Below are 55,969 nucleotides of genomic sequence, written 5' to 3' on the forward strand. Positions count from 1 at the left end.
CGAGCGCAGCTCGCGATGCGCCGCGCGGGCGGCGCTCGATCTCACAAGCGCTGCATCCGCCACGGCGAACACCTCGCAGGCCCAACCTGATTACTTGCCCACCGAAACCTTGCTGAAGTCCAGCCGCCCGAACGGGCTCACCTGGTACCCCTCCACGTCCTTGCGCAACAACGCAGCCGCGGTAGGGTGCGCCAGGGGTACCCACAGCGCCTGCTGCTGAATCAGCGTTTGTGCCTGCTGGTACAGCCTGCTGCGCACGCTCTGGTCATTGGTAGTGCGGCCAGCGCTGATCAGCTGGTCCAGGCGGTTGTCGCAGAAACGCGCGAAGTTGGTACCCGACTGCACCGCTGCACAGGAAAACTGCGGGGTCAGGAAGTTATCCGGGTCGCCGTTGTCACCTGCCCAGCCCATGAACAGCAGGTCATGTTCGCCAGCCTTGGCGCGGCGGATCAGCTCACCCCACTCGATCACACGGATCTCAGCCTTGATGCCGATCTTGGCCAGGTCCGCCTGCAGCATTTGTGCACCCAGGCTGGGGTTAGGGTTCAGCAAGCTGCCCGACGGGCGGGTCCAGATCGTGGTGCTGAAGCCATCGGCCATACCCGCTTTGGCCAGCAGGGCCTTGGCCTTGTTCAAATCCAGCGGGTAACCCGGCAGGTCCTTGGCGTAGCTCCAGGTGTTGGGTGGGTAGGGCCCGTTGGCGGCCACCGCCGAATCCTCGAACACTGCCTTGAGGTAGGCCTGCTTGTCGAACGCCAGGTTGATGGCCTGCCGCACCTCTGACTTGTCCAGCGGCGGGTGCTGGCTGTTGATGGCGACGAAGGCCGTCATGAATGCCGGGGTGCTGGCCACCTTCAGGTCAGCGTTGCTGCCCGCCTCGGCAATGTCCAGCGGCTTGGGCGAAAGGGCAACCTGGCATTCGCCACGCTTGAGCTTCTGCAACCGCACATTGGCGTCTGTGGTGATGGCGAAGATCAACGGGTCCACCGCTGGCTTGCCGGCGAAGTAGTCCGGGTTGGCGCGGTAGCGCACCACCGCATCCTTCTGGAAGCGCTGGAACACGAATGGCCCGGTACCGATCGGCTGGCTGTTGAGCTTGTCTGGCGTACCGGCCTTCATCAGCTTGTCGGCGTACTCGGCGGAGTAGACCGAGGCGAAGCCCATGCTCAAGGTGGCCAGGAACGTGGCGTCCGGGTGGCTGAGGGTGAAGCGCACGGTGTTCGGCGCAGGGGCATCGATCGCCTTGATCAGGCTGCCCAGCTGCAGTGATTGGGCGTGCGGATAGCCGCCAGGTGCCGTTTTGTTCCACGCGTGGGCCGGGTAGAGCATGCGCTGGAAGCTGAACAACACGTCATCGGCATTCAGCTCGCGGGTAGGCTTGAAGTAGGGCGTGCTGTGAAACTTCACGCCATCGCGCAAGGTAAAGTCGTACACCAGGCCATCGGCAGATACTTTCCAGCTGGCCGCAAGGCTCGGCACCACCTTGCCTTGGGCGGCATCGAAATCTACCAGGCGGTTCATCAGCACGTCGGCGGTAGCATTGGTGGTGGTGAGCGAGTTGTACTGCACCACGTCGAAGCCTTCGGGGCTGGCCTCGGTGCAAACGCTGAGCGGCGCGGCCTGGGCGAGGCCTGCGGCGCACAGGCAGGTAAACAATAACGAATAGGCGGTGGCACGCATGGTGGCTCCTTGGCTGTCAGTGGCCCATCTGCCAGTGCAGTCTGGAAAAGGCCTACCCTAGTGCCCCTGCCTGGAAATGACCACACCCTTTTTTGTGCAACTGGCGACGAGCGGTCAACCGCCAGCCAGGCCTGCCGGTATGCTGGCCCGCGGCATTCAGCCTGTTGCCGGCGTGCATCAGATGTTGTTGCAAGCGAGTCTTTCTGGTATAAAGCAGCGCTCTTTTCTAGGGGCTCGGCCTGTCGCATCAGCGAATCCGGTCGATAAGACCTCCAGAATCACGGCGCCCTGGCGCCAAAGACTGAGAGATTAAGCGGCCAACCCATGCCGGGTTGGGCATGTGGTTTTAGAGGGCTGAGTCATGTCGAGAGTCTGTCAAGTTACTGGTAAGGGTCCAGTAACCGGGAACAACATTTCCCACGCAAACAACAAAACCCGTCGTCGTTTCCTGCCGAACCTGCAACACCACCGTTTCTGGGTTGAGTCCGAGAAGCGTTTCGTGCGTCTGCGCGTATCTGCCAAGGGCATGCGTGTCATCGACAAGCGTGGTATCGAAGTAGTGCTGTCCGAGCTGCGTGCTCGCGGCGAAAAGTTCTAAGGAGAACGTCATGCGTGAATTGATCCGTCTGGTTTCGAGTGCTGGCACTGGCCACTTCTACACCACCGACAAGAACAAGCGCACCACCCCGGACAAAATCGAGATCAAGAAATACGATCCCGTTGTTCGCAAGCACGTGGTGTACAAGGAAGCCAAGATCAAGTAATTGATCGGCGACCTGAAAAAAACCCGCATCCGAAAGGACGCGGGTTTTTTTATGCCTGTCAGGCATTGAAGCCACAGGTTACTTCTGCTCGAACAGTGCGTAAATCTTACGGCACGGCTCAAGTACTTCCCATGTGCCCTTGAACCCGGCCGGAATGACGAAACGGTCACCGGCGCGCAGGGTCTTGGCCCCGCCTTCCTGATCGCGCAGCACCGAAACACCCTGCACGATCTCGCAATACTCATGCTCGGTGTAATTCACCACCCATTGCCCCACCTCGCCTTCCCAGACGCCGGCAGCAAACTGCCCGCAAGGGCTGGAGTAATGGTTGTATACCGCCTGGTCAGGCGCGCCTTTGATGATCTTTTCTGCGGCAGGTCGGTAGCGCTCTGCCTCGGTTATGGCCTGGGCGAAGTCGATGATACGGTCGATGCTCATGAGTCGGCTCCTGGGGTTGTTCAATAAAATTAACATGAGTAGGCTTTTGGGCCCTGGGTGTCAAATATATTGATAGTTTGAAGGGGCTGGTTTAGGGTATCGCATGCCAGTGTGCGCGTGTCGCCCGGCCCTATTCCGACAATGCCCGTGAGCCCTCAGAGCGGCATTGCATTTAAACAAGAGGAGGAGTTTCGTATGTCCACCCTGACTCGTGCAGATTGGGAACAGCGTGCCCAGCAACTGAAGATCGAAGGCCGCGCCTTCATCAACGGCGAATACACCGATGCCGCATCCGGTGACACCTTCGAATGCCTGAGCCCGGTTGACGGACGCTTCCTGGCCAAGGTTGCCAGTTGCGACCTGGCCGATGCCAACCGCGCCGTTGAAAATGCCCGCGCCACCTTCAATGCCGGTGTCTGGTCGCAGCTGGCCCCGGCCAAGCGCAAAGCCAAGCTGATCCGCTTTGCCGACCTGCTGCGCAAGAACGTCGAAGAACTGGCACTGCTTGAAACCCTGGACATGGGCAAGCCGATCGGCGACTCCTCCACCATCGATATCCCCGGTGCAGCCAATGCCATCCACTGGACAGCCGAAGCCATCGACAAGGTGTACGACGAGGTTGCCCCCACACCCCACGATCAGCTTGGCCTGGTTACCCGCGAGCCGGTAGGGGTGGTAGGCGCCATCGTCCCCTGGAACTTCCCGCTGATGATGGCCTGCTGGAAGCTGGGCCCAGCCCTGGCCACCGGTAACTCGGTGGTGCTCAAGCCGTCCGAGAAATCACCGCTCACGGCCATTCGTATTGCGCAGCTGGCCATCGAGGCCGGCATTCCGGCCGGTGTACTGAACGTGCTGCCGGGTTACGGCCACACCGTCGGCAAGGCCCTGGCCCTGCATATGGACGTCGATACCCTGGTATTCACAGGCTCCACCAAGATTGCCAAGCAGTTGATGGTGTACGCGGGCGAGTCAAACATGAAGCGCGTCTGGCTGGAAGCCGGTGGCAAAAGCCCGAACATCGTGTTCGCCGACGCGCCAGACCTGCAGGCTGCCGCGCAGGCCGCTGCCAGTGCCATCGCCTTCAACCAGGGTGAGGTGTGCACCGCAGGCTCGCGCCTGCTGGTCGAACGGTCCATCAAGGACAGGTTCCTGCCCATGGTGGTGGAGGCCCTGAAGGGCTGGAAGCCAGGCAACCCGCTGGACCCACAGACCACTGTGGGTGCCCTGGTCGATACCCAGCAGATGAACACCGTGCTGTCGTATATCGAGGCAGGCCACAAGGACGGCGCCAAGCTGCTGACAGGCGGCAAGCGCACCCTGGAAGAAACCGGCGGCACCTATGTAGAGCCGACCATCTTCGATGGCGTTACCAACGCCATGAAGATCGCCCAGGAAGAAATCTTCGGCCCGGTGCTTTCGGTGATCAGCTTCGATACCGCCGAGGAAGCGGTGGCCATCGCCAACGACACCCCGTACGGCCTGGCCGCCGGCATCTGGACTTCGGACATTTCCAAGGCGCACAAAACTGCCCGCGCCGTGCGTGCCGGCAGTGTCTGGGTCAACCAGTACGACGGCGGCGACATGACCGCCCCGTTTGGTGGCTTCAAGCAGTCGGGCAATGGCCGTGACAAATCCCTGCATGCGCTGGAGAAATACACCGAGCTGAAAGCCACCTGGATCAAGCTGTAAGCCCGGGGGCTGCGATGCGCTGGGGTACCTACTTCGCCGTACTGGCGTCGGTGCTGAGCGTCGGGCTTGCGCTCGGCGTCAGCATGCCGTTGGTGTCCTTGCGCCTGGAAGCCTGGGGCTACGGCAGCTTCGCTATCGGGGTGATGGCGGCCATGCCCGCGCTGGGTGTGCTGGCAGGCGCCAGCCTTGCCAGCCGCCTGGCGGGCTGGGTGGGTGTGCCTTCTGCCATGCGCCTGTGCCTGTGGGGTGGTGCGCTGTCCATCGGCCTGCTGGCACTGCTGCCCAGCTACCCGTTGTGGTTGCTGTTGCGCCTGCTGATCGGCATGGCCCTGACCGTGGTCTTCATCCTTGGCGAAAGCTGGATCAACCAGCTGGTGGTCGAGCAATGGCGGGGCAGGCTGGTAGCGCTGTATGGCAGCAGCTATGCGCTGAGCCAGTTGGCCGGCCCGCTGGTGCTGGGCGTGCTCGGCTCGGATGATGACTTCGGGTTCTGGGCGGCGACCGGGCTGTTGCTGCTGGCGCCGCTGCTTCTGCTGGGGCGCGGTGGAGCACCCTCCACCGAAGCCTGCAGTGTCACGTTCGGCGACCTGTACGCGTTCTGTAAGCGCTTGCCGGTAATCGCCTGGGCCATTGCCCTGTTCGCTTCGTTCGAAGCGATGATTCTCACGCTGCTGCCGGTCTATTGCCTGCAGCAGGGTTTCAGCAAGGAAATCGCCCTGTTCATGGTCAGTACCGTGGTGGTAGGCGATGCAGTGCTGCAGTTGCCCATTGGCGTGCTGGCTGACCATATGTCACGGCAAACCCTCTTCACCGGGTGCGCCACGACCTTGCTGGTGTCCAGCCTGGCGATACCGCTGTTGCTGCACACGCCTGCCATCTGGCCGTTGTGGGTGCTGTTCGGGGCCAGTGCCGGGGGTCTGTTTACCTTGTCACTGGTGCTGATCGGTGAGCGCTACCGGGACGACGCCCTGGTACGCGCCAATGCCCACGTGGCGCAGTTGTGGGGTATCGGTTGCCTGCTCGGGCCGTTGCTGGCGGGGGCGGGGAGCCAATGGATCAGCGGCCACGCGCTGCCATTGCTGATGGCGGCAGGCGCCGCCGGGTTGGTGGTGCTCACCCGACGCCGTGGGGCTTTCGAGCCGGTGCCGGGCTAAACGGGCTTTTCCCTACAGCATCTTCTCCAGGCCAACCGCCTTGCTGATCCAGGCATTGAAGCGCCGCCACAGGCCGCCCGGTTCTGATGTCAGCACCCGGCGCTGGCCGTTTTCCTCCGTCACCCATATCAGCTTGCCGCCCACCAGCTCTGGCTGATAACTCAGGGCCGGGGCCATACCCTGTACGGCCAGCGCCCGGGTGTATTCCGCCAGTTCCGGGCTGTCGACCAGCACGCCGACTTCGGTATTCCACAGTACCGAGCGTGGGTCGAAGTTGAACGAGCCGATGAACGTCTTGTGCCGGTCGAAAACGATGGCCTTGCTGTGCAGGCTGGAATCGGAGCCGCCATGGAAGTTCAGCTTGCCGGCGCTTGGGTCGCCCGGCTGGCGGCGCAGCTCGTACAGCTTCACCCCGTGCTCCAGCAAGGCTTTGCGGTAGGGCGCGTAGCCTCCGTGCACGGCCGGTACGTCGGTGGCCTCAAGTGAGTTGGTCAGCAGTTTCACCGAAATGCCTGCGTCGGCACTGTGGGTGAGGTACAGCAGCCCGGGTTCGCCAGGGACGAAGTAGGCCGACACCAGAATCAGCTCGTGGCGCACGTTACGCAGGTCTGGCCCCAGCTGGCGGGTGAGCAAGAGTTGCGGGTCGGGCTCATCGTCGGCCAGTACCTTGCTCGGTGCGTCCCACAGCGCCTGGGCATGGGCCCAGATCAGCTCATTACGCCAGGTGTCCAGGCGTGGCTGGGACTGGTAGGCCATCAGGCGATCGTACAGTTCCTTGCGCTGGGTTCGTGCTTCGGCCAGGGACACTTCCAGGCGGTGCCGGCTGCTGCGCAGATCGTTTTCGTTGGGCTGGTGCCACAGAAAGTCGGTAATCGGCCGGCTCAGTGCGCTGTTCCAGTACTGGTCGAAGCTGTGCCCCAGCTGCTCGGCAATGGGCCCGACGCTCAGCAGATCGATGTCGGTGAAGTTCAGGTTGGGCTCGGCGTCGAAGTACTCGTCACCCAGGTTGCGGCCGCCAACAATGGCCATGCTGTTATCCACCAGGAACAGCTTGTTGTGCATGCGCCGGTGCTGGCGCGACAGGTTGAACAGCCGCCCCATTGCCCGCGTTATCCCTGTACTGCGGCCCAGGTGCAAAGGGTTGAACACGCGGATCTGGATATTGGGGTGGGCGGCGAGGGTGCCCATGATGGCGTCGAGGCCATCGCTGGTGGTGTCGTCCAGCAGGATGCGCACGCGCACACCCCTGTCGGCTGCGCGCAACAGTTCGTGGACCAGGGCGCGGGTACTGAGGCCGTCATGGACGATGTAGTACTGCAGGTCGATGCTGGCCTGAGCATTGCGGATCAGCTCGGCCCGCGCGCGGAATGCCTCGTTGCTGTTGGGCAGCAGGCGAAAGCCCGAGCGCCCTTCATAGGGTGCAGCCTGGCGCAGCACCGAGCGCCCGAAGGCTGAGTCGTTGGCCGGTAGCGCCTGGCTGGTCTCGCGGGGCGTGCTGATGCTGGTGCAGCCGGCAAGGCCAAGCAGCAGCACCAGCACCAGCATCAGGGCTCGCTGGGTTTTCAAGGGAGGGTCGTCCTGTACGAGGAAAGGCTTGCGGGTTTGACCGTGCCGGGCTGTGCAAAGTTACGTGGCTGCGTATTCTTCATCCAACAGGCGCAGGACGGTTTCCCCCACCTTGCGCACGGCGGCTTCGATCTGCGGCGTGGGGCGGGCGGCGAAGTTCATGCGCAAACAGTGCCGGTACTTGCCCGAGGCCGAAAAGATGCTGCCCACGGCCACCTGTACGTCCTGCTCGAGCAGCGCCCGGTTCAGCCGCAGCGTGTCAAAGTGTTCAGGCAGCTCCACCCACAGCATGAAGCCGCCTTGGGGGCGGCTTACCCGGGTGCCCGGCGGAAAGTACCGGGTTACCCAGTCGCTCATCAGTTCGCGGCTGCGCTGGTACTGGCTGCGCATGCGCCGAACATGGGGCTGGTAGTGCCCCGCAGCGATGAAGTCGGCGATGGCCAGCTGCGGCTGGCTGGCGGTGCTGCCCGTACTGATGTACTTCATGTGCAGCACCCGCTCCAGGTAACGCCCCGGGGCAACCCAGCCCACCCGCAGGCCTGGGGCCAGGGTCTTGGAGAACGAGCTGCACAGCAACACGCGGCCATCGTTGTCGAACGACTTGACCGTACGCGGGCGCGGGTAGGTGTAGGCCAAGTCGCCGTAAACGTCATCTTCCAGAATGGCCACGTCGTAGCGCTGGGCGAGGCTCAGCAAAGCTTTCTTGCGGGCCTCGGGCATGATGTAGCCGAGGGGGTTGTTGCAACTTGGGGTGATCTGGATAAGTTTGATCGGCCACTGCTCAAGGGCCAGTTCCAGCGCTTGCAGGCTGATACCGGTGACCGGGTCGGTGGGGATCTCCAGCGCCTTCATGCCCAGGCCCTTCAGGGTTTGCATGGCGCCATGGAAGCTGGGCGAGTCCACCGCAACGATGTCGCCCGGCTCACACACCGCCCGGATGCTGCAGGACAGCGCCTCGTGGCAACCCGTGGTGATCACCAGGTCGGAGGGTGCCAGCCTGCAGCCCGAGTCCAGCACCAGGCGTGCCACCTGTTCGCGCAGGGTCAGGTTGCCGTGGATGTTGTCGTAATACAGGCCTGGCATGTCCTGGCGCCGGCTCAACTGGGCCAGGCTGCGCAGCAGTGGTTTGAGCGTTGGGGCTTCGATATCGGGCATGCCGCGGCCCAGCTGTATGACGTTCTGGCGCGGAGTGCTGCGCACCAGCTCAAGCACTTGTTCCCACTGGGAGATTTCCACCGGGCGCTGCGCCGGGCGGCTGACGGCCGGTAATGCCGGCAGTTGGCGATGGTCGTTGACGAAATAGCCGGACTTGGGCCTCGGCGAGACCATGCCACCGTCTTCCAGCATGCGGTACGCCTGCTGCACGGTACTCAGGCTGACCCCATGTTCGGCACTCAACGCACGTACCGAGGGCAGCCGCTGGCCAGGCTGGTAAAGGCCTTGTTCGATGCGGGCACCGAGCAGCTCGGCGAGGTTCAGGTAAAGGGTCACGGCATACTCCTGCGCTGACTTGGCGTAGCAACCGGTACAGATGAGCGGAAAATACAGCATTCAGTCGGCTTGCGGCCAATTCTGTATGGGAATAATAAGGCTGCATTGGCTCTGTATTGCCATCGCCCCCAACCCCCATGCTTTGCCCATGGATTCGGCACACGTGGAGGGCGCAGTGATGGCTGGGATGACTGATGTACGCTTGCAGCTTTTGGCAAAGGAATTGGAAGCGGGCCAGCAAGCCAGGGTATTCAATGCCCCACAAGGGCTGGGCCGCTGGGGGCTGATGCTGCACCGCTGGCAGACCCGCAGAACGCTGTTGCAGCTGACCGACGACGAGCTACGCGACGTAGGGCTTAGCTGGGAGCAAGCCCGAACCGAAGGCCGCAAGCCCTTCTGGAAGGCGTGACGCTCCCCGCCCAACCTTCAAACCAGTTCCTTGAGGCGATGCCACAACATCCCCAACGCCAGCAATGGCGAGCGCAGGTGCTTGCCGCCAGGGAAGGTCATGTGCGGCACCTTGGCGAACAGGTCGAAGCGCCCGCTTTCCTGGCCGCTGATGGCCTCGCCCAACAGCCGCGCCGCAAGGTGGGTGGCATTGAGCCCATGGCCCGAATACGCCTGGGCGTAATACACGTTTGGCTGGCCCGCCAGGCGGCCCACTTGGGGCAGCCGATTGGCGCCGATGCCGATCATGCCACCCCACTGGTAGTCGATGCGCACATCGGCCAGTTGAGGGAACACCTTGAGCATCTTGGGGCGCATGTACGCAGCGATGTCCCCAGGGTCGCGGCCGGAATAATGGCAGGCGCCGCCAAACAGCAGCCGCTGGTCGGCGCTCAGGCGGTAATAATCCAGTGCCACGCGCTGGTCGCACACCGCCATGTTCTGCGGCAACAAGGCGCGAGCACGTTCTTCACCCAACGGCTCGGTGGCGATGATGTAGCTACCGGCCGGCAGCACCTTGCCAGCCAGTTCGCGGTCCAGCCCATTCAGGTAGGCGTTACAGCACAGCACGAGGGTTTTGGCACGCACCCGGCCTTGTGCGGTGTGCACCTGCACCTGGGGGCCGTAGTCGATCCGCGTGACCTCGGATTGTTCATATAGGCGTACGCCCAGGCGGCTGGCCACGGCCGCTTCGCCCAAGGCCAGGTTGAGTGGGTGCAAGTGCCCCGAGCCCATGTCCACCAGCCCCCCGGCGTAGCAGTCGGCGCCTACCACGCTGTGGATATCGTCCTTGCCCACCAAGCGTAGCGCGTGGGCATAGCCCAGGCTGCGCAGATGCTCGGCTTCCTCGGCAAAACCCTGCAGTTGCGAAGGTTTGTTCGCCAGGTCGCAGTAGCCCCACCTCAGGTCACAGGCAATGCCGTGCTGCTCCACGCGATCGCGCACGATCTGCACCGCCTCCAGCCCCATCAGTTGCAGGCTGCGCACACCCTGCTCGCCGAGCACCGGCAGAAACTGCTCCAGCCCGTGGCCAACCCCGCGTATCAGCTGCCCGCCGTTGCGCCCACTGGCGCCCCAGCCCAGCTTGCGGGCCTCCAGCAGGATGACCGAAAAGCCGCGCTCGGCCAGTTCGATGGCGGTGTTAAGGCCCGAGTAGCCTCCGCCCACAACGCATACATCGGCGCTGTGTTCGCCCTGCAGGAACGCGTGATCCGGGTGTGGCAAGCGGCTGGCGGCGTAGTAGGAGGCGGCGTGCTGCGCGCTGTGGATCATCGGGCTGGCCCTGAAGCTGGAGAGAGCGGCGAGGATAAGCTGTGCCGCGCAGGCGCGGCAACCAGCCAGGCCATGCCCGGTTTCGCGGTTAAAACTGCGAGGGCGGGGTATTCGGTGGGGCGGGTTTACCCGCGAATGGGCCTATAATCCACCCACTTCGTCAGCCTGTACTTCGCCATGCCCTGCAACCGCCACAAAATCCACTTCCTGCGCGAACTCATCCCCTCGTTCGAATGCGAACCTGGCTGCCACGATTGCTGCGGCCCGGTCACCACCTCCGCCCAGGAGATGGCCCGCCTGCCGCGCAAAACCCAGGCCGAACAGGACGCCGCACTGGAGCGGCTGGACTGCGTGCACCTGGGGCCTCAAGGTTGCACGGTGTACCAGGAGCGCCCGATGATCTGCCGCCTGTTCGGCACCACCCCGCGCCTGGCCTGCCCGCGTGGCCGGGGCCCGGAACCGATGATCGACCCCGCCGCCGAACAGCTGGTTCACCAGTTCATTGCCACCACCCGGCAGGTGCTGGTGTAGGGTCAGTCCGGGATCGGCAGGCAGAGGCTTTCCTTCACTTCTTCCATCACGATGTAGCTCTTGGACTCCCGCACGTGCGGCAGCTTCAGCAGGATATCGCCCAGCAGTTTGCGGTACGACGCCATCTCCGAGATGCGCGCCTTGACCAGGTAGTCGAAGTCGCCGGACACCAGGTGGCACTCCAGTACATGGGGCAGTTTGAGCACGGCGCGGCGGAACTCTTCGAACGTGTCCCCCGACTTGTAGTCCAGGCTGATTTCCACGAACACCAGCAGGCTGCCTTTGAGGTGCTGAGGGTTCAGGCGCGCGTTGTAGCCCATGATGATGCCTTCGCGCTCCAGGCGGCGAACCCGCTCCGTACACGGGGTGGTCGAGAGCCCGACCTTTTCACCCAGCTCGGTAAAGGAAATCCGCCCGTCGTTTTGCAGGATGCGCAGAATGTTGCGGTCAATCTTGTCCAGTTCACGCTTGCTCTGGTGCTGGGTTCTCATAGGGGATGCCCCTCCGTCAAAGGCGATTCTGCCGAGAATTCTCGCCAATATTAGGCTTTTATATAGTGAAATGCACTGGTTGCGAATTCCTATACTGCGCTCATCAATGGCCACCCAATAACAACCTGCGGCGTGCCGCGTGTGAGGAATAAGACGATGCGAGTTCTGGTACTTGGTAGCGGCGTGATCGGAACCGCCAGTGCCTATTACCTGGCCCGGCAAGGGTTCGACGTAACGGTGGTCGACCGCCAGCCTGCGGTGGCCATGGAAACCAGTTTCGCCAACGCTGGCCAGATCTCACCCGGCTATGCCTCGCCCTGGGCTGCCCCGGGGGTGCCACTGAAGGCCATCAAGTGGTTGCTGGAACGCCACGCCCCGCTGGCCATCAAGCTCACTGGCGATGTTGATCAGTACCTGTGGATGGCGCAGATGCTGCGCAACTGCACCGCCAACCGCTATGCGGTGAACAAAGAGCGCATGGTGCGCCTGTCCGAGTACAGCCGCGACTGCCTGGACGAACTGCGCGCTGAGACCGGCATTGCCTACGAGAACCGCAGCCTCGGTACCACCCAGTTGTTCCGCACCCAGGCCCAGGTGGATGCTGCGGCCAAGGACATCGCGGTGCTTGAGCAGTCTGGCGTGCCCTACGAACTGCTCGACCGCGACGGCATCGCCCGTGTGGAACCCGCGCTGGCTGGCGTAAAGGATATTCTGGCAGGTGCCTTGCGCCTGCCCAACGACCAGACCGGCGACTGCCAGCTGTTCACCAACAAGCTGGCAGAGATGGCCGTGAAGCTGGGCGTGGAGTTCCGCTTCGGCCAGGACATCCAGCGCCTGGATGCCGCCGGCGATCGCATCAACGGTGTGGTGATCGATGGCAAGCTGGAAACGGCCGATCGCTACGTGCTGGCGCTAGGCAGTTATTCGCCGCAGTTGCTCAAGCCGCTGGGTATCAAGGCGCCGGTTTACCCGCTCAAGGGCTACTCGCTGACTGTGCCGATCACCAACGCTGAAATGGCGCCCACATCGACCATTCTGGATGAAACCTACAAAGTGGCGATCACCCGGTTCGATAACCGTATCCGCGTGGGCGGCATGGCCGAAATCGCCGGTTTTGACCTGTCGCTGAACCCGCGTCGGCGCGAAACGCTGGAGATGATCGTCAACGACCTTTATCCTCGCGGCGGTGATCTTGGCCAGGCCAGTTTCTGGACCGGCCTGCGCCCGGCTACGCCGGACGGCACCCCGATTGTGGGGGCGACGGCGTTCCGCAACCTGTTCCTGAACACCGGGCACGGTACGCTGGGCTGGACCATGGCGTGTGGCTCGGGGCGCCTGTTGGCGGACCTGATTGCACGCAAGCAGCCGCAGATCAGCGCCGAAGGACTGGACATTTCGCGCTACGGCAGTGGCCGGGAAGTGGCCAGGCAGGGGCATGCTGCACCGGTTCACCAGCAGTAAGTTTGCCTGTGCCGGCCTCATCGCCGGCATGCCGGCTCCCACAGCAACCTTGCATTGCCTGAGGCCGGTGCAACCCGCTGTGGGAGCTGGCTTGCCAGCGTGAAACCCATACCGTTTTCAACCTGAATCACCATAAGGCAGCCGCCATGCGCCCCGCCCGCGCCCTGATCGACCTCCAGGCCCTGCGCCACAATTACCGTCTGGCCCGTGAACTCACCGGTGCCAGAGCCCTTGCCGTGATCAAGGCTGATGCCTATGGCCATGGCGCCGTGCGCTGCGCCCTGGCACTGGAAGCCGAAGCCGATGGCTTCGCCGTGGCCTGTATCGAAGAGGCCCTGGAACTGCGCGCCGCGGGCATCAAGGCGCCTGTGCTGTTGCTGGAAGGTTTTTTCGAAGCCAGCGAGCTGGCCCTTATCGCCGAGCACGACCTGTGGTGTGCTGTGCATTCGCTGTGGCAGCTGGAGGCCATCGAGAACACCCCGGTGCACAAGCCCATCACCGTCTGGCTCAAGCTGGACAGCGGCATGCACCGCGTTGGCCTGCACGCCAAGGACTACCACGACGCCTACCAGCGGCTGCTGGCCACCGGCAAGGTCGCACGCATCGTGCTGATGACTCACTTCGCCCGGGCCGATGAGCTTGAAGCCGACGCCACTGCCCGCCAGATCGCCGTATTCGAGGCGGCCCGGGAGGGCCTGGCAGCCGAGTGCAGCCTGCGCAACTCGCCAGGTGTGCTGGGTTGGCCGCAGGCTCAGGGCGACTGGGTACGGCCCGGCCTGATGCTATATGGCGCCACGCCGTTCGACGCCGCCCAGCCTCAGGCGCAGCGCCTGCAGCCGGTTATGACCCTGCAATCGCGGATCATCAGCGTGCGTGAACTGCCTGCAGGCGAGCCGGTGGGCTATGGCGCCAAGTTCGTCAGCACCCGGCCCACACGGGTTGGCGTGGTCGCCATGGGCTACGCCGACGGTTACCCGCGGCAGGCACCCAACGGCACACCTGTGCTGGTGGCCGGCACGCGCGCGCAACTGATTGGCCGGGTGTCGATGGACATGCTCAGCGTAGACCTTACCGACGTGCCCCATGCCACCCTGGGCAGCCCGGTGGAGCTGTGGGGCAAGCAGGTGCTGGCCAGCGAAGTAGCTGGCCATGCGGGCCTGATCCCGTATCAGGTGTTCTGCAACGTCAAACGCGTCCCGCTGGAATACTGCGGCGAGTAGGGGTGCCGTAATGAATGGCGTTGGGGCGGTGTGTTGTAAATACTGAACGGCGTTGCCATGATATCGTTCACATACACCCCCCCCACACCGTTTCAGGAGGCTCCAGCTTTGGACGTCGGCGAACGACTGCAAGCCATCCGCAAGCTCAAGGGCCTGTCCCAGCGTGAACTCGCCAAGCGTGCCGGGGTGACCAACAGCACGATCTCGATGATCGAGAAGAACAGCGTCAGCCCTTCGATCAGCTCCCTGCGCAAGGTGCTCAGTGGCATACCCATGTCCATGGTCGAGTTCTTTTCCGTGGAACTCGAGCCTGAAAGCCCGGCACAGATCGTGTACAAGGCCCATGAGCTGATCGACATCTCCGATGGTGCCGTCACCATGAAGCTGGTTGGCAAGTCGCACCCCAACCGTGCTATCGCCTTTCTCACCGAGGTCTACCCGCCAGGTGCCGATACCGGCGCAGAAATGCTGACCCATGACGGCGAAGAAACCGGCATTCTGCTGGAAGGCCGCCTGGAACTGGTCGTTGGCACCGAGCTGTTCATCCTCGAAGCAGGCGACAGCTACTACTTCGAAAGCACCCGCCCGCACCGTTTTCGCAACCCCTACGACCAGCCAGCACGGCTGATCAGCGCGGCAACGCCTTCAAACTTTTGATCCAGCGCAGTGCATTGTTTCGCCAATACCCCTTTCCGGTGTAGGGTCGTTTCCCGCCCTTATGGTTACCGCTATACTTTTCAGCGCTCGAGGATCCGTGGCCGCGAGCATGATTAGCCACCATGAGGGTGTTCGCGTGAACCAAATCAAGAAGATGCTGGCCCTACCAGCCGCCTTACTCGCCCTCTGGGCAATGAGCGCAACCGCTGCAACCAACGACGATATTGCCAAGCGCCTGGCGCCGGTAGGCCAGGTGTGTGTTCAGGGCCAGGAATGCAAAGGCATGGAAGTGGCCGCCACAGCAGGCGGTGGGGCCGCCAAGACGCCGGATGACATCATCGCCAAGCACTGCAATGCCTGCCATGGCACTGGCCTGCTGGGCGCGCCGAAGGTGGGCGATACCGCAGCCTGGAAAGAGCGCGCCGACCACCAGGGTGGGCTGGATGGCATCCTGGCCAAGGCCATCACCGGCATCAACGCCATGCCGCCCAAAGGCACCTGCGCCGATTGCTCGGATGACGACCTGAAAGCCGCCATCAAGAAGATGTCCGGCCTGTAGGTCACCGCGTTATTGCGCAAAGCCCGCCGCCGATGGCGGGTTTTGTTTTTGCGGGGTGCTGCAACGCCACGGCAACCAATGCTGCCCGCCTTCTGTCCAACCCCGTGAATCCATGGGTGACTCAGGAGGCCCCCGATGCACCTCTGCTCTGTCGAACATGCCGTCGACCAGGTGCTGTCGCGCCTGCCGGCCCATATCCACATGGGCCTGCCGCTGGGCCTGGGCAAGCCCAACGCGTTCGTCAACGCCCTCTATGCCCGGGTGCGCGAGCTGCCCGAGCGGCAGCTTACCCTCTACACCGCGTTGTCCCTCGGCCGGCCACCGCTGGGCGATGGCCTGCAACGGCGCTTTCTCGAACCCTTCGTCGAGCGTGTCTTCGCCGACTATGAAGAGCTCGATTACCTGGCCGACCTGCGTAACGACAGCCTGCCGCCGAACATTCGTGTGGAGCAGTTCTTCATGCAGCCGGGCAGCCTGCTGCACAGCGAGCCGGCCCAGCAGGACTACGTCAGCAGCAATTACAGCCACGCCGCCCGGGACATCAATGCCAAGGGCCTTAACCTGATCGCGCAACTGGTAGCCGCCACGCCAGAACGGCCTGTGCACCTGAGCCTGGCCTGCAACCCCGATATCACCCTGGACTTGCTGCCCATGGTCGAGCGCCGGCGTGCAGCAGGCGAAACCATCCTCATGCTCGGCCAGGTGCATGCCCAGCTGCCCTACATGCCAGGCGACGCAGAGCTGCCGATGGATGCCTTCGACCTGCTGCTGGATGAGGCCGAGCAGCGGCGCCTGTTTTCCACGCCCAACATGCCGGTCAATACCCAGGACCACTGCATTGGCCTGCACGCCAGCAGCCTGGTGCGCGATGGTGGCACGTTGCAGATTGGTATCGGCGCCATGGGCGACGCGGTAGCGGCGGCGCTGCTGGCGCGCCAGGGCGATAATGCCGCCTATCGTGAGGCGATGGATGCGTTGGGGGCCGGGGCCTGGCAGCCGTTGATCGAGCGAGAAGGCGGTCTGGCCCCGCTCGATGAGGGCCTTTACGGCTGCAGCGAGATGTTCGTCAACGGCCTGCTGGAACTGGCCGATGCGGGCCTGCTGCGACGTACTGCAGACGAGCAGGAAGTGGTGCTGCACGGTGGTTTTTTCCTTGGGCCCCAGTCGTTTTACCAGCGCCTGCGTGACATGCCGCTGGAGCAGCGTGCACGGTTTGCCATGACGGCCATCAGCTTCGTCAACGAACTGTATGGCGATGAAGCCCTGAAGCGTCGCCAGCGCCGTGATGCGCGGTTCATCAACACGGCATTCGGCATGACCCTGCTGGGCGCCGGTGTGGCGGACCAGCTGGAAGACGGGCGCGTGCTCAGCGGGGTGGGCGGGCAGTACAACTTCGTCGCCCAGGGCCATGCGCTGGAGGGCGGCCGCTCGATACTGCTGCTGCGCAGCTGGCGTGAGGCAGGTGGTGAGGTCACCTCTAACCTGTTCTGGCGCTACGGCCACTGCACCATCCCCCGGCACCTGCGCGACATCGTGGTCACCGAGTATGGGGTTGCCGACCTGCGGGGGCACACCGACAGCGAGGTGATTGCGCGGTTGCTGGCCGTGTGCGACTCACGCTTTCAGCAGGCGCTGATGGAGGAGGCGAAAAGCGCTGGCAAGCTGGCCAAAGGTTTCCAGCTGGACACGCGCTTCACGCACAACACCCCTGAACGCCTGGAGGCGGTTCGCGCACAGCACAGCCAGCTGTTTGCCGAGTACCCGCTGGGCACCGACTTCACCGATGTGGAGCAGGACTTGCTGCGGGCACTTGGCTGGTTGAAGAGCAAATTCAAGCTGAGCGAAGTGCTGGCGCTGGGCAAGGCAACCCTCGATGCGCCCGGGCCGGAAGGTTATGAGGCGCATCTGGCGCGCATGGCACTGGAGCAGCCTGACGGCCTGAAAGAAGACCTGTACCAGCGTTTGCTGCTAGCCGCCCTCGCCGCCACAGCGCCCTAGAAATGCGCCGTGCCCGTTCGGTGCGGGGGCCCCCGCGTACACCGGCGGGGCCGGTGCCAGGCGGCACCCGAGCAGGGCCTTACTCGATGAACGTCACCACGCCACCGGCCAACGACTTCACCCGCGCCAGCGACTCGACGCGATAGCCCTGGCTGTCCAGTTCGGCACGCCCACCCTGGAACGACTTCTCGATGACGATGCCCAGGCCAGCCACGGTTGCCCCGGCCTGCTTGATGATCGAGATCAGCGCCTGCGACGCCTTGCCGTTCGCCAGGAAGTCATCGATTACCAGCACGCGGTCGTTGCTGTTGAGGTGGCGGGGCGAAATGGCCACGGTGTTCTCGGTCTGCTTGGTGAACGAGTAAACCGATGCCGTCAGCAAGTTCTCGGTCAGCGTCAGCGACTGGTGCTTGCGGGCAAAGATCACCGGTACGCCCAGCTTCAAGCCGGTCATCACCGCCGGGGCGATGCCCGAGGCTTCGATGGTGACGATCTTGGTCACGCCGGCGTCGGCGAACAGGCGGGCGAACTCGTCACCGATCAGTTGCATCAGCGCGGGGTCGATCTGGTGGTTGAGAAACGCATCGACTTTGAGAACCTGATCGGAAAGCACGATGCCTTCTTCGCGAATCTTCTGATGCAGTGCTTCCACTATGGTATTCCTCGATGTAACAAAGGTGGCCGCAAACAGCGGCAGCGTTTAAGAGTAATGGTTGATCAGCGTTTGAGCATTGCCCGGATGTCGGCCAGGGCATTGTTGCCGCGTGCGGCCTTGACCTCGACCGGGGCATCGTCCAGGCCTTCCCAGGCCAGGTCTTCCGGGGGCAGTTCGTCGAGGAAGCGGCTGGGCGTACAGTCGATGATTTCCCCGTACTGCTTGCGCTTGGCGGCAAAGGTGAAGGCCAGGGTCTGGCGCGCGCGGGTGATGCCCACGTAAGCCAGGCGGCGCTCTTCCTCGATGGTGTCGGCCTCGATGCTGGAGCGGTGCGGGAGGATTTCTTCCTCCATGCCCATGATGAACACGTACGGGAACTCCAGCCCCTTGGACGCGTGCAGGGTCATCATCTGCACCCCTTCGGCGTTTTCTTCCTCTTCCTGCTGGCGCTCCAGCATGTCGCGCAGCACCAGCTTGCCGATGGCGTCCTCGATGGTCATGTCACCCTCTTCGTCCTTCTCGAGGGTGTTTTTCAGTGCGTCGACCAGGAACCAGACGTTGCTGATACGAAACTCGGCCGCCTTGTCGCTGGCGGTCTGCTGGCGAATCCAGTTTTCGTAGTCGATGTCGCGGATCATTTCGTGCAGCGCGGCAATCGGGTCGTCCAGCGCGACCTTCTGGCGCACACCGTCCAGCCAGTGCTTGAAGCGCTGCAGGCGCTCGGTGTAGCGGGCATCCAGGTGCTCACCCAGGCCAAGCTCCTCGCTGGCGGCGTACATCGACGTGCCGCGCTCGGTGGCGTAGTTGCCAAGCTTTTCCAGGGTGGTGGAACCGATCTCCCGGCGGGGGACGTTGATGACCCGCAGGTAGGCGTTGTCATCGTCCGGGTTCACCAGCAGGCGCAGGTAGGCCATGAGGTCCTTGACCTCCTGGCGACCAAAGAAGCTGTTGCCACCCGACAGGCGATAGGGCACCTGGTGGTGCTGCAGTTTCAGCTCGATCAGCTTGGCCTGGTAGTTGCCACGGTACAGGATGGCAAAGTCGCTGTAGGGGCGGTCGGTGCGCAGGTGCAGCGTGAGGATTTCCATGGCCACGCGCTCGGCTTCGGCTTCCTCGTTCTTGCAGCGGATGACGCGGATCTCGTCACCTACGCCCATTTCGCTCCACAACTGCTTCTCGAACGCATGGGGGTTGTTGGCAATGAGCACGTTGGCGCAGCGCAGGATGCGGCTGGTGGAGCGGTAGTTCTGCTCCAGCATGACCACTTTCAAGGAAGGGTAGTCCTCCTTGAGCAGCATCAGGTTTTCCGGACGCGCGCCGCGCCAGGCGTAGATCGACTGATCGTCGTCGCCCACCACGGTGAACTGGTTGCGCATGCCGATCAGCATCTTCACCAGCAGGTACTGGCTGGCGTTGGTGTCCTGGTATTCGTCCACCAGCAGGTAGCGCACGCGGTTCTGCCAGCGTTCCAGCACCTCGGGGTGCTCCTGGAACAGCTTTACCGGCTGCAGGATAAGGTCGTCGAAATCCACCGCGTTGAACGCCTTGAGCGTGCGCTGGTAGTGGGTATAGACGATGGCGGCGGTTTGTTCACGCGGGCTGCGCGCCTTTTCCAGGGCCTCGGGTGGCAGGATCAGGTCGTTCTTCCAGGCACCGATCATGTTCTTGATCTCGTCGATGCCGTCGTCGCCGGAGTACTCCTTCTGCATGATGTCCGACAGCAATGCCTTGATGTCGGACTCATCGAAGATCGAGAAGCCTGGCTTGTAGCCCAGCTTGCCGTGCTCCTTGCGGATGATGTTCAGGCCCAGGTTGTGGAACGTGCACACCGTGAGCCCGCGGCCTTCCCCCGGGCGCAGCAGGGTCCCGACCCGCTCTTTCATCTCGCGGGCGGCCTTGTTGGTGAAGGTCATCGCCACGATGTACTGGGCACGGATGCCGCAGTTCTGGATGAGGTGGGCAATCTTGCGCGTGATCACGCTGGTCTTGCCCGAGCCTGCACCGGCGAGCACCAATAGAGGGCCGCCGACATAGTCACGGGCTTCCTGCTGCCGGGGATTGAGTCGGGACATGCTAGAAACCGGGGGTCGCCAGAAAATAGCCGCGCATTCTATCAGGCATGGGCCTATTGTGGCGCGACCGTCTGACGCGCGAGTCAGACTTTTGCAGCATCATTAGTGGCACTAATGGTTGCAGCTGAAAAAATCGTATTTGCCGGGTGGTCAGGATTCGCGCACGATGCACGACAAAATACGTCGGAATGACATCACACAAGAACATGTTTAAAAGTGAAAATCATTTTCATTAAATGCAGTAATATGGCCACCGTTCATCGTTGCACCGTAAAGCTTTAAGGAGCCCCCTTGCCTACGCCTGTCGAACCTCTGCGTTTGCTGCTGTTGGCCAATGAGCCGGAATGGGCCACTTTGCTGCACGCGTGCATGCCTGCCTTGCGCGGTACAACCGTGCTGGTAACGGCACCCAGCTGGGAGGCGGTCGACAGCCTGTTCAGCCAGGACCGCCAGGCGATCGTGCTGGCGACCCCGGCCCTGTTGCCGGCGGCGGGCCGGTGCGAGCTGCCCACCATCTTGTTGCTGAACGACGAACCTGAAACGGTGCCAGCGGGTGTCAGCGATTGGCTGGTCAGTGACCAGCTCAGTGCCCACACCCTGCGCCGCTGCCTGCGCCATGTGCGCGAGCGGGGCGTGCTGGTGGCCACCTTGCAGCGCCTGGCAGAGCAGGACCCCCTCACCGGTATAGCCAACCGCCAGGGTTTCCAGGCGCTGCTCACTGCTCGCCTGGCCGAAAACGAAGGCCGCGGCCTGGCCCTGGGCCACCTGGACCTGGACAACTTCCGCCACGTCAACGATGCCCTGGGCCACCAAAGTGGGGACAGGCTGATCCTGCAGGTGGTCAACCGCCTGACCCACCAGCTGGAAGCCGGCGACCAGCTGGCGCGGCTGGGCAGTGACGAGTTCGCCCTGCTCATCGACACCCGCCGCGACCCCAAACGCGCCGAGTGGATGGCCGAACGCATCATCGAGGCGCTGGCCGAGCCTTACTGGATCGACGGTGAAAGCCTGCTGCTGGGCTGCAGCCTGGGCCTGGCACATGCCCGCGCCCAAGGTGGGGCCGACCCGCTGATGTGGCACGCCCACATCGCCATGCGCCAGGCCAAAGGCAGCCAGGGCTGCACATACCATGTCTTCAACGAGCGCATAAACCGCAATGCCCGCAGCCTGGCAGACCTGGAGAGCGAGCTGCGCCGTGCCCTGCGCCGCGATGAGCTGGAGCTGCACTACCAGCCGCGGCTGAACCTGGCGGACGGCCACATCGTCGGCCTGGAGGCCTTGGTGCGCTGGCGTCATGCCGAGCGTGGCCTGTTGCCACCCAGCGAATTCGTGCCCCTGGCCGAGCAGAGCGGCCTGATCGTGCCGTTGGGCTACTGGGTCATCGCCCGTGCGCTTCGGGACATGCAGGCGCTGCGAGCCGCCGGGCTGGAGCCGCTGCACATGGCCGTCAACCTGAGTTTCCGCCAGTTTCAGGACAGCCAGTTGCTGGCCACCTTGAGCCGGCTCATTCAGGAATATGGCGTCGATGCCCGCTGGCTGGAATTCGAACTGACCGAAACGGCCGTGATGCGCCGCAACGAGCTGGTGCGCCAGACCATGGACGCTTTGGGGCGCCTTGGCGTGCGCTTCTCGCTGGATGACTTCGGCACCGGGTTTTCGTCATTCGTGCACCTCAACAGCCTGCCCATCGCGCTGCTCAAGGTGGACCGCAGCTTCGTCGCCGAGATGGAAATGCGCGAAGAAAACCGCAAGCTGGTGCACGCCATGATCAACCTGGCCCACAACCTCAACCTGGAGGTGGTGGCTGAAGGGGTGGAAAGCGACGAGCAACTCGCCTTGTTGCGGGGCTATGGCTGTGACCAGGTGCAAGGTTTTCTGGTCAGCAAGCCATTGCCCGTGGACGAACTGATGGCGTTTCTGTCGCAGTGCCAGCAGGCCGAGGCCGGCTAGCCGGCTTTACCCAGCATGCGCTTCATTCGCCATTCAAAGCCGAACGTAAGCGCCACCGCTGCACACGCCAGGCCCAATGCCAGGCCCCACCAGACCCCGACCGCGCCGCCGCCCAGGGTAAAGGTGAACAGCCAGGCGCTTGGCGCGCCCACCAGCCAATAGCACACCAGCCCGATCAGGAACGTGGTCTTGGCGTCTTTCAGCCCGCGGATCGAACCCATGGCGATGGTCTGCATGCCGTCGAACAGCTCGAACCAGGCGGCCACCATCAACAACTGCACGGCCAGCTGGAATATCGCCGCGAACGCAGGGTCATTCCGGTCGATGAACAGCCCCACCAGGGCGTCGGGCAGCAGCCAGAACAGCGCGGCGAAGGCGAACATGATCATGCCCCCCAGGGCGATGCCAATCCGCCCGGCGCTGCGGGCTGCCAGCAGGTTGCCCGCACCGAAGTACAGGCCCACACGCATGGTCACGGCGTAGGAAAGGCCGGTCGGCACCATGAACGCGGTGGACACGATCTGCAGGGCGATCTGGTGCGCGGCTAGCTCGGTGCTGCCCAGCACGCCCATGCACAGCGCCGCGAATGCGAACAGCCCCACCTCCACCATGTAGGTGCCACCAATCGGCAGCCCCAGCCGCCACAGCTCGCGCAACGCCGGCAGCGACGGGCGGGACAGGCCTTTGCGCAGTGGGTAGGCGGCGTAGGCCGGGTGCCAGCGGATGTACAGCGCCAGGGCAATGGCCATGCCCATCGACACCACGGCAGTTACCAGCCCGATGCCCATCAGGCCAAGCATTGGCAGGCCAAACATGCCTTCGATCAAGGCAACGTTCAACAGGTAGTTGAGCACCGTACCCACCAGGCTGATGACCATCACCGGGGCCGAACGGCCCAGGGCGCTGGTAAACCCGCGCAACGCCATGAATGTGAGGTAGCCAGGCAGGGCCAGGGGTAGCAGGGTCAGGAACTCGGCGGCCGAGGCCACGTTCTCGGGCTTTTGCCCGAACAGCAGCAGCGCCGGCTCCAGGTTCCACAACACCAGCGCCGCAAACAGCGCCAGGCCCCATGCCAGCCACAGGCCGTTCTGGGCCAGGCGCGTGGCCCCTTCTATGTCGTTGCCGCCCTTGCGGATGGCCACCAGGGTGCCGACCGCCGCGATCACGCCAAGGCAGAAGATCGACACGAACGAGTAGCTCGCCGCACCCAGGCCGCCACCGGCCAAGGCCTGCGGGCTGATGCGGGCCATCATCAAGGTGTCGGTGAGTACCATCAGCATGTGCGCCAACTGCGAGGCGATCAGCGGGCCTGCCAGGCGCAGCAATGCCTTGAACTCGGTAGTGGGGGCGACGTGCATGGGGCGGTCCTTGGTGATGACAGGCGGGAACGAAGGGCGATTCTGAGGCCTGGGTCAGCTTTGCACAAAAGGATAAATGCGATCATTGGCATGAGTCTGACTCATGCATGTAAGCTTCCTGATCATTTGCCCCAAGGGCCCGTGTGCCAGGAGCCTCATGCAACGCAAGCTGCCTCCCCTCTATGCCCTGCGCGCATTCGAAGCCGCAGCGCGGCTGAACTCGTTCACCCGTGCCGGCGAAGAACTGTCCATTACCCAGAGCGCAGTCAGCCGGCACATTCGCACGCTGGAGGATCACTTTGCCTGCCGCCTGTTCATGCGCAGTGGCCGCAGCCTGCAACTGACCGAAGCTGCACGGGTGTTGCTACCGGGTGTGCGGGAAGGCTTTGCCGCGCTTGAGCGTGCCTGTGACACGTTGCGCGGTGAAGACGACATGCTGCGCATGAAGGCGCCGTCCACCCTGACCATGCGCTGGTTGCTGGCCCGGCTGAGCCGCTTCCGCCGGCTGCAGCCTGGCAACGAAGTGCAACTGACCAGTGCCTGGATGGACGTGGACCATGTGGACTTCAACCAGGAACCCTTCGATTGCGCGGTGCTGCTAGGCGATGGGGTGTTCCCGGCAGAGTGGGAGGTGCGCAAGCTGTTCCCCGAACTGCTGGTGCCGGTGGGCGCACCAGGGCTGCTGGATGACGGGCCCTGGACCGCGGCGCGCCTGGCGAGCAGCGAGCTGCTGCACCCTACGATGGACAAGCGCGACTGGCGGGTATGGCTGGAGCGCCTGGGCCTGGGTGGCAAGGTTTCGCTCAAGGGCGGGCAGGTGTTCGACACCCTGGAACTGGGCATGATTGCGGCGGCCCGCGGCTACGGTGTTTCTATCGGCGACCTGACGATGGTGGCCGAAGATGTGGCGCAGGGGCGCATGAGCCTGCCATGGCCGACGGCGGTACCCAGCGGCATGGACTACTACCTGGTATGGCCGCGCACACGGCCGGGCGGCGAGCGGCTACGCCGCTTGAGTGCCTTTCTGCAAGCAGAGGTGGCTGCCATGGCGCTACCCGAGGTGGCGATCCTGCCAGCCCTTTGATTGCGAGCCGTATATCCCGGCCCGGCACTCAAGTATTCAGCGGCGACGCCGATCAAGTGGCACCAGCGTCCCGGAAGAGGGCGCGCTTCCCGTCGAATAGAAGCGGGCGGTCAGCGTGATCAGGATGATCCCGGCCTCTTGCCAGGAGCTTCCCCATGCCTCAACCGCGTGCCCGAATTGCCTCGCAACTCGGTATCGCCCTCGCCATCGTGCTGGCGCTGGTGATTTCCGGCAGTACCCTTTTTGCCCTGCGTTCACTGGACGATGCCAACCTCGCCACGCGCCAGGCCCACCTGGCCAGTGAGGCGCGCCTGCTGGCCGACCAGCTAGACACGTTCCACGGCTCGCTCAAGGACAATACCCAGCGCCTGAGCGGCCTGTTCGAGCGCCGCTTCGCGTCTGGGCTGTCGCTGCATGCAGGGCAGACCGTGCAGGTCGCAGCCCAGGCAACGCCGGCCCTGTACCTGGGCGATCAGCTGTTGAACAACGACTTCCAGCAGGTAGACGACTTCCAGCAGATGACTGCCGGTATCGCCACGGTGTTTGTGCGCAGCGGCGACGATTTCGTGCGCATCAGCACCAACCTCAAGAAACAGGACGGCAGCCGCGCTATCGGTACCCAGCTCGACCGCCAGCACCCGGCCTACGCCAAGCTGCTGGCCGGGCAGATGTACGTTGGCCGCGCCGTGTTGTTCGACCGCAACTACATGACGCGCTACGTGCCGATGACCGACGGTAATGGCCGAGTGATCGCAGTGCTGTTCGTGGGTTTCGACTACACCGATGCGCAGAATGCCCAGTTCGCCAACCTCAAACGCTTCCGCATTGGTCAGACCGGTTCGTTGGCACTGCAGGATGAAAAGGGCCAGTGGCTGGTACCGCCGGCCAATGCCGAGCAACCGCTGTACAGCGCCACCGCGCCCTTTGCCGAGGGGCCCTGGACCGTGGTTGCGAGCATGCCGCTGGCGGAGATCCGCGAGGTGACCTGGAGCGTAGGCCTGCGCCTTGCCATCGGCAGCCTGCTGGCCATGCTCATGGCTGTGGTTGCCACGCTGTGGTTGCTCAGGCGCAAGCTGCGCCCGCTGGACGACCTGGTGCGCCAGGCCGAAGCGCTCGGGGCGGGTGACTTGAACGCACGGCTGAACGTGACCAGCCACGATGAAATCGGGCAGTTGGCGCGCAGCTTCAACAAGATGGGTGAAGCCCTCTCGAACATGGTCGAGCATATTCGCAGTGCTTCCGAGCAGGTCAGCACCCGGGCCCGTTCGCTGTCTGGCCTCTCGGCTGGCGCCTGCGAGGGCATGGACCAGCAATCAGGCGAAATCACCAGCATGGCAGGCGCGGTGGAAGAGTTCAGCGCCACCTCCATGAACATCGCCGACAACATGGCGGGCACCGAGCGCATGGCCCGCGACAATGCCCAGCAGACCCGCGTGGGCCGCGGCGCCATGGAAGAAGCGTCGCACTCGCTCACGCAGATTGCCGATGCCCTCGGTGGTACCGCCACGGTGATGAACAGCCTGGGTGCGCGTTCGCAAGAGATCGGCAGCATCATCAGCGTCATCACCGCCATCGCTGAGCAGACCAACCTGCTGGCCTTGAACGCTGCGATCGAAGCGGCCCGTGCCGGTGAGCAGGGGCGCGGCTTTGCAGTGGTGGCTGACGAGGTGCGTGGGTTGGCAGCGCGAACCCGCCAGGCCACGGATGAAATCTCCGGCATGATCACCAGCATCCAGCAGCAGACCGGGCACGCCATCACCACGCTGGAGCAGAGCAACCAGCTGATGCAGGACGGCCTGGCGCGCAACGGCAAAGTCGCGCAGGCACTCGCCCGCATCGACGAACAAAGCCGCGCGGCGGGTGAGCAGTTTGCCGTGATCAGTACGGCGACCCAGGAGCAGAGCAGCACTGCGACCGTGCTGAGCCGCAACTTGCAGAGCATCGCCCAGGCCAACGGTGAACAGCGCGAGGTGGCCAACGAGTTGGCATTCACAGCGCGGGAGCTGGAAGGGCTGGCAGCGCAGCTGCGTCAGGAAGTGGACCGCTTCCGCTGAAACAGTGGGGCGCCCCAGGCGCCCCCTTCGATCTGCCGCCTTACAGCGATGCCAGGCTCAGCGCCTGCGCGCAGGCCTGCAACGAGCGGCGCTCGCTTTGCGCGTACAGCGCCAGCTCATCCTGCACCTGCAACCCCAACGCCGCTTCGAAGGCCGCGCGGTTGGCGTTGCTGCCGTACTCGGCCTGGGCATCGTCGCCCAGGTTGGACTGGAAGATCCCGGCGGCGCTTACGGGCAGGAAATCCTCGTACACCAGTGCCTCGAAATGCACGTGGCCTGCGTCGATCAGCCCTTGCAGGGTAGTGGGCCTGCCTTGCTGATCGCGCGCAGCCAGGCCTTTCTCGGTAGCGAAGTAGCGGAAGTACGCCAGGCCCTGCTCACGCATCTGCGCCAGGTCGTCCGGGAAGGCGGCGAACGTGTCGGTGAGCATTGCCATGTATTGCGCGGCATTGGCCTCGGCGGGGGCGCCACCCAGTGCGGCGCGGGTAGCGTCGAGCAGCTGGTCGTAGAGCTGGCGCCCCTTCGGCGTCAGCGCCGCGCCACGTTGCTCGATTTCCCCAAAGCGCGCGGTGTGGCTGCCTTCGCTACCGTGCTGGCCGCTGAATGCGACCTTTTCCTGCAGGGCCTTGAAGCTGGTCTGGCGCAGCAGAATCGGGTGGCGGCGGGGTGGGGGGCCTTCGACCACGGCCTTGGGCGTGATGCCCTTGGCCGGCATGCCGAGCTGGATGGCATCGATGTCCAGGGTGCGCGGGGTGAGGTGGTTGATATGCGGGCCCTTGAACGCCACCACATCGGCGATCAGGCGGTGCTGGTCGTGCAACTGCTGGTACTGTTCGGCGGTGACGGTGGCGTCCCGGTGCCAGCGGAAGGTGTGCAGGGCTTCCTGTACGAAAGCCTGGGCATCTGCGGTGTTCAGGCCGCCATCGCGTTCATGCTGCTCGATCAGCTGGAGTGCGCGAGGGGTGAAGATCTGGCGTTTGGCCAGGATACCCTGGGCCATTTCGCGCAACTGCAGGTTGTCGATCAGCTCCAGGCGCAGCAGCGAAGTGAAAACGCGGAACGGGCTGACGTGCAGAGACTGCTCATGCACGGCACGGAACGCGGTGGAGTGCACGGGCACCCCGGCACTGCTGAGGTCGTAGTAGCCCACCGGCTGCATGCCCATGACCGCAAAAAGGCGGGCGATGGTCGCCAGCTCCTCGGCCGTACCCACCCGGATGGCACCATGGCGTTCATGGTCCAGCCGCTCGATTTCCCCCGTCCAGCGCAGGGCCTGCGCCACGTCTGGCTGTTGGGCCATGACCTGCTGGTTGATTTCGCTCACCAACGCCAGCAGCGTGCCGTACAGCGGCACTTCCTGTTTGTACATGAGCGACATGGCGGCAGAGAACTGCGCGCGGATGCTGTCGGGGCTGACGAAATCGTGGGCGGGCATCGCTAGCTTCCTGGTTGGGTTTGGATACTTACATGAAAGCTGGGAATGTACCGCGCTCACAAGCGAAAAAAAGTGAATGGGTCATTCCTTTTTTGATCGACCTAGTGGCGCGAGCTTGCCTTCAATCACTCAGCAAGCCTGAAGCTGCTCGCCAATCCATTCCACCAACGCCCGCACCTTGGGCACCTCTGCGGCATGCTCGGCATACGCCAGGTAGTGTGCCCCCGTGCTGCGCATGGCATGGCGCCACGGCACCACCAGGCTACCTTCGGCCAGTTCCTTTGCTGCCAGGTAACGCGGCACCAGCGCCACCCCACACCCTGCCTGCGCTGCGCTCAACGCCATGTAGAACGTGTCGAAACGCGGGCCGTGGTAGGCACTGACACTTTGCAGGCCCAACTCGTCGAACCATTCGTGCCAGGCCTCGGGCCGCGAAGTGCTCTGCAGCAGCACCAGGTCAGCAAGCTGCGCCGCGTGCTCAAGCGTGCGGCCGGCCAGCAGTTCAGGCGCGCACACCGGCACCACCTCTTCGCGGAACAGCTCCACGCAGGTGGCCCCCGGCCACGTGCCCTGGCCGTAGAAGAACACAACGTCCGCCGAGCCCTGCAACAGGGCAAACGGTTCCATCTCGTTGCGGATGTCCAGGTGGATGTTGCTGTGCCTTTTGCCAAAGCCCTTGAGGTGAGGAATGAGCCAACGCACGCCGAAACTCGGTTGAGTGGCTACCTTCAATATTTCGGTCTGCTCGCCGTAGGTGAGCACGTAGCGGCTGGACATATCCACCTGGGTAAGAATCTTGTTCACTTCGGCCAGGTAAAGGCTGCCCGCCGGCGTGAGCTGCAGGCGCCGGCGGATGCGCAGGAACAGGTGGTGGCGCAACAGGTCTTCGAGCTGCGCCACCTGTTTGCTGACTGCACTCTGGGTCAGGTGCAGCTCTTCGGCAGCGCGGGTGAAGCTGAGGTGACGGGCTGCAGCTTCGAAGCACTGCAGGGCGGTCATGGAAGGCACCAGGCGTTTTGACATAGCGTTCTCAGTGGCTCAGATCATTACCTGGGGGAATGATATGCGGAATAAAGGTCGTTTGTTGCACCGAAGTGATCGGATTAATACTGATCCACATCATTTTCCAACCTGTCATCCGATGTAGGAGTACACCAATGGTTGCCGCACTGCTCGAGCGCCTGGGGGTTGCCGCCGAGGCTCATACCCAGGGCGATTACCCTGTTTACACGCCCATCGATGGCAGCCAGATCGCCTCGGTGAAACTGCTCGGCAAAGCCGAGACCGTGGCCTGCATCGATCACGCCCAGCGTGCCTTCGAAGCCTGGCGAAGCGTCCCGGCCCCACGCCGTGGCGAGCTGGTGCGGCTGTTCGGCGAAGTGCTGCGCGAGCACAAGGCCGACCTGGGTGAGCTGGTGTCGATCGAAGCGGGCAAGATTACCCAGGAAGGCCTGGGCGAAGTGCAGGAAATGATCGACATCTGCGACTTCGCCGTGGGCCTGTCGCGCCAGCTGTACGGCCTGACCATCGCCTCCGAGCGCCCGGGCCACCATATGCGTGAAACCTGGCACCCGCTGGGTGTGGTAGGGGTAATCAGTGCCTTCAACTTCCCCGTCGCCGTCTGGGCCTGGAACACGGCCCTGGCCCTGGTGGCGGGTAATGCCGTGCTGTGGAAGCCGTCCGAGAAAACTCCGCTCACTGCCCTGGCGTGCCAGGCATTGTTCGATAAAGCCCTGAAGGCCTTTGGCGACGCCCCGGCAGGCCTGGCCCAGTTGGTGATCGGTGGCCGTGAAGCTGGCGAGGCCATGGTCGACGACCCGCGTGTGCCGCTGGTCAGCGCCACCGGCAGTACGCGCATGGGGCGTGAAGTGGGCCCGCGTGTGGCGGCCCGGTTTGGCCGAAGCATTCTCGAACTGGGGGGCAACAACGCCATGATCCTGGCCCCGAGCGCCGACCTGGACCTGGCGGTGCGCGGTATTCTGTTCTCCGCTGTGGGCACTGCTGGCCAACGTTGCACCACCCTGCGCCGCCTGATCGTGCACCGCTCGATCAAGGACGAAGTGGTTGCCCGCGTCAAAGCCGCCTACGGCAAGGTGCGCATCGGCGACCCGCGCAAGGACAACCTGGTCGGCCCGCTGATCGACAAGCTGTCGTTCGACGCCATGCAGGGCGCGCTGGCCAAGGCGCGCGACGAGGGTGGCCAGGTGTTTGGTGGCGAGCGCCAGCTGGCCGACCAGTACCCGAACGCCTACTACGTGTCGCCTGCCATTGCCGAAATGCCGGCGCAAAGCGACGTGGTACGCCACGAAACCTTCGCCCCGATCCTCTACGTGCTTGCCTATGACGACTTCGAAGAGGCCCTGCGCCTGAACAACGAAGTGCCACAGGGCCTTTCGTCGTGCATTTTCACGACGGATATCCGTGAAGCCGAGCGCTTCCAGAGTGCCTCGGGCAGCGACTGCGGCATCGCCAACGTCAACATCGGTACCAGTGGCGCCGAAATTGGCGGTGCATTTGGCGGCGAGAAGGAAACCGGTGGCGGGCGTGAATCGGGTTCTGATGCCTGGAAGGGCTACATGCGTCGCCAGACCAACACGGTCAATTATTCCCGCGAATTGCCGTTGGCCCAGGGGATTGTGTTCGACTGAGGCTGTGATGCAGCGTGGCGGGGGCTTGGCCCCCGTATCGCGGGTAAGCGCGCCCCTGCAGCATCTCTGCTGCCCGCGAATGGGCTGTAAAGCAGCCCCAACAAGAACAACAATGCTGGAGCCGGGCCATGTCCGAACTGCATCAACAATGCTTGTGGGAGTCCGTCAGCAAACCGGCCGTCGCCGCCCAGGCCCTGGCAGGTGAGCACACGGCTGATGTCTGCGTGATCGGTGGTGGCATCACCGGGCTGTCGGCGGCCATTCACTTGCTCGAACAGGGTAAGTCAGTGATCGTGCTGGAGGCCTGGAAAGTGGGCCACGGTGGCTCAGGGCGCAACGTCGGCCTGGTCAACGCCGGCACCTGGATCCGCCCCGACGACGTCGAAGCCACCCTGGGCCAGAAACAGGGTAGCCGCCTGAACAAGGTGCTCGGCGATGCCCCCGGCGAAGTGTTCGCCATGATCGAGCGCCTGGGCATCGACTGCCAGGCCCAGCACAAAGGCACGCTGCACATGGCGCACAACGCCACCGGCATCGCCGACCTTGAGGCCCGCCACCAGCAATGGCGCCGCCGCGGTGCCGACGTGGAGCTGCTGACCGGCGCTCAGTGCCAGGCGTATTGCGGCACCGACAAAATTGCCGCTGCGCTGCTCGACCGCCGCGCCGGCACCATCAACCCCATGGGCTACACCCAGGGCCTGGCCGCTGCCGTGGTGCGCCTGGGCGGCAAGCTGTTCCAGCAGTCTTCTGTCGAAGGCCTTGAGCGTGATGGCGATGCCTGGCGGGTGAGGACAGCGCGCGGCTCGGTGCGCGCGGGCAAGGTGGTGATTTCCACGGGCGCCTACACCGAAGGTGACTGGAGCAACCTGCAGAAGCAGTTCTTCCGCGGTTACTACTATCAGGTTGCCTCCAAGCCGCTGCAGGGCGAAGCCGCCGACAAGGTCTTGCCGTATGGGCAAGGCTCCTGGGATACCCGCACTGTGCTCAGCAGCATCCGCCGCGACGACCAGGGCCGCCTGCTGCTCGGTAGCCTTGGGCGGGTCGACAACAAACCGGCGTGGTTTGTGCGCAGTTGGGCTGACCGGATCCAGGGCCACTACTACCCTGGGCTGGGCAAGGTGGAGTGGGAAATGCACTGGACCGGCTGCATCGACTTCACCCCCGACCACCTGATGCGCCTGTTCGAACCGGCGCCGGGCCTGGTGGCGGTGACCGGCTACAACGGCCGGGGCAATACCACCGGTACCGTGATTGGCCGCGCCTTTGCCGAGTTTCTGCTGAAGGGCGAGGCGGGCAGCCTGCCGATACCGTTTTCACCAATGAAGGGGGTGAGTGCGCCTTCGTTGCGCACAGCGTTCTATGAGTCCGGGTTCTCGCTGTATCACGCGGGGCAGTGTTTGCGGGTGGTGTTGTAAGGGTTGGCCTTTAGCGGGCGAATCGGCTTGGTTTATCTGCGACAGGTAGTGCAAGTGCGCTGGTGAACACCTTCCAGTCCCACCGTATTGTTTGGCGAAGGGGCCGGTTTGAGGGCGCGTGAGGGCTGCCAGGTGTTCGCCGCGACAGAGGCTGCGCCTGTGAGACCGAGCGCCGCCCGCGCGGCGCATCGCGAGCTGCGCTCGCTCCTACGCTTGTTTCGGGCCAGTAACGCATGTGGCAGACGCGCGCGACCGCCTGGTTTGTACGACACGATATCGCGCTATGCACCAAGGCGTTCGCGCACGAATGGTGCACAAACATGTTGGCGCATTGGGGGTATGCCTAACTGTTTCCCGGTCGGTACTGCAGTGCCTCGGCCAGGTGTGCCCTGCCAATGGCCGGGCACTGGTCGAGGTCGGCCAAGGTGCGCGACACTTTCAGCAACCGGTGCGCGGCACGCAATGACAGGGTAAGCCGCTCGCAGGCGACTTCCAGCCATGCCTGGTCGGCTGCAGCAAGGGTGCAATGTTGACGTAGCCCATCCAGGTCCAGAAACGCGTTGGCACAGCCTTGCCGCCGTTGCTGGACGTCACGCGCCTGCGCCACCTTGGCGGCGACCGTTGCGCTGGTTTCACCACAAGGCTGACTGTTCAGCGTAGTGCTTTCACGGGCTACGGTCAGGTGCAGGTCGATGCGGTCGAGCAGTGGCCCCGACAACTTGTTGCGATAGCGCGCGATTTGCTCAGTGCTGCAACGGCAGCGGCCTGTGGGGTCGCCCAGGTAGCCGCATGGGCACGGGTTCATGGCAGCAACCAGCTGGAAACGGGCAGGGAAGCGCACCTTGTCCCGGGCCCTGGCGATAACGATCTCGCCCGACTCCAGCGGCTCACGCAGCACCTCCAGCACCCGCCGTTCAAACTCCGGCAGCTCGTCTAGAAACAACACGCCGTGGTGGGCGAGGGTGATTTCCCCCGGTTGAGGGCGGCTGCTGCCACCTACCAGCGCAGGCCCTGAAGCGGAGTGGTGCGGGTGGCGGAAGGGCCGTTGTGGCCAGCTGCTCAGTGGCGCATGGCCGCTGACCGACTGGATCGCAGCTACCTCCAGCGCTTCGTGTTCATCCAGCGGCGGCAACAGCCCCGGCAGGCGGCTGGCGAGCAGTGTCTTGCCCGTACCGGGCGGCCCGGTGAACAGCAGGTTGTGCGCCCCGGCAGCCGCCAGCAATAGTGCGCGCTTGGCGGCCAACTGCCCCTGTACCTCGCTCAGGTCGGGGTAAGGCCGAGGGTTGAGTACCAGGCCGTTGGCGGCATAGGGCGGCAGTGGCACCTGGCCGTTCAGGTGAGCGACCAGTTCCAGCAGGTGGCCGACCGCATACACCACCAGGCCACTGGCCAGGCTGGCTTCCTCGGCATTTTCTCGCGGCACCACCAACGCCCGGCCAGCTTCGCGCGCGGCCAGCGCCGCAGGCAGCACCCCTTGAACCGCTCGCAATGCCCCCGACAGCGCCAGCTCGCCCAGGCACTCCATATCCGCCAGCATGGTGGCAGGCAGTTGCCCGTCGGCGGCGAGGATGCCCAGTGCGATGGCCAGGTCGTAGCGGCCACCGTCCTTGGGCAGATCGGCCGGGGCCAGGTTTTGGGTGATGCGCCGGGCAGGGTAGTTCAAGCCTGAGTTGACGATGGCACTGCGCACCCGGTCTTTGCTTTCTTTCACGGTGGTTTCCGGCAGGCCCACCAGGGTGAGGTGCGGCAGGCCGTTGGCCAGGTGGGTTTCGACGCTGACGGCGGGGGCCTGCACGCCAACCTGGGCGCGGCTGTGGACGAGTGCTAAGGACATGGACGCTCCGTGGTCGCTGCAAGGGCCGCTTCCTGCGGCCTGGGGCAAGCATAGAGCGTGAGGCGGAGGCGCGTTCTACACGTGTGCGTCAGGGTATTTCAGCACTGATCTTCCAATTCCTCATATGGCCCTACGACTAGCTGGGTACTCATAAGCCACTAGCGCAAGCACTCGCGTTATCGGCGGGTGGGCCTGATCAGGTTGAAATGGATATGATCTTTTTCCAGCACGGTTTTGTAACCGGCGCCTGCTTTCAGGGGAATCCTCACGTCCCTGAAGACTTCATCCCATTTCGCAAATGCTGCTAGCGTTTGCTCGATATAGTCGTGCGGCTTGAGGTATTTGTAGTCAGCGCATAGTTCCTGAATCAACTGCCTGGTGGCTTTTCCTCGACCGCCGTATGCCGTGGTGTGCTCACCCCTGGCTTCAGAGAACGTCAGATCATATGCCGGCGCTAGCGTCCACTTGGCTTCCTCGCCAGGCCGTTCTGGGTCACGGCCGATGAAGGCGAAGTTTTTGGTGTGATCGTCATAGTTGTGAAACAGGGCATTGAAGATCATTACCCTGGCCATTTTTTCGACTTCTGCGGCGCTGCGAGTCAGCGTGCTCGTGAGCTTGAGTAGCCCGCTGTAGTCCATGGAGGGCGCTGTGTAAGGCGCGTACATAAGCGCAGAGACAGTGATCATGTGCAGCTTCTTATCGCCTTCTCTATCAAAGCGCTTTGTCGCAAAGAAGCCCTCACGACTACCATCGGGCATGGTCACGTTCAGGACACTCGAATCAGCCATTTCGACACCTGCGTCCCTGGCCATCAGGTAGTACGCATACTCCATGGCACCCGTTTCAACAGGCTCACCTGGGGCTCTGAATTTGACGATCCAGTGATCGTATCCAGGCGGAATTTGCCCGAAAGCGGACGTTGCATGACTTCCATCTGGAGACATGGCAACGATCGCTTTTGGACGGGCACCACCAGGTGATCCCCCAGCAAGCCGTAGCTTGGTAAGCACCGTCGAGGTTTCCCCTGATAGCACTTCCACGGCGGCCTCAAAGAGCTCCGCAAGGTTGACTGTACCCCGCAATGACTCCCGTTCAGCCTTTGGATGGTACTCAAATGCACCCATGGCTCTGTCGCTCATATATGCGAGCCGATCCAGGGCAGTCACTGTGTAAGCCGTCCCGTCACCGAATGTGGAATTAAGGAATCTGTCCATAAGCAGCATCCCCCAGCCGTCAGGGAGAGAGTCTGCAAATGGGCCATGCAACCCAGCGAACAGCTCAGGCGCTCGTGCGAGCTGAGGTTTGTCGTCAAACTTCATCGTAAATGGCGAAAGGTTGAAGCCTGTAGCGAGCCATCCAGGGTCGTATGTAAAAAAAATCCCACGGCCTTCTTCCCTGTACAGATCACCCACTTTCACACCGCATTTGGTGACCTCGAGGGATTCGAAGCGCTTCAGCTTCGGATAAGCCTGGCGCGGATTCATCTGGTCCCCCGTTTACGATTAGCGTTTTTCAGTTCTGCGAGGGAATTTGGCTGGGAGGGCCTGAACAGGGCCGTTACAGGCGTGAGCTCATCGAGCGCAGTGGCCAGCAAAATCATCGACTCAAGGGTAATAGAGCCTGCCGTCTCGAACCGCTGGATCGACGACTCCGACACCCCTGAAAGCTTAGCCAAGGTCTTCCTCGTGAGGTTTTTTGATAGCCGTAGCTTTTTTGCATTTCTTCCTACATCACGAGCGATCTCTGCGGGAGAGCTAAGCAGATGCATGAACGACATTGCCGTCCTCCTGGATTTCTAGGCTAAAAGGCAAATCAGACCAGTTATGAGCGTATAACCAGCTAAATTGGTCATTTCTGACCATTATAGTCGATCTGCGTCGGGGAGACTTCTATCCTCTGCTAAAAGTCAAATATGACTAATTAATGGCTAAAAATAGCATTCCTCTGTCAGATCTGACTGATTGCGCTTTCTGCTGCACAATTGCGTATGTGAAACACGCCTAGCCCCAGTTTTCATCGGGGTTTACCGCCTACGGCGAACGGCACGCTGCAAATGGAGTGTGTGGTACGTTCTTTTTCCAAGCCTGGGAGCCATTTGCACCTGCTCGTTTTAACCTGCAAGTGGATCCAATTATTTTGCGCGCTCGGCTGCTTTGGCTTACTGTTGCTGGGCAAACCGTCGATGCCATTGGATGGCACCGCTTCTACCTTGAAATGGACTTGAGGTATTGCTCTGTGCAAACGCTCACCCACACGCGGGAGGCGATCCGCGAGCTGGTTCAGGCCAGTGCATTCGTTGAACTCAATCGGTTTTTCGACAGCCTGGAGGCGCGTTGGCGCCAGGCCCTGCCGGGTGAATTCCCCGCCTACATGGCCGCTGTCGAGGGGCACATGCTGGTCGTGCCCGAGCAGGGCGACAGGGCGCTGAGCCAAGTCCTCGAGGCCTGGATCGATGCCTGCCCCAGGGCTTATCACCCCCAGGTGGTCATGGGTTTTCACTGCTTCAACAGGGCTCGCCAGGTGGACCAGAGTGGCACGCGCACCGCGGCGCGCTTTCTGGCTGTGGAGCAGATGTGCGAGACAGCGACGGCGCACCTGTTGCGGGCAATGGCCCATTCCCGTCAACCCGCAGCGGCGGCTATCGGCATGCTGCACATCAGCGCTCACTTCCGTGAACCAGGCTGGCTCATCGAGTTGTTCCAGCACCAGCCCGCGCGCTTCAGGCCCAACGCCAATGCCGATGTTGAAGTCCAGGAGGCAGCAGCGCCGTTTTTGGTCAGGCATGGCGTATTGCCGCTGGCAGAGCTGCCGAAAGTGCTGCCGGCTGGCTTGCAGCCGCGCAACGACGAGCCTAAGGAGGCTCCGCACCACTACTGGATGCGCCATGCCCTGGCCGCTTGCCCCGGCTGCTTCGAGGCCATCCAGGCGTATGCCCAGTACCTGTTGCCCCGCTGGGGGGGCAGCTCGCAGGCAGTCGAGCTGCTGGCCAGTGGGCCGCTGTGCGAAAACTGGGGCGAGGCGATGCGCAATGCGGTGCGCTGGATGGCTATCGAAGACCGGCTTGTGTTACCGGCCTTCGACCAGCCGCAAACGGTCGATGATTACCAGGCGTTATGCGATGCCTGGGCCAAGCGCCCGCTCAGGCCCAGGGATAACGCCGTGGTGCTGGCCTGGCGTGGCGCGCTGCGAAGCTGCGCCATACCGGCACGTGGCGATGCCTTTGCCGATTTTGTGGCGAGCCTGGCATGTGACGCTGACCTTGGGGCCATTCAGGCGCTGGGCCAGCCATTCAACCGCCTGGTGGGGGTTGCGCTGGCGAGCGGGGCGGCCAATGAGCAGGCCCTGTTGCACACGGCCATGCTGCGCTTGTGTGAAGGGCGCTCCCATGCTGCTGCCTGCGCCTTGCGGGCTGCTGCCTATCGTTTTGGCCTGTGGGGGATGGCGCGTAATGGCGAGCAGGCTCGGCACTGGCTGCAGGTCGCGGTCAGGCGCCAGCGTGCAGGCCAGGCACCAGGCTTCGAGCTTCTCGACCTGGTGCGCCTGCTGTGGTCGGCAAACCGGCACGAAGTGGCGTGCTACCTGCTGGAGCGCTGCGCCGAACTGAACCTGCGGGGCGCCGCGTTGGCAATGTTCGAGCTGCATCACGGCGACCTGGGCCACACCCCCGAACATTACCTGGACGATGAAGTGGCCGAGCGCTGGTTACAGCGTGCGGTTGAGGCCGGGAGCCGGCAAGCCAAGTACCGGCTGGCTTGCCTGCGCATGCGTGGCGATGCGAACCTGCGTGACCGTACTACCATGCTGGGTGTGCGGCGGTTGTTGATCGACGCGTTGGGCCACCCGCAAACCAACGCTTGTGCACGGCTCCGGCTTGGCATGCTGCTGCGCCAGTTTGGCCACGCACGGGAACGCGCCGAGGCGGTGGCCTACCTGTTGAGCCTGGTGGAACACCCGGACCCGTGGATCGCTGCCCGGGCCAGTGCCGAACTGGGCCTGGCCTGGATGCAGGGGCGTGGCACCCGCAGGCAAAGCCGCTATGCCGCCATCGAGTGGGTCAACCATGCTGCCACCCTGCAGCCGGGCGATTCCGTGATCGAGCACATCCACGCCGAAGTGCTCAATTCGAACAACCGGGTAAAAACCCTGTTCACTCAGTGCGGTGCGGCCCTGTTCCGCGGCAACCTGCGCCCCGGGGAACTGCCGCCAAAGGCCGCCCCGCACGCCTTCGCCAGGCGCCTTGAGCGGCCCTTCCAGCCACTTTAGGGCTTGGTGCCGAGGATGATGTGCGATGCCTTGATCAACGCGGTCGCTTTCACGCCAGGCGCCAGGCCCAGCTCCTGCACGGCTTCGCGGGTCACGATGGCATACACCTCGGTGCCCCCGGACAGCTTCAGCACAACCTCGGCGTTTACGGCACCGTCGCCCACCCGCACCACTTCACCTTCAAGTGCGTTGCGGGCCGATAGTTTGTAACCCGCCGCGTCGGTGAGCAGCACCACCCAAGGGGCTTTTACCAGTGCCACGGCCTGCTTGCCGACGTTGATGTTCAGGTTGTGCAGGCTGGTCATGGTGACCACCGCTACCAGTTTCTCGCCGCCGGCCAGGGTAAGTTCCACTTCAGCGTTGACCGCACCGGGTTGAACACTGCTGACTTTGCCTTCGAACGTATTGCGGGCACTGACTTTCATCGCGTTGACTCTCCTTGGACGGCGGGTTAATCGGGGCGGGTCGGGGACAGCCTTGCCTCTAGCTCACTCACCTGTTGCTCAAGGGCCTCCAGACGCGCCCGGGTGCGGGCCAGTACCACCATCTGGCTGTCGAATTCTTCGCGGCTGACCAGGTCAAGCTTGCTGAAGGCACCCTGCATGAGCACCTTGAACTGGCTTTCGAGTTCGGCGCGGGGCTGGTTGGTATCGCTGTTGAACAGGCGCGAGGCCTGATCGCTCAGGGCATCGAGGAGGGCTTTGGGCGCGAGCATGAGGCTGTCCACTGCAATTGAATGATGGCAGCCAGTGTATCACGCAGCCCTGAACGGCCGGACGCACCCAGCGGCTGCACATTTTTCGCGCAGCGAGCCGGCGCCAGGCGCACCGAAAGGGTGCGCGCCACCCATGCTGGCGACTGGCCAATGCCTGGCATGAAGCATAACGTGCTGTTTTTCCTGGGTTTGCCTGACCTGGCAAGGTTTCTGCAATGACATGATCGAGCCATGCACTGATGCAGTTCCTTGTGACCAGGCGGCGCGCATGCCGACGATGCGTTACAAAGCCAACCGCTGCGCTTAGACTTGAGACGGGTTTGTTTTCCTGGGGCAAGTCCACCAAATCGGGAGAGAGTTTCATGAAGCTAGTCACAGCCATCATCAAGCCGTTCAAGCTGGACGACGTGCGCGAGTCACTGTCGGAAATCGGCGTGCAGGGCATCACCGTCACCGAGGTCAAAGGCTTCGGCCGGCAGAAGGGTCACACCGAGCTGTATCGGGGTGCCGAATATGTGGTCGACTTCCTGCCCAAGGTGAAGATCGATGTCGCCATCGACGACAAGGACCTTGATCGGGTAATCGAAGCCATCACCAAGGCGGCCAACACCGGCAAGATCGGTGACGGCAAGATCTTCGTGGTGAATCTGGAGCAGGCGATCCGTATTCGTACCGGCGAAACCGATACCGACGCGATCTAAAGCAACAACAAAGCCTCACCAAACCCAACGCCCCAGGAGAAAACAACATGACTCTGCGTAAGATCGCAGGGCTAGGAGCCCTTTTGTCCTTCGTAATGCCCGGGCTGGCCCTGGCAGAAGAAGCTGCGCCCGTGCTCAACTCCGGCGACACCGCCTGGATGCTGACCGCCACGGCGCTGGTGCTGTTCATGACCATCCCCGGCCTGGCCCTGTTCTACGGCGGCATGGTGCGTTCCAAGAACCTGCTGTCGGTGATGATGCAGTGCTTTGCAATCACCGGTCTGATGAGCATTCTCTGGGTCGTCTACGGCTACAGCATCGCGTTCGATACCACCGGTATGGAAAAAGGCGTGCTCAACTTCAATTCCTTTGTGGGCGGCCTCTCCAAGGCCTTCCTCAATGGCGTCACACCCGACCACCTGACCTCGGCCACCGCGCTGTTCCCTGAAGCGGTGTTCATCACCTTCCAGATGACCTTCGCCATCATCACCCCGGCGCTGATCGTGGGTGCATTCGCTGAGCGCATGAAGTTCTCCGCCATGCTCGTGTTCATGGCCATCTGGTTCACCCTGGTGTATGCCCCGATCGCCCACATGGTATGGAGCGGTGACGGCGCGCTGATGTGGGACTGGGGCGTACTGGACTTCGCTGGCGGCACGGTCGTGCACATCAATGCGGGTATCGCTGGCCTGGTCTGCTGCCTGGTGCTGGGCAAGCGCAAAGGCTACCCCACCACCCCCATGGCGCCGCACAACCTTGGCTATACGCTGATGGGTGCAGCCATGCTGTGGATCGGCTGGTTCGGCTTCAACGCAGGCTCTGCCGCCGCGGCCAATGGCACTGCCGGCATGGCCATGCTGGTTACCCAGATTGCCACCGCTGCTGCAGCGCTGGGCTGGATGTTTGCCGAGTGGGTCGGCCACGGCAAGCCAAGCGCTCTGGGCATCGCGTCGGGCGTGGTGGCTGGCCTGGTAGCCATCACGCCGGCTGCAGGCACCGTGGGCCCAATGGGCGCCCTGGTGATCGGCCTGGCCTCGGGTGTGATCTGCTACTTCTGCGCAACCAGCCTCAAGCGCAAGCTCGGCTATGACGATTCGCTCGACGCCTTTGGCGTCCACGGTATCGGCGGCATTGTTGGCGCCATGCTTACCGGTGTATTTGCAGCCCCGGCACTGGGTGGCTTCGGCGCTGTGACCGACATCGGCATGCAGGTGTGGATCCAGGCCAAAGGCGTGATCTTCACCGTGGCCTACACCGCCATCGTCACTTACGTGATCCTCAAGGTGCTGGACCTGGTGATGGGCCTGCGGGTCAACGAAGAAGAAGAGTCGGTCGGCCTCGACCTGGCTCAGCACAACGAGCGTGGTTACAACCTGTAACTGCCGCCCTGTAAAAACTTGCCCGGCTTGCCGGGCATTTTTTTGCCAATTTTTTAGCTTTTCCTGCATGGCAAACGGTTTATCTCACACGTTCGCCACGTAGGCATAAAACTTACAGATTAAGGCGCATTCATGGCGCTTTGCTTTTTCTGCGGGCGCGCTAGAATGCGCGCCGAAGGGTGTTGGACGCGAAGCGCCCACGCTTCACCAGCCTTTGCTAGGCTTGCCAGTGGCGGGTAGCCAGCATGGGTTGCAAGTTATGTCGAGGCCTTGCCATCAGCAGGGCCTGCCGGGTACCGCCTTCCCATCAGGGGTGCGGACCCAGGGGCAGTGGCCCATATCCCACGGCCAGTTGAATTTTCACCAGTGGCTGCCGGTCTACGGCTGCACTGGTCTCTAACTAACCTGCTTTTGCAAGTCATGAGGTAGAACATGAGCGACGACGATCTGGAAAATGATGACCTCGAGGTCGGTGACGAAGAAGAAGGCGATGAAGGCCTTGAAGCAGCTGCTGACGACGTTGCCGAAGATGCAGGCGACGACGACAGCAGCCCGGCACCTGCCGCCAAAGGTAAGTCGAAGGCTGCTGTCTCGGTAGACGAGATGCCCAGCCTGGAAGCCAAGCAGAAGGAACGCGATGCGCTGGCCAAGGCCATGGAAGAGTTCCTGGCGCGCGGCGGCAAGGTTCAGGAAGTGGAGGCCAACGTGGTCGCCGACCCGCCCAAGAAGCCAGACAACAAGTACGGTAGCCGCCCTATCTGAGTGGTTGCGTACTCAAGAGCCCGCCGTCGCTGCGGGCTTTTTTGTGGGTGGTCGTTTTTGCGGGAGGGGTAGGGCCGATCAGGCCCAGCGGGAGAGGATGCCGGGGAGCTGGGACAGCTGCTGGATTTCCGCATCCGGCGCCCGCTCGCCTGCCCAGGGCTTGCCCTGCGGGTTGAACCACACGGCGCGCAGCCCGGCGCGCTGGGCACCGGCAATATCGTCGCCAGGGTGGTCGCCGACGTGCACAGCGGCACTGGCCGTCGCCTCGCCCCGGCGCAGGGCCTCCAGAAACGGCGCCGGGTCGGGCTTGCCGATGCCGAGGTCTTCGGCGCACAGGGCAAAGCGGAAGTAGTCCGCCAGCCCCAGCCGGCTGACGTCGGCATTGCCATTGGTCACCACACCCAGGGTGTAGTGCTGGCGCAAGGCTTCGAGCATCGGCTGCACCTCCGGGAAGATTTCGACCTGGTGCCGGGCATGCAGGAATACCTCGAAACCCTCGTTGGCCAGTGCCAGGGCCTGCTGGTCGCTGTAGCCCACCTCTCGCAGGGCGTGCGTAAGCACCTTTCTGCGCAAGGCACTGATGCGATGCTTCAGGCCAGGTTCGGCCTGCACCAGGCGCTCGCGAATGGCGAACAGATGCTCCACCGGCACGCTGCCCAGGGTCGGGGCGTTGGCTTCCAGCCAGTCGCGCAACACCACTTCTGCGCTGGCGATCACCGGTGCGGTGTCCCACAGGGTGTCGTCGAGGTCGAACGTGATCAGCTTGATGCTCATGAGTCGCTGCCTTTGCTGCGTTTGGCCCTGGGGTGGGCGCTGTCATACACCGTGGCCAGGTGCTGGAAGTCCAGGTGGGTATAGATCTGCGTGGTGCCGATGTCGGCATGGCCGAGCATCTCCTGCACCGCCCGCAGGTCCTGGGAGGACTCGAGCACATGGCTGGCGAAGGAATGGCGAAGCATGTGCGGGTGAAGGTGCTGGCCCAGCTCGCGCTCACCCGCTGCTTTTACCCGCAGTTGCACAGCCCGGGCGCTGATGCGGTTGCCCTGACGGGTAATGAACACGGCCCGGTCCCGAGGGTTGCCGATGCCGCGCAGGCGATACCAGGCCTGCAATGCCTCGCGGGCCTTGCGCCCAACGGGCAATACCCGGGCCTTGCCCCCTTTGCCCAGTACCTGTACCAGGCCACCGGCAAGGTCGATATGGTCGAGGTCGAGCTGAGTCAGTTCGGAAAGCCGCAGGCCCGAGGAATAGAACAGCTCGAGCATGGCCTGGTCGCGCCGGGCGATGAAATCGTCATCAACCCCGCCATCGAGTAATTGCAGGGCGCGGTCGGTGTCCAGCACCTTGGGCAGCCGGCGCTCGCCCTTGGGGGCGCTCAGGCCATTGGCCGGGTCATGCTGGCAAAGGCCTTCACGGTTGAGGTAGCGGTACAGGCCCCTGACCGCCGACAGCAGGCGTGCCAGGCTGCGCGAAGACTGGCCCTGGTGATGCTGCCTGGCGACCAGCTGGCGCAGTTGCTGGATCTGCAAGGCTTGCCAGCCGGCGATGCCGTGCTGGTTGCAGTAGGCAATGACCTTTTCCAGGTCGCGACGGTAGGCCAGCAGCGTGTGCTCGGACACCTGGCGCTCGTTGCGCAGGTGCGCGCAATAAGCCTCCAGCGCAGGGTTCATCAGCGTACCGGGCGCAGGGTCTGGCTGACGCGGGGCACCACCCGGCCCAGCACCTCGGCGATGTAGCCAAGGAACAAAGTGCCGACGCTGCTCTTGTAGTGCTGCGGGTCGCGGCTGCCGATGGCCAGCACCCCGTGCAGGCCCTGGTACTCAAGGGCGGCCACGGCGCTGGAGCCTACTTCGCGGCGTTGTTCCTCACCAAACAGAAACGCCAGTTCGTGTTCGCGCAGGTTGCCGCAGACCGTTTTGCCGCCACCTAGCAGGGCGCCGATGGCCTGCTGGGCCTCGGCATTGCTGACCCAGCGGCCCACCGGTGCGACGTTGTCGCCAAACAGGATAAGGCTGACGAAGGGCACCTGAAATTCCTGGCGCAGGCTGTCTTCGACCACCATCACCACTTCTTCCAGGTTGCCGGCATCGAGCAGGTCAAGAATCAGCCGGCGGGTTTTGTCGAACAGGCGGTCGTTGTCGCGTGCCACATCCATCAGCTGCGACAAGCGGTGGCGCATCTCGATATTACGGTCGCGCAGCAGTTTGAGCTGCCGTTCTACCAGCGAAACGCTATCGCCCCGCTGGTGCGGGATGTGCTGCTCCACCAGCAGTTCGTCGTGCTCGGCGAAGAAGGTGGGGTGGTCACGCAGGTAGGCGACCACCGCTTCGGCATCGAGGTCAGCGGACTGCTTGGGTACAACCTTGGGCTGATCGGTCATGACGGTTACTCGCTTAAAGTCGAACCTGTCCTTCGTAAACCCGTACAGCCGGGCCAGTCATCAGCACGGGCTTGCCGGGGCCTGCCCATTCGATGTGCAAGCGGCCGCCCGGAAGCTCCAGCGATACCGGGGAATCCATCCAGCCCTGGCTGATGGCGGCTACCGCAGCGGCGCAAGCGCCGGTGCCGCACGCCTGGGTTTCCCCGGCACCGCGTTCCCACACGCGCAGCCTGGCACGATGGCGGTCGAGCACCTGCAGGAAGCCGGCATTGACCCGCTGCGGGAAGCGTGGGTGGTGCTCGATCTTCGGCCCCAATTGATGCACAGGCGCGGCCTGCACGTCATCCACACGCAGCACGGCATGGGGGTTACCCATGGACACGGCGGCGACGGCATGCACCTGGCCGTCTACTTCCAGCGGGTAGCTCAGGGCCTGCTCATCGGCAATGAACGGGATATCGGCAGGGATGAACCGGGGTGGCCCCATGTCGACGCTCACCTGGCCATCTTGCTGGATGTCCAGCACGATGATGCCGCTCTTGGTTTCCACGCGGATGCGCTTCTTGGCGGTCAGGCGCTTGTCCAGCACGAAGCGGGCGAAGCAGCGCGCACCATTGCCGCACTGTTCCACTTCGGAGCCGTCGGCATTGAAGATGCGGTAGCGGAAATCCACTTCAGGGTTGTTCGGGGCTTCGACGATGAGCAACTGGTCGAAGCCGATACCGGTGTGCCGGTCACCCCACTGCTTGGCGTGCTTGGGCTGGATGTGCGCGTGCTGGCTGACCAGGTCCAGGACCATGAAGTCATTGCCCAGCCCATGCATCTTGGTAAAGCGCAGCAGCATGGGCTTACTCCGGCAGCAGGCTTTCGCCAGCGTACAATTCGGCGATGGTTTCGCGGCGGCGTACTTCGAACGCCTGGTCGCCGTCGACCAGGATTTCCGCGCAACGGCCACGGGTGTTGTAGTTGGAGCTCATGACAAAACCATAGGCGCCCGCAGACTGCACCGCCAGCAGGTCACCCTCGGCCAGGTTCAGCATGCGGTCCTTGCCCAGGAAGTCGCCGGTTTCACAGATGGGGCCCACCAGGTCATAGGGGCGGCCTTCACCGTGGCGCGGTTTGACCGCATCGATACCCATCCACGCCTGGTACAGGGCCGGGCGGATCAGGTCGTTCATGGCCGCGTCGATGATGGCGAAGTCCTTGTGCTCGGTGTGCTTGAGGTACTCCACCCGGGTCAGCAGCACGCCGGCATTGGCCACGATGTAGCGGCCCGGCTCGAACACCAACGCCAGGTCCCGCTCGCCCACGCGTTCGCGAATGGCCTTGATGTAGTCGGCCACTTGTGGCGGCTGCTCATCACGGTAGCGCACGCCCACGCCACCGCCCAGGTCCAGGTGGCGCAAGTGGATGCCGCACTCGGCCAGGCGGTCAACCAGCACCAGCAGGCGGTCCAGCGCGTCGAGGAACGGTTCCACGGTGGTCAGCTGGGAGCCGATGTGGCAGTCGACACCTACCACGTCCAGGTTCGGCAACTGTGCAGCACGCACGTAGATGGCTTCGGCATCGGCGATGGCGATACCGAACTTGTTTTCCTTGAGGCCGGTGGAAATGTACGGGTGGGTGCCCGCGTCCACGTCGGGGTTTACCCGCAAGGAAACCGGCGCCACCTTGCCCATCTCGGCCGCCACCACTTGCAGGCGCTCCAGCTCGTCGGTGGACTCCACATTGAAGCAGTGCACGCCCACTTCCAGGGCCCGCCGCATGTCTTCGCGGGTTTTGCCGACACCGGAAAACACCACGCGATCAGCCCGCCCGCCCGCAGCCAGTACACGTTCCAGTTCGCCACCGGAAACGATGTCGAAGCCAGCGCCCAGGCGTGCCAGCACGTTCAGCACACCCAGGTTGGAGTTGGCTTTGACCGCGAAGCACACCAGGTGCTCACTGCCTTGCAGGGCATCGGTGTAGCTGCGGTACTGGGCTTCGATGTGCGCCCGCGAGTACACGTAGGTCGGCGTGCCATGGCGTTCGGCGATAGCCGACAGCGACACACCTTCCGCGAACAGCTCACCGTCGCGGTAGTTGAAAGCGTTCATCTGATTCCCTTACTGCTCTGGCGATTGCTCAGGCTCCGACTGCACGTCAGGCTGCTGCTCTTCGGTCTGGGCGGGCTTGGCTTTGCTCTGGTGCTGGTGCGACTTGTGCACATCCTTGCCGTCCTTGCCATCATCTGGCAGGTACAGTGGGCCTTTCTGGCCGCATGCGGAAACGAGGCAGGCAACAGCGACCAGCGCCGCGAGGGAGGAAATCAGGCGCTTCATGGGTGAAATCCTTAAAAATGCAGTATTGCGCCGGAGTATACCGAGCGACCGGCGCCTTGCCTATGCGAGGGCCTGGCAGCCCCAAGCAGCAGGCCACGAGCTACAAGCTGCAAGCTACAAGCGGCAAGAAAAAGCTGGCCGGTGTACGCTGAGCCTTTTCTTGCAGCTTGTGGCTTGCAGCTTGCAGCTTCCAATCTGCCGCTTGCGGCGGGCGCTTGGCGCCCGTATCTTGCCCGGCTTGCCTGTCATGCAGCCAATTTCGAGGTTCCTGCAATGAGTTTGACTGAAGCGCGTTTCCACGACCTGGTCGATGCGACCCAACAGGCGCTGGAAGACCTGTTCGACGAGAGCGGCATGGACCTGGACATGGAAAACTCCGCAGGCGTGCTGACCATCACGTTCGAAAACGGCAGCCAGCTGATCTTCAGCCGGCAGGAGCCCCTGCGCCAGCTGTGGCTGGCCGACCGCTCCGGCGGTTTCCACTTCGACTACGACGAAGAGAGTGGCAAGTGGGTGTGTGAAAAGAGCGAGGAGCTGCTGGGCGAAATGCTCGAGCGCATCGTCTGGGAGCGGGCGGGCGATAAGCTGGACTTCGAAGAGATCTGACATGAGCACCCCCCAAGCCCGGCCGCCCAAGCCGCTTTACAGCAACGTCAGCCCCGCCGTGCCGTCGCCGTGCATCAGCGTGTGCCGGCTGGATGAACAGCGCGTCTGCACCGGCTGCCACCGCCACGTGGAGCATATCCGCGAGTGGCGTTCGGCCGATGACCACCGCCGCCGGCAGATCTGCCGCGAGGCGCAGAACCTGCGCGATCAGGCAAAGGCACAGTGACCGCAAGGGCTTGAGTATTTGCCCGGCTGTGGTAGTGTCGGGTTCTGCGTCGGTGACGCCAAAGCCTGTACAAACCCCGCCCTTGGGCGGGGTTTTGCTTTATCTGTGCATCGAAAATTGCCTGTTCAAAGGAGTCTGACTGGATCATGAGCACCAAGCCTTCCCTCATCCTCACCCGTTTGGACGTACAACGTCTGGAGCGTCTTATCGACAGCCTTGACGAAAGTACGCCGGGCGTGCTTGCCCTGATGGGCGAGCTGGACCGCGCCGAACAGGTGGTCGGTCACGAGGACGTACCTGCCGGCGTGGTGACCATGAATTCGCGGGTGCACTGCCGTGAAGAAGCCAGCGGCAAGGACTATCACCTCACCCTGGTGTACCCCAAGGATGCCGGCCCAGATGGCAAGGTTTCGATTCTGGCACCCATTGGTTGCGCCTTGCTGGGGCTTTCTGTTGGCGAACAGATCGACTGGCCTGCGCCCGGGGGCAAAACTCTCAAGCTGAAGCTGCTGGAGATCGAGTACCAGCCCGAAGCGGCAGGTGATTTCGACCTCTGAGCGAGCTGGGGCTTCACGCCCTCATGGCTACAGAGGCACGTAGTGAATGTCGGGCACAGCGCTACGGCCGTGCAACAGCGGGTGCAAAACGCGCTGGAGCTCGCGCGGCAGTTCGGCGTCGTCTTGCACCGGCAGGCGGTGGTGCCACAGGGCATTGCACTCATCCAGCACATGCACCTCTACCACGCCGCCCAGCAGCCTGTGGAACACCTGAATGCAGCCAGGGCGGCCTTGTTTCAGCGCCAGCGCAAGGTCCGTGCCTTGCAGGGCGTTGGGGTCCAGGTGCAGGGGGCTGTAACGGTTGCGTGGTTGCCCCAGGCAAGCCAGCAGTTCGTCATGCCCGGCCAGGCTAGTGAGGCTGGCGTCACCCGGCAGCAGCTCCAGCACATGGGTGTAGTGCGCTACCTGCAACAGGTAGCGACAGGGCAGCCCCTGCTGATGCAGGCCTTGAACCGTATCGAACACCTCCTGGATGCGCTGGCGAATGGCCTGGGCGCGGTTCTGGCAAAAACAGTGCACCCGTACACCCGGCCGGTGATTCGCGCGCGTGGGCCTGGCGAGATGGTCGCGCAGGCAGCGGACCAGCGCGTGCTCACCTTCGTATCGCGCCACCAGCACTTCGCCCCATGTGTTGACGGTTACCTGGTCCACCGTCAGCACGAGGTTTTCGCGTACGCCGCCATAGCTGAGCGAATCGGTGCGCTCGGTCGTCAGGGTGATGTCCAGGTCGCGGTGATGGGGCAAGGGGTCCAACCCGACGTTTACCAGCAGCAGAATCTGGTCAGCCACACTGGGTTGCAGCAGGTGTACCTCGCTGGCGGCTGGCATTGGCAGGCTGATGAGTGCCCGCAGGCAGCCCAGTAGCGCGGACAGCTCCGGCTCTGCTAGGTCGCTGGCCCCCGGCTGGATGGCCAGCCGGGTGCTGCTGTCGATCACGCCGTTGCAATGCGCCCAGGCCAGCAGGGGCAATAGGTGCCGGTCGTGCCTGAGAGGGCTGGCAAGTTCCATGTCATAGGTGCTGAGGTTGTCGCGGTAAAGCGCCCAGCGATGGCTGCCGGGCGCCTTGCCATCAGGTTCCTGGGCCAGTGTCAGGAGGCTCTCGGCAAGGTCCTGCACGCTGCCCGGGTTGATCACTTCGACCTTGCCGGCACGGCGCTCGAATGCTGCACGAAGTCGCCGGCCAAGCACGTTGAGGTCGCGCTGGTCGGCACGGCTCGCCGCATCGCGCACACGGGCGAAGTGGCTGAGAAAGCGGTAGCTGCCGCTCAGTTCGGCCACCAGTTCGCGCCGCTCCAGGGTAGCCTGCTGCACCTTCCATAGCGGGCGGCTGTCAAGCAAGGCCAGCTGCCGTTGGCCCCAACCCCATTCGTCGGTCAGGCGCTGCATCAACCTGCGCTGCCAGCCACTTGCCCGGGATTTGTCGCTGAGTTTTCTGTTTACCTTCAAATACAGGCTGCGCCGTACCAATTCCAGGCGAGCAGGTTGCCCGCGTTGCAGCAGGTAGCGTTCGATGCGTCGGTACATCATCACATACGGGTCCAGCGCGTCCAGGTCGGTCTGGTTGGCGAACACGGCCGCTTTGTATTCCAGGCTCAGGCAGGGCTGGGTGGCGTGTTCACTGGCGTAGACCTCAATCAACAGCAGCTTGAGCAGCGACTTGTGGGGCGAGTCTATGCCCTTGAACAATTGCCACAGGCCGGCGCCGACGAACTCTTGGGCAGGCAATTGCGCCAGATGGCCAAGGTCGAGGGTTTCCTGGTCGGGGATGAAGCGTTTGCCCAGCAGCGTCTGGGTGTAGCCAGCGTAATTGCCTTCCTGGTCCACCGGTACCAGCCACCACACGGGGATGCGCCCAGCCAGCCAGATGGCAGTGCGGTAGAACTCGTCCAGCAGCAGGTAGTGCTGGGTAGTACCGCAATCGTCCGAACCCAGTTGGCCGGTGCGTTGGCCCTGTGCGAACGCTTGGGTATCGATCAGAAAGCAGTGCGCCTGGGCACCCAGGCTGGCAGCCCAGGCCTCCAGCAATTGGCACTTGCAGCGCAGGGCCTGCAGCGCCTGGGGCTGCAGATCCGCGGCGTGGCATACCCAGAAGTCCATGTCACTTTGCTCGGCCTGGGCCAGCGAGCCCAGGCTGCCGATCAGGAACAGCCCCTGTATCGGGCGTGGCGAAGAGTTTTCACGGGGCTTGGTGCTGAATGAACGGGCCAGGCGCTGGGCCTCGGCCACCTGTGCGGCACTCGGTTCGAAGCCGCACACGCCGGCGGGCGTATTGCCAGAGATGTACCCCGGCAGCAGGGGATGATTGACGTGCAGCAGCAGCGGTAGCAGCGTAAGCACCTGCTGCTGGCGCGTGGACAGGCCCTCTGTTGCGCGCAGTAACCGGCCCTGATTGATGTGCATGAAACGCCCACGCAACGTCGCCAAGAGCTTGCGATCAATCCCTTGGTCCAGGTCAAGGCGGATTTCGTGGGGGTGGTTCATGGGGCGCTCGGCAGGCCGGTTGGGCTGCAGCGAGTTTAGCCTTACCCGAGGTGCCTCAGCAGCATTATCGGAATATTGGCGTCATTTGCCCGTCGGTTGCTCGGCAATTACTGCTTTGCACAGGCTTGCTGCATGATGGGCGGGTCAAGTTGAGTGTGAGGTTTCTGATGAGAGTGTGGATCGATGCAGACGCCTGCCCCAAGGCAGCCAAGGATCTGATCGTGAAGTTTGCCCTCAAACGCAAGTTCGAGGTAGTGATGGTGGCGGGCCAGGCTGTGGCCAAACCGGCGTTTTCGCTGGTGAAGCTGATCGTGGTGCCCAGTGGCCCTGATGCGGCCGACGATTACCTGGTTGAACACGCCACGCCGGGCGAGTTGGTCATCTGCAGCGACGTGCCCTTGGCCGACCGCCTGGTGAAGAAGGGCGTGGCGGCGCTGGACCCGCGTGGGCGCGAGTTCGACGAGCGCAACATGGGCGACCGGTTGGCCGCACGTAACCTGTTCACCGAACTGCGCGAGCAGGGCCAGGCGGGGGGAGGGCAGCCACCCTACGCCGAGCGCGACAAACAGGCATTCGCCAACGCGCTGGACCGCATCATCGCCCGCCTGTACAAGGCCTGAGCCGACGGTGCTGCGCCAGGCCCTGCGAGCCTGGGCTTACTCGTGGGTCAGTTCCAGCACCCGGTCCACCAGCTTGTAGATGCCCCCGGCTGCGTCGCTGATGGTCTTGGCCGACATGTAGGCCGGGGTGGTCACCAGCTTGCGCTGCACGTCTTCGACGATGTCGTGTACGTCGCACTCTTCATGGGTACCGCCCATCTTCACCACAGCGGCGGCGGTATCGGCATCGGTACCGATGGTGCACACCACGCCAGGCCCGTAGATCTTGGCCGCCAGCGCCGGCGAAATACAGATCAGGCCAACCGGCTTGCAGGCCGCAGCGAACGCTTCGGCCAGGGCCAGTACGTCTGCGTTGACGCTGCAGTCCGCCCCGTCAGCCGCGAAGGTGGACAGGTTCTTGGCCGCCCCGAAACCGCCCGGCACGATGAGCGCGTCGAAGTCCTCGGCCTTGGCCTCGCGGATATCGTTCACCTCACCGCGGGCAATGCGCGCCGACTCCACCAGCACGTTCCGCGATTCGGGCATCTCTTCGCCCGTCAGGTGGTTGATGACGTGCAGTTGGGCGATGTCCGGGGCAAAGCACTGTACCTGCGCACCACGCTGGTCGAGGCGCAGGAGGGTGATCACGCTTTCGTGGATTTCTGCGCCGTCATACACGCCGCAACCGGAAAGAATCACCGCTACTTTTTTTGTCATGCTCATTTCTCCAGGGTCGATGCGCTCGATACCCGCCAGCCTGGCAGCGCTGCCCAGCGCGGGGACGTCCTGCTTGGTTGGATTGCGCGGGCGCGCGGGTGTTCAGTCCTGCGACTCGCGCGCGGCCCGGCGTTCTGCCCGCAGCGTGCGGAAACGTCTGCGCAGCCACAGCCCCACGCCCAGCACCAGCAAGGCGCCAAGCACCCATAGCTCGTAACGTTTGATGTTGCCCAGCAGGCCTTCGAGAATGGCGCCGAAGTGGTAGGCCGCAGCACCCAGAGCCAATGCCCAGATGGCTGCACCAATGCCGTTGAGCAGCAGGTAGCGCCGTGGTGGGTAGCCAGACAGGCCAATGGCAACCGGCATGACCGTGCGCAGGCCGTAGACGAAGCGGAAGCTCAGCACCCAGATGTCGGGGTGGCGGCGGATGTGGTCCAGGGCCCGGTCGCCCATGGCCTGCCAGCGTGGCTTGCGCGCCAGGATCTTGCGCCCGTGACGCCGGCCCATGAAGTACCACAGCTGATCCCCGGCATAGCTGCCCAGAAAGGCCACCAGGCACACGAGTTTGATATCCATGTAACCGCGGAACGCAAGAAAACCCGCAAGCACCAGAATGGTCTCGCCTTCGAAGAAGGTGCCTAGAAAAAGGGCAAAGTAGCCGAAATCCTGCAGGAATTGTTGGAGCATTTTCTGAGGTGCTGGCGAAATGAACGCGCAGCCTACCCCTTCGTGGGCATTCGGGAAAGTGTCCAAATGTGTCTCGACGTGAACAATGCCTACACGGACAATGCCAGATGCTACGCGCCATGCCTTGCCCTGTTATGTAACACAGGCGTCATAATGGGCGCTTATCTTGCCGCTCAATTGATGATAGGGCGTTAACGTCCTCAGGACCGCCAGATGAACAACGAAGTGCTCACCCCTGTCGTGATCAAGGAGGCCCAGGAGCTTCCGGAAGAACTGGTGCAGACCCCGCCAGACCTGCCCCCCGTGCCAGAGCCTCTGGTGGAGCAGGCCGCTGAGCCGGTCGCGCCGCCGCCGGCCCCTGCGCCTGCCATCGCCGTACCAGGCCTGGACGACACCAGCCTGTACATTCATCGCGAGCTGTCGCAGTTGCAGTTCAACATTCGCGTACTGGAACAGGCGCTGGACGAGAGCTACCCGCTGCTCGAACGCCTCAAGTTCCTGCTGATCTTCTCCAGCAACCTGGACGAGTTCTTCGAAATCCGCGTAGCCGGCCTCAAGAAACAAATCAATTTTGCCCGTGAGCAGGCCGGTGCCGACGGTTTGCAGCCGCACCAGGCGCTGACGCGCATCAGCGAGCTGGTCCACATCGAAGTGGACCGCCAGTACGCCATCCTCAACGATGTGCTGCTGCCCGAGCTGGAAAAGCACCAGATTCGGTTCATTCGCCGCCGTTACTGGACACCCAAACTCAAGACCTGGGTGCGCCGCTACTTCCGCGACGAGATCGCCCCGATCATCACCCCGATCGGCCTCGACCCCACGCACCCGTTCCCGTTGCTGGTGAACAAGAGCCTCAACTTCATCGTCGAGCTCGAAGGCGTCGACGCCTTTGGCCGCGACTCGGGCCTGGCGATCATCCCGGCTCCGCGCCTGCTGCCCCGGGTCATCCGGGTGCCAGAAGAGGTGGGCGGCGCGGGGGCCAACTATGTGTTCCTGTCGTCGATGATCCATGCCCACGCAGACGACCTGTTCCAGGGCATGAAGGTCAAGGGCTGCTACCAGTTCCGCCTGACCCGCAACGCAGACCTGGCACTGGACTCCGAAGAGGTCGATGACCTGGCCCGCGCGTTGCGCGGTGAGCTGTTCTCGCGCCGCTATGGCGATGCCGTGCGCCTGGAGGTAGCCGACACCTGCCCGAAACACTTGTCGGACTACCTGCTCAAGCAGTTCAGCCTGAGCGAGAGCGAGCTGTACCAGGTAAACGGGCCGGTGAACCTTACGCGCCTGTTCAGCATCACCGGGCTGGATAGCCACCCCGAGCTGCAGTACCTGCCGTTCACCCCGGCCATCCCCAAGCTGCTGCAGAATGCCGACAACATCTTCAGCGTGATTGGCAAGCAGGACATCCTGCTGATGCACCCGTTCGAGTCCTTCACGCCGGTGGTCGACCTGCTGCGCCAGGCCGCCAAGGACCCGCATGTACTCGCTGTGCGCCAGACCCTGTACCGCTCCGGGGCCAACTCGGAAATCGTCGATGCCTTGGTGGATGCAGCGCGTAACGGCAAGGAGGTTACCGCGGTGATCGAGCTGCGGGCGCGCTTCGACGAAGAGTCCAACCTGCAAATGGCCAGCCGCCTGCAAGCGGCCGGGGCGGTAGTGATCTATGGGGTGGTTGGCTTCAAGACCCACGCCAAGATGATGCTGATTCTGCGCCGCGAGCAGGGCGAGATCGTGCGCTACGCCCACCTGGGCACGGGTAACTACCACGCCGGCAACGCCCGCCTGTACACCGACTACAGCCTGCTCACCTCCGATGATGCCCTCACCGAAGACGTCGGCAAGCTGTTCAGCCAGCTGATCGGCATGGGCAAGACCCTGCGCATGAAAAAACTGCTGCATGCGCCGTTCACCCTGAAGAAGGGCATGCTGGACATGATCGCGCGGGAAACCCAGTTTGCCCTCGACGGCAAACCGGCGCACATCATCGCCAAGTTCAACTCGCTGACCGACGCCAAGGTCATCAAGGCGCTGTACAAGGCCAGCCAGTCGGGCGTGAGGATCGACCTGGTGGTGCGCGGCATGTGCTGCCTGCGCCCAGGCATTGCGGGGGTTTCGCACAATATCCAGGTGCGCTCGATCATCGGCCGCTTCCTGGAGCACACCCGGGTGTTCTACTTCCTCAATGGCGGCGAAGAGCAGATCTACTTGTCCAGTGCCGACTGGATGGAGCGCAACCTCGACAAGCGTGTCGAGACCTGCTTCCCGGTGGAAGGCAAGAAGCTGCTGTTGCGGGTGAAGAAGGAGCTGGAAGCCTACCTCACCGACAACACCCATGCCTGGACCCTGCAGCCGGACGGCCGCTATGTGCGTAGCTCGCCAACCGGCAACCAGAACCCGCGCAGTGCCCAGGCGACCCTGCTGGAGCGCCTGAGCAACCCGGTACTTAACGTACGCTGAGGATGAACCCGACCCGGGCCAGCCACTCCGCCTCGTTGGCGAAGTCGGCCTGGGTCAGCTGGTTCTGCTCCAGCCAGCCCTGCGGGAACACCACTTCAAGCCGGTCATCGTCTGCCTTGAGTTCCACTTTTGGCATCTGCTGGTTGCCACGGATGTGGTGGAACAGAATGGCAAAGCGCAGCAGCACGCACAGGCGCAACAGCTTCACGCCTTCATCGCCCAGTTCGGCATAGCGGTCCTTGGGGATGTTGCGGCGGTGGCCGCGCACCAGCAAGGCCATCATCTGCTGGTCCTCGCGGGAAAACCCGGCAAGGTCGGAGTGCTCGATCAGGTAGGCGCCATGCTTGTGGTAGTGGTAGTGGGCGATATCCAGGCCGATTTCGTGCACCTTGGCAGCCCAGCCCAACAGGTCGCGCCAGTTACCGCCCTGCAGGTCCCATGCGGCAGCCACCTGGTCGAAGGCGTGCAGGGCTTTGCGCTCTACCCGCGCCGCCTGCCCCTGGTCCACGTGATAACGCTCCATCAGCGAGTTCAGGGTGCGTTCGCGCACGTCTTCGTGGTGGTGGCGGCCCAGCAGGTCGAACAGCACCCCTTCACGAAGCGCGCCGTCACAGTGGTCCATGCGCTGCAGTTCGAGGGCATCGAAGATCGCCTCGAGAATGGCCAGCCCTGCGGGGAAGATGGTACGACGGTCTGGCTTGACGCCGTCGAAGTCGATCTTGTCGACCTCGCCCAGCTTGAACAGCTTGCGCTTGACCCACGCCAGGCCTTCGGCGTTGACCTCGCCATTGCCCAGGCCACCGGCCTTGATGGCTGCGCCAATGGCGCGGATGGTGCCCGACGAGCCGATGGCCTCGTCCCAGGTCAGGCGATGCAGGGCATTTTCGATGCTCATCAGTTCCAGGCGCGCGGCGGTGTAGGCCTGGGCGTAGCGGGCCGGGGTGATCTTGCCGTCGCGGAAGTAGCGCTGGGTGAAGCTGACGCAGCCCATCTGCAGGCTCTCGCGCAGCAGCGGCTCGAAGCGCTGGCCGATGATGAACTCGGTGCTGCCGCCGCCGATATCGGCCACCAGGCGCTTGCCCGGGGTGTCAGCGAGGGTGTGCGATACGCCCAAGTAGATCAGGCGCGCCTCTTCGCGGCCGGAAATGACCTCAACGGGGTGGCCCAGAATGGCTTCGGCACGCTGGATGAAGGT

At 63.3% G+C, this 55,969-nt stretch carries 51 protein-coding genes and 1 pseudogene (1 of these 52 cut by a window edge); 26 read left to right on the forward strand and 26 right to left on the reverse strand.

Annotated elements, in window-relative coordinates:
* Positions 1–90: 90 nt before the first annotated feature.
* Positions 91–1,680, reverse strand: coding sequence for an ABC transporter substrate-binding protein (locus IAE38_RS16135; protein WP_201218289.1), 1,590 nt, complete (start codon positions 1,678–1,680; stop codon positions 91–93).
* Between the two features lie 361 nt (positions 1,681–2,041).
* Between IAE38_RS16135 and rpmB the strand changes: the two genes are divergently transcribed.
* Both rpmB and rpmG read left to right on the forward strand, forming a co-directional pair.
* A complete protein-coding gene (gene rpmB, locus IAE38_RS16140) occupies positions 2,042–2,278 on the forward strand; it encodes a 50S ribosomal protein L28 (RefSeq protein ID WP_028632900.1) in 237 nt (78 codons plus the stop codon).
* Between the two features lie 10 nt (positions 2,279–2,288).
* Entirely contained in the window at positions 2,289–2,444 is a 156-nt protein-coding gene (gene rpmG, locus IAE38_RS16145; RefSeq protein WP_003253507.1) for a 50S ribosomal protein L33, read from the forward strand.
* Between the two features lie 78 nt (positions 2,445–2,522).
* Here rpmG and IAE38_RS16150 read toward each other — a convergent pair whose 3' ends face one another.
* Positions 2,523–2,882, reverse strand: coding sequence for a cupin domain-containing protein (locus IAE38_RS16150; protein ID WP_028632901.1), 360 nt, complete (start codon positions 2,880–2,882; stop codon positions 2,523–2,525).
* Between the two features lie 195 nt (positions 2,883–3,077).
* Between IAE38_RS16150 and IAE38_RS16155 the strand changes: the two genes are divergently transcribed.
* Together IAE38_RS16155 and IAE38_RS16160 are read left to right on the forward strand one after the other, a co-directional pair.
* Positions 3,078–4,571 (forward strand): aldehyde dehydrogenase, encoded by a 1,494-nt coding sequence (locus IAE38_RS16155; RefSeq protein WP_201163775.1) that lies wholly within the window; start codon positions 3,078–3,080, stop codon positions 4,569–4,571.
* Positions 4,572–4,585: 14 nt separating this feature from the next.
* Positions 4,586–5,725: an MFS transporter gene (locus IAE38_RS16160; protein WP_201218290.1), complete on the forward strand. Its 1,140-nt coding sequence runs from the start codon at positions 4,586–4,588 to the stop codon at positions 5,723–5,725.
* 12 nt (positions 5,726–5,737) lie between these two features.
* Here the strand turns inward: IAE38_RS16160 and IAE38_RS16165 are convergent, their stop codons facing one another.
* The gene (locus IAE38_RS16165; RefSeq protein ID WP_201218291.1) at positions 5,738–7,291 is read right to left on the reverse strand and encodes a phospholipase D family protein; all 1,554 of its coding nucleotides are present in this window, start codon (positions 7,289–7,291) and stop codon (positions 5,738–5,740) included.
* 60 nt (positions 7,292–7,351) lie between these two features.
* Positions 7,352–8,782, reverse strand: a complete 1,431-nt coding sequence (locus IAE38_RS16170) for an aminotransferase-like domain-containing protein (RefSeq protein WP_201218292.1) — start codon at positions 8,780–8,782, stop codon at positions 7,352–7,354.
* A 178-nt stretch (positions 8,783–8,960) separates the two neighbouring features.
* Between IAE38_RS16170 and IAE38_RS16175 the strand changes: the two genes are divergently transcribed.
* Positions 8,961–9,191: a DUF1127 domain-containing protein gene (locus tag IAE38_RS16175; RefSeq protein WP_028632906.1), complete on the forward strand. Its 231-nt coding sequence runs from the start codon at positions 8,961–8,963 to the stop codon at positions 9,189–9,191.
* Positions 9,192–9,208: 17 nt separating this feature from the next.
* On the opposite strand, the gene IAE38_RS16180 is transcribed toward IAE38_RS16175, so the two are convergent.
* A complete protein-coding gene (locus IAE38_RS16180; protein ID WP_201218293.1) occupies positions 9,209–10,501 on the reverse strand; it encodes an NAD(P)/FAD-dependent oxidoreductase in 1,293 nt (430 codons plus the stop codon).
* 177 nt (positions 10,502–10,678) lie between these two features.
* Here IAE38_RS16180 and IAE38_RS16185 point away from each other — a divergent pair, with 177 nt between their 5' ends.
* Positions 10,679–11,032 carry a YkgJ family cysteine cluster protein gene (locus tag IAE38_RS16185; protein WP_028632908.1) on the forward strand — a complete coding sequence of 118 codons (354 nt, stop codon included), beginning with the start codon at positions 10,679–10,681 and terminating at the stop codon, positions 11,030–11,032.
* 2 nt (positions 11,033–11,034) lie between these two features.
* On the opposite strand, the gene dadR is transcribed toward IAE38_RS16185, so the two are convergent.
* Entirely contained in the window at positions 11,035–11,523 is a 489-nt protein-coding gene (dadR, locus tag IAE38_RS16190; protein WP_003258963.1) for a transcriptional regulator DadR, read from the reverse strand.
* A 75-nt stretch (positions 11,524–11,598) separates the two neighbouring features.
* Between dadR and dadA the strand changes: the two genes are divergently transcribed.
* The 5 genes from dadA to IAE38_RS16215 all read left to right on the forward strand — a co-directional run bounded on the left by dadA (position 11,599) and on the right by IAE38_RS16215 (position 17,418).
* The gene (gene dadA, locus IAE38_RS16195) at positions 11,599–12,984 is read left to right on the forward strand and encodes a D-amino acid dehydrogenase (protein WP_154660054.1); all 1,386 of its coding nucleotides are present in this window, start codon (positions 11,599–11,601) and stop codon (positions 12,982–12,984) included.
* A 146-nt stretch (positions 12,985–13,130) separates the two neighbouring features.
* The gene (gene alr / locus IAE38_RS16200) at positions 13,131–14,204 is read left to right on the forward strand and encodes an alanine racemase (RefSeq protein ID WP_201218294.1); all 1,074 of its coding nucleotides are present in this window, start codon (positions 13,131–13,133) and stop codon (positions 14,202–14,204) included.
* A gap of 108 nt (positions 14,205–14,312) precedes the next feature.
* On the forward strand, positions 14,313–14,861 hold the full coding sequence (locus tag IAE38_RS16205) for a cupin domain-containing protein (RefSeq protein WP_028632911.1): 549 nt from the start codon (positions 14,313–14,315) through the stop codon (positions 14,859–14,861).
* Positions 14,862–14,997: 136 nt separating this feature from the next.
* Complete coding sequence (locus tag IAE38_RS16210; RefSeq protein WP_028632912.1) at positions 14,998–15,420, forward strand: c-type cytochrome; 423 nt, start codon at positions 14,998–15,000, stop codon at positions 15,418–15,420.
* 135 nt (positions 15,421–15,555) lie between these two features.
* Positions 15,556–17,418, forward strand: a complete 1,863-nt coding sequence (locus IAE38_RS16215; protein WP_201218295.1) for an acetyl-CoA hydrolase/transferase family protein — start codon at positions 15,556–15,558, stop codon at positions 17,416–17,418.
* 79 nt (positions 17,419–17,497) lie between these two features.
* Here the strand turns inward: IAE38_RS16215 and IAE38_RS16220 are convergent, their stop codons facing one another.
* Together IAE38_RS16220 and rep are read right to left on the reverse strand one after the other, a co-directional pair.
* Positions 17,498–18,070 carry a xanthine phosphoribosyltransferase gene (locus tag IAE38_RS16220; RefSeq protein ID WP_028632914.1) on the reverse strand — a complete coding sequence of 191 codons (573 nt, stop codon included), beginning with the start codon at positions 18,068–18,070 and terminating at the stop codon, positions 17,498–17,500.
* A gap of 65 nt (positions 18,071–18,135) precedes the next feature.
* Entirely contained in the window at positions 18,136–20,145 is a 2,010-nt protein-coding gene (rep, locus tag IAE38_RS16225) for a DNA helicase Rep (protein WP_201218296.1), read from the reverse strand.
* 291 nt (positions 20,146–20,436) lie between these two features.
* Between rep and IAE38_RS16230 the strand changes: the two genes are divergently transcribed.
* Positions 20,437–22,095, forward strand: a complete 1,659-nt coding sequence (locus IAE38_RS16230; RefSeq protein WP_201218298.1) for a putative bifunctional diguanylate cyclase/phosphodiesterase — start codon at positions 20,437–20,439, stop codon at positions 22,093–22,095.
* Here the strand turns inward: IAE38_RS16230 and IAE38_RS16235 are convergent.
* Positions 22,092–23,453, reverse strand: coding sequence for a NorM family multidrug efflux MATE transporter (locus IAE38_RS16235; RefSeq protein WP_201218299.1), 1,362 nt, complete (start codon positions 23,451–23,453; stop codon positions 22,092–22,094). The genes IAE38_RS16230 and IAE38_RS16235 overlap by 4 nt on opposite strands.
* A 157-nt stretch (positions 23,454–23,610) precedes the next feature.
* Here IAE38_RS16235 and IAE38_RS16240 point away from each other — a divergent pair, with 157 nt between their 5' ends.
* The 3 genes and pseudogenes from IAE38_RS16240 to IAE38_RS24365 all read left to right on the forward strand — a co-directional run bounded on the left by IAE38_RS16240 (position 23,611) and on the right by IAE38_RS24365 (position 26,591).
* Positions 23,611–24,537, forward strand: coding sequence for a LysR substrate-binding domain-containing protein (locus IAE38_RS16240; protein ID WP_028632918.1), 927 nt, complete (start codon positions 23,611–23,613; stop codon positions 24,535–24,537).
* 155 nt (positions 24,538–24,692) lie between these two features.
* Positions 24,693–25,736, forward strand: a pseudogene (locus IAE38_RS24360) (Cache 3/Cache 2 fusion domain-containing protein); the annotation flags it as partial.
* A gap of 132 nt (positions 25,737–25,868) precedes the next feature.
* Positions 25,869–26,591 (forward strand): methyl-accepting chemotaxis protein, encoded by a 723-nt coding sequence (locus IAE38_RS24365; RefSeq protein WP_442967374.1) that lies wholly within the window; start codon positions 25,869–25,871, stop codon positions 26,589–26,591.
* Positions 26,592–26,631: 40 nt separating this feature from the next.
* Here IAE38_RS24365 and hglS read toward each other — a convergent pair whose 3' ends face one another.
* Positions 26,632–28,026, reverse strand: coding sequence for a 2-oxoadipate dioxygenase/decarboxylase HglS (hglS, locus tag IAE38_RS16250; RefSeq protein ID WP_201218301.1), 1,395 nt, complete (start codon positions 28,024–28,026; stop codon positions 26,632–26,634).
* A 129-nt stretch (positions 28,027–28,155) separates the two neighbouring features.
* On the reverse strand, positions 28,156–29,049 hold the full coding sequence (locus tag IAE38_RS16255) for a LysR family transcriptional regulator (protein WP_201163787.1): 894 nt from the start codon (positions 29,047–29,049) through the stop codon (positions 28,156–28,158).
* A gap of 134 nt (positions 29,050–29,183) precedes the next feature.
* Here IAE38_RS16255 and amaB point away from each other — a divergent pair, with 134 nt between their 5' ends.
* Both amaB and amaA read left to right on the forward strand, forming a co-directional pair.
* Complete coding sequence (gene amaB / locus IAE38_RS16260; protein ID WP_028632922.1) at positions 29,184–30,674, forward strand: L-piperidine-6-carboxylate dehydrogenase; 1,491 nt, start codon at positions 29,184–29,186, stop codon at positions 30,672–30,674.
* A 128-nt stretch (positions 30,675–30,802) separates the two neighbouring features.
* On the forward strand, positions 30,803–32,089 hold the full coding sequence (gene amaA / locus IAE38_RS16265) for an L-pipecolate oxidase (RefSeq protein WP_201218303.1): 1,287 nt from the start codon (positions 30,803–30,805) through the stop codon (positions 32,087–32,089).
* A gap of 343 nt (positions 32,090–32,432) precedes the next feature.
* On the opposite strand, the gene IAE38_RS16270 is transcribed toward amaA, so the two are convergent.
* The 3 genes from IAE38_RS16270 to IAE38_RS16280 all read right to left on the reverse strand — a co-directional run bounded on the left by IAE38_RS16270 (position 32,433) and on the right by IAE38_RS16280 (position 35,700).
* On the reverse strand, positions 32,433–33,923 hold the full coding sequence (locus IAE38_RS16270) for a YifB family Mg chelatase-like AAA ATPase (RefSeq protein ID WP_201218304.1): 1,491 nt from the start codon (positions 33,921–33,923) through the stop codon (positions 32,433–32,435).
* Positions 33,924–34,099: 176 nt separating this feature from the next.
* Positions 34,100–35,407, reverse strand: coding sequence for a type II toxin-antitoxin system HipA family toxin (locus tag IAE38_RS16275; protein WP_201218305.1), 1,308 nt, complete (start codon positions 35,405–35,407; stop codon positions 34,100–34,102).
* The gene (locus IAE38_RS16280) at positions 35,404–35,700 is read right to left on the reverse strand and encodes a helix-turn-helix domain-containing protein (protein ID WP_028632926.1); all 297 of its coding nucleotides are present in this window, start codon (positions 35,698–35,700) and stop codon (positions 35,404–35,406) included. The genes IAE38_RS16275 and IAE38_RS16280 overlap by 4 nt, the downstream gene beginning before the upstream one ends.
* A 458-nt stretch (positions 35,701–36,158) precedes the next feature.
* Here IAE38_RS16280 and IAE38_RS16285 point away from each other — a divergent pair, with 458 nt between their 5' ends.
* Complete coding sequence (locus tag IAE38_RS16285; protein ID WP_201218307.1) at positions 36,159–38,186, forward strand: DUF4034 domain-containing protein; 2,028 nt, start codon at positions 36,159–36,161, stop codon at positions 38,184–38,186.
* On the opposite strand, the gene IAE38_RS16290 is transcribed toward IAE38_RS16285, so the two are convergent.
* Positions 38,183–38,611, reverse strand: coding sequence for a TOBE domain-containing protein (locus IAE38_RS16290; RefSeq protein WP_028632927.1), 429 nt, complete (start codon positions 38,609–38,611; stop codon positions 38,183–38,185). The two genes, IAE38_RS16285 and IAE38_RS16290, sit on opposite strands and share 4 nt — an antisense overlap.
* 26 nt (positions 38,612–38,637) lie before the next feature.
* Entirely contained in the window at positions 38,638–38,901 is a 264-nt protein-coding gene (locus IAE38_RS16295; protein WP_201218308.1) for an accessory factor UbiK family protein, read from the reverse strand.
* Positions 38,902–39,263: 362 nt separating this feature from the next.
* Here IAE38_RS16295 and glnK point away from each other — a divergent pair, with 362 nt between their 5' ends.
* From glnK to sutA, 3 genes are all read left to right on the forward strand, one after another.
* A complete protein-coding gene (gene glnK, locus IAE38_RS16300) occupies positions 39,264–39,602 on the forward strand; it encodes a P-II family nitrogen regulator (protein WP_002555808.1) in 339 nt (112 codons plus the stop codon).
* A gap of 47 nt (positions 39,603–39,649) precedes the next feature.
* Positions 39,650–40,981 carry an ammonium transporter gene (locus tag IAE38_RS16305; RefSeq protein ID WP_028632930.1) on the forward strand — a complete coding sequence of 444 codons (1,332 nt, stop codon included), beginning with the start codon at positions 39,650–39,652 and terminating at the stop codon, positions 40,979–40,981.
* A 432-nt stretch (positions 40,982–41,413) separates the two neighbouring features.
* Positions 41,414–41,743, forward strand: coding sequence for a transcriptional regulator SutA (gene sutA / locus IAE38_RS16310; RefSeq protein ID WP_201212613.1), 330 nt, complete (start codon positions 41,414–41,416; stop codon positions 41,741–41,743).
* A 78-nt stretch (positions 41,744–41,821) separates the two neighbouring features.
* Here the strand turns inward: sutA and IAE38_RS16315 are convergent, their stop codons facing one another.
* From IAE38_RS16315 to lptM, 6 genes are read right to left on the reverse strand one after another with little or no spacing between them, the layout of a single operon-like run.
* Positions 41,822–42,517, reverse strand: a complete 696-nt coding sequence (locus tag IAE38_RS16315) for an HAD family hydrolase (protein WP_201218309.1) — start codon at positions 42,515–42,517, stop codon at positions 41,822–41,824.
* Positions 42,514–43,413 (reverse strand): tyrosine recombinase XerC, encoded by a 900-nt coding sequence (gene xerC, locus IAE38_RS16320; protein WP_060480885.1) that lies wholly within the window; start codon positions 43,411–43,413, stop codon positions 42,514–42,516. The genes IAE38_RS16315 and xerC overlap by 4 nt, the downstream gene beginning before the upstream one ends.
* Positions 43,413–44,123 carry a DUF484 family protein gene (locus IAE38_RS16325; RefSeq protein WP_028632934.1) on the reverse strand — a complete coding sequence of 237 codons (711 nt, stop codon included), beginning with the start codon at positions 44,121–44,123 and terminating at the stop codon, positions 43,413–43,415. The genes xerC and IAE38_RS16325 overlap by 1 nt, the downstream gene beginning before the upstream one ends.
* Before the next feature lie 13 nt (positions 44,124–44,136).
* Positions 44,137–44,967, reverse strand: a complete 831-nt coding sequence (gene dapF / locus IAE38_RS16330; RefSeq protein ID WP_028632935.1) for a diaminopimelate epimerase — start codon at positions 44,965–44,967, stop codon at positions 44,137–44,139.
* Positions 44,968–44,971: 4 nt separating this feature from the next.
* Positions 44,972–46,219 carry a diaminopimelate decarboxylase gene (gene lysA / locus IAE38_RS16335; RefSeq protein WP_201212607.1) on the reverse strand — a complete coding sequence of 416 codons (1,248 nt, stop codon included), beginning with the start codon at positions 46,217–46,219 and terminating at the stop codon, positions 44,972–44,974.
* A gap of 9 nt (positions 46,220–46,228) precedes the next feature.
* The gene (lptM, locus tag IAE38_RS16340; RefSeq protein ID WP_201163801.1) at positions 46,229–46,444 is read right to left on the reverse strand and encodes an LPS translocon maturation chaperone LptM; all 216 of its coding nucleotides are present in this window, start codon (positions 46,442–46,444) and stop codon (positions 46,229–46,231) included.
* Between the two features lie 273 nt (positions 46,445–46,717).
* Here lptM and cyaY point away from each other — a divergent pair, with 273 nt between their 5' ends.
* From cyaY to rnk, 3 genes are all read left to right on the forward strand, one after another.
* Positions 46,718–47,050 (forward strand): iron donor protein CyaY, encoded by a 333-nt coding sequence (gene cyaY / locus IAE38_RS16345; RefSeq protein ID WP_201218310.1) that lies wholly within the window; start codon positions 46,718–46,720, stop codon positions 47,048–47,050.
* Position 47,051: 1 nt separating this feature from the next.
* Positions 47,052–47,276, forward strand: coding sequence for a DUF1289 domain-containing protein (locus IAE38_RS16350; protein ID WP_201218311.1), 225 nt, complete (start codon positions 47,052–47,054; stop codon positions 47,274–47,276).
* Positions 47,277–47,422: 146 nt separating this feature from the next.
* Positions 47,423–47,833 (forward strand): nucleoside diphosphate kinase regulator, encoded by a 411-nt coding sequence (gene rnk / locus IAE38_RS16355; protein WP_201218312.1) that lies wholly within the window; start codon positions 47,423–47,425, stop codon positions 47,831–47,833.
* A 27-nt stretch (positions 47,834–47,860) separates the two neighbouring features.
* Here the strand turns inward: rnk and IAE38_RS16360 are convergent, their stop codons facing one another.
* On the reverse strand, positions 47,861–50,314 hold the full coding sequence (locus IAE38_RS16360; RefSeq protein ID WP_201218313.1) for a class I adenylate cyclase: 2,454 nt from the start codon (positions 50,312–50,314) through the stop codon (positions 47,861–47,863).
* Positions 50,315–50,481: 167 nt separating this feature from the next.
* Between IAE38_RS16360 and IAE38_RS16365 the strand changes: the two genes are divergently transcribed.
* On the forward strand, positions 50,482–50,934 hold the full coding sequence (locus IAE38_RS16365) for a YaiI/YqxD family protein (protein WP_201163803.1): 453 nt from the start codon (positions 50,482–50,484) through the stop codon (positions 50,932–50,934).
* Between the two features lie 36 nt (positions 50,935–50,970).
* On the opposite strand, the gene elbB is transcribed toward IAE38_RS16365, so the two are convergent.
* Both elbB and IAE38_RS16375 read right to left on the reverse strand, forming a co-directional pair.
* Positions 50,971–51,630 (reverse strand): isoprenoid biosynthesis glyoxalase ElbB, encoded by a 660-nt coding sequence (gene elbB, locus IAE38_RS16370; RefSeq protein ID WP_201218314.1) that lies wholly within the window; start codon positions 51,628–51,630, stop codon positions 50,971–50,973.
* A gap of 102 nt (positions 51,631–51,732) precedes the next feature.
* Positions 51,733–52,317: a DedA family protein gene (locus IAE38_RS16375; protein WP_201163804.1), complete on the reverse strand. Its 585-nt coding sequence runs from the start codon at positions 52,315–52,317 to the stop codon at positions 51,733–51,735.
* Between the two features lie 213 nt (positions 52,318–52,530).
* Between IAE38_RS16375 and ppk1 the strand changes: the two genes are divergently transcribed.
* On the forward strand, positions 52,531–54,774 hold the full coding sequence (ppk1, locus tag IAE38_RS16380) for a polyphosphate kinase 1 (protein ID WP_201163805.1): 2,244 nt from the start codon (positions 52,531–52,533) through the stop codon (positions 54,772–54,774).
* On the opposite strand, the gene ppx is transcribed toward ppk1, so the two are convergent.
* Positions 54,761–55,969, reverse strand: the 3' portion of a protein-coding gene (gene ppx / locus IAE38_RS16385; RefSeq protein ID WP_028632943.1) for an exopolyphosphatase. The gene runs 294 nt beyond the window's last position; only the last 1,209 of its 1,503 coding nucleotides appear in the window; its start codon lies off the right edge, out of view; the stop codon is at positions 54,761–54,763. The two genes, ppk1 and ppx, sit on opposite strands and share 14 nt — an antisense overlap.

It is taken from the genome of Pseudomonas sp. S32 (genome assembly GCF_016648095.1).
In the GTDB taxonomy this organism is placed as follows: domain Bacteria; phylum Pseudomonadota; class Gammaproteobacteria; order Pseudomonadales; family Pseudomonadaceae; genus Aquipseudomonas; species Aquipseudomonas parafulva.

Excerpts from the sequence above, each read along its gene's own strand:
- IAE38_RS16315 (WP_201218309.1), bottom strand. The coding sequence starts at position 42,517 with ATGAGCATCAAGCTGATCACGTTCGACCTCGACGACACCCTGTGGGAC.
- IAE38_RS16150 (WP_028632901.1), bottom strand. The coding sequence starts at position 2,882 with ATGAGCATCGACCGTATCATCGACTTCGCCCAGGCCATAACCGAGGCA.
- IAE38_RS16185 (WP_028632908.1), top strand. The coding sequence starts at position 10,679 with ATGCCCTGCAACCGCCACAAAATCCACTTCCTGCGCGAACTCATCCCC.
- rpmG (WP_003253507.1), top strand. The coding sequence starts at position 2,289 with ATGCGTGAATTGATCCGTCTGGTTTCGAGTGCTGGCACTGGCCACTTC.
- cyaY (WP_201218310.1), top strand. The coding sequence starts at position 46,718 with ATGAGTTTGACTGAAGCGCGTTTCCACGACCTGGTCGATGCGACCCAA.
- sutA (WP_201212613.1), top strand. The coding sequence starts at position 41,414 with ATGAGCGACGACGATCTGGAAAATGATGACCTCGAGGTCGGTGACGAA.
- IAE38_RS16175 (WP_028632906.1), top strand. The coding sequence starts at position 8,961 with ATGGCTGGGATGACTGATGTACGCTTGCAGCTTTTGGCAAAGGAATTG.
- IAE38_RS16255 (WP_201163787.1), bottom strand. The coding sequence starts at position 29,049 with ATGTCAAAACGCCTGGTGCCTTCCATGACCGCCCTGCAGTGCTTCGAA.
- IAE38_RS16275 (WP_201218305.1), bottom strand. The coding sequence starts at position 35,407 with ATGAATCCGCGCCAGGCTTATCCGAAGCTGAAGCGCTTCGAATCCCTC.
- IAE38_RS16290 (WP_028632927.1), bottom strand. The coding sequence starts at position 38,611 with ATGAAAGTCAGTGCCCGCAATACGTTCGAAGGCAAAGTCAGCAGTGTT.
- IAE38_RS16305 (WP_028632930.1), top strand. The coding sequence starts at position 39,650 with ATGACTCTGCGTAAGATCGCAGGGCTAGGAGCCCTTTTGTCCTTCGTA.
- IAE38_RS16160 (WP_201218290.1), top strand. The coding sequence starts at position 4,586 with ATGCGCTGGGGTACCTACTTCGCCGTACTGGCGTCGGTGCTGAGCGTC.
- rep (WP_201218296.1), bottom strand. The coding sequence starts at position 20,145 with ATGTCCCGACTCAATCCCCGGCAGCAGGAAGCCCGTGACTATGTCGGC.
- IAE38_RS16280 (WP_028632926.1), bottom strand. The coding sequence starts at position 35,700 with ATGTCGTTCATGCATCTGCTTAGCTCTCCCGCAGAGATCGCTCGTGAT.
- lptM (WP_201163801.1), bottom strand. The coding sequence starts at position 46,444 with ATGAAGCGCCTGATTTCCTCCCTCGCGGCGCTGGTCGCTGTTGCCTGC.
- glnK (WP_002555808.1), top strand. The coding sequence starts at position 39,264 with ATGAAGCTAGTCACAGCCATCATCAAGCCGTTCAAGCTGGACGACGTG.
- elbB (WP_201218314.1), bottom strand. The coding sequence starts at position 51,630 with ATGACAAAAAAAGTAGCGGTGATTCTTTCCGGTTGCGGCGTGTATGAC.
- IAE38_RS16155 (WP_201163775.1), top strand. The coding sequence starts at position 3,078 with ATGTCCACCCTGACTCGTGCAGATTGGGAACAGCGTGCCCAGCAACTG.
- hglS (WP_201218301.1), bottom strand. The coding sequence starts at position 28,026 with ATGCCCGCCCACGATTTCGTCAGCCCCGACAGCATCCGCGCGCAGTTC.
- alr (WP_201218294.1), top strand. The coding sequence starts at position 13,131 with ATGCGCCCCGCCCGCGCCCTGATCGACCTCCAGGCCCTGCGCCACAAT.
- lysA (WP_201212607.1), bottom strand. The coding sequence starts at position 46,219 with ATGAACGCTTTCAACTACCGCGACGGTGAGCTGTTCGCGGAAGGTGTG.
- IAE38_RS16180 (WP_201218293.1), bottom strand. The coding sequence starts at position 10,501 with ATGATCCACAGCGCGCAGCACGCCGCCTCCTACTACGCCGCCAGCCGC.
- dapF (WP_028632935.1), bottom strand. The coding sequence starts at position 44,967 with ATGCTGCTGCGCTTTACCAAGATGCATGGGCTGGGCAATGACTTCATG.
- IAE38_RS16240 (WP_028632918.1), top strand. The coding sequence starts at position 23,611 with ATGCAACGCAAGCTGCCTCCCCTCTATGCCCTGCGCGCATTCGAAGCC.
- IAE38_RS16325 (WP_028632934.1), bottom strand. The coding sequence starts at position 44,123 with ATGACCGATCAGCCCAAGGTTGTACCCAAGCAGTCCGCTGACCTCGAT.
- IAE38_RS16360 (WP_201218313.1), bottom strand. The coding sequence starts at position 50,314 with ATGAACCACCCCCACGAAATCCGCCTTGACCTGGACCAAGGGATTGAT.
- IAE38_RS16270 (WP_201218304.1), bottom strand. The coding sequence starts at position 33,923 with ATGTCCTTAGCACTCGTCCACAGCCGCGCCCAGGTTGGCGTGCAGGCC.
- dadR (WP_003258963.1), bottom strand. The coding sequence starts at position 11,523 with ATGAGAACCCAGCACCAGAGCAAGCGTGAACTGGACAAGATTGACCGC.
- rnk (WP_201218312.1), top strand. The coding sequence starts at position 47,423 with ATGAGCACCAAGCCTTCCCTCATCCTCACCCGTTTGGACGTACAACGT.
- amaA (WP_201218303.1), top strand. The coding sequence starts at position 30,803 with ATGTCCGAACTGCATCAACAATGCTTGTGGGAGTCCGTCAGCAAACCG.
- IAE38_RS16375 (WP_201163804.1), bottom strand. The coding sequence starts at position 52,317 with ATGCTCCAACAATTCCTGCAGGATTTCGGCTACTTTGCCCTTTTTCTA.
- amaB (WP_028632922.1), top strand. The coding sequence starts at position 29,184 with ATGGTTGCCGCACTGCTCGAGCGCCTGGGGGTTGCCGCCGAGGCTCAT.
- IAE38_RS16215 (WP_201218295.1), top strand. The coding sequence starts at position 15,556 with ATGCACCTCTGCTCTGTCGAACATGCCGTCGACCAGGTGCTGTCGCGC.
- IAE38_RS16135 (WP_201218289.1), bottom strand. The coding sequence starts at position 1,680 with ATGCGTGCCACCGCCTATTCGTTATTGTTTACCTGCCTGTGCGCCGCA.
- ppk1 (WP_201163805.1), top strand. The coding sequence starts at position 52,531 with ATGAACAACGAAGTGCTCACCCCTGTCGTGATCAAGGAGGCCCAGGAG.
- IAE38_RS16235 (WP_201218299.1), bottom strand. The coding sequence starts at position 23,453 with ATGCACGTCGCCCCCACTACCGAGTTCAAGGCATTGCTGCGCCTGGCA.
- IAE38_RS24365 (WP_442967374.1), top strand. The coding sequence starts at position 25,869 with ATGGCAGGCGCGGTGGAAGAGTTCAGCGCCACCTCCATGAACATCGCC.
- IAE38_RS16365 (WP_201163803.1), top strand. The coding sequence starts at position 50,482 with ATGAGAGTGTGGATCGATGCAGACGCCTGCCCCAAGGCAGCCAAGGAT.
- IAE38_RS16295 (WP_201218308.1), bottom strand. The coding sequence starts at position 38,901 with ATGCTCGCGCCCAAAGCCCTCCTCGATGCCCTGAGCGATCAGGCCTCG.
- rpmB (WP_028632900.1), top strand. The coding sequence starts at position 2,042 with ATGTCGAGAGTCTGTCAAGTTACTGGTAAGGGTCCAGTAACCGGGAAC.
- IAE38_RS16350 (WP_201218311.1), top strand. The coding sequence starts at position 47,052 with ATGAGCACCCCCCAAGCCCGGCCGCCCAAGCCGCTTTACAGCAACGTC.
- xerC (WP_060480885.1), bottom strand. The coding sequence starts at position 43,413 with ATGAACCCTGCGCTGGAGGCTTATTGCGCGCACCTGCGCAACGAGCGC.